The 56822-nt window shown below is 60.3% G+C and carries 54 protein-coding genes and 1 tRNA gene (1 of these 55 running past the window's edge); 23 read left to right on the top strand and 32 right to left on the bottom strand.

All coding sequences use genetic code 11. The features are described from left to right. The 3 genes from AWX27_RS06915 to AWX27_RS06905 all read right to left on the bottom strand — a co-directional run. A protein-coding gene (locus tag AWX27_RS06915; protein WP_038878018.1) for a DUF2623 family protein crosses the window boundary here: on the bottom strand, window positions 1-255 show its 5' portion. The gene continues 39 nt to the left of window position 1, outside the view; the window shows 255 of its 294 coding nt (coding positions 1-255); the start codon lies at window positions 253-255; the stop codon falls past the left edge of the window. A gap of 130 nt (window positions 256-385) precedes the next feature. Then, entirely contained in the window at window positions 386-973 is a 588-nt protein-coding gene (locus tag AWX27_RS06910) for a nitroreductase family protein (protein ID WP_060420402.1), read from the bottom strand. A gap of 69 nt (window positions 974-1042) precedes the next feature. After that, the gene (locus AWX27_RS06905; protein ID WP_060420400.1) at window positions 1043-1939 is read right to left on the bottom strand and encodes a LysR substrate-binding domain-containing protein; all 897 of its coding nucleotides are present in this window, start codon (window positions 1937-1939) and stop codon (window positions 1043-1045) included. 115 nt (window positions 1940-2054) lie between these two features. On the opposite strand from AWX27_RS06905, the gene AWX27_RS06900 reads away from it, so the two are divergent. Both AWX27_RS06900 and AWX27_RS06895 read left to right on the top strand, forming a co-directional pair. Further along, window positions 2055-2690 carry a flavodoxin family protein gene (locus tag AWX27_RS06900; RefSeq protein ID WP_060420398.1) on the top strand — a complete coding sequence of 212 codons (636 nt, stop codon included), beginning with the start codon at window positions 2055-2057 and terminating at the stop codon, window positions 2688-2690. 143 nt (window positions 2691-2833) lie between these two features. Next, window positions 2834-3949, top strand: coding sequence for a glycosyltransferase family 9 protein (locus tag AWX27_RS06895; RefSeq protein WP_060420396.1), 1116 nt, complete (start codon window positions 2834-2836; stop codon window positions 3947-3949). Here the strand turns inward: AWX27_RS06895 and AWX27_RS06890 are convergent. Then, a complete protein-coding gene (locus AWX27_RS06890; protein ID WP_060420394.1) occupies window positions 3873-5096 on the bottom strand; it encodes an O-antigen ligase family protein in 1224 nt (407 codons plus the stop codon). The two genes, AWX27_RS06895 and AWX27_RS06890, sit on opposite strands and share 77 nt — an antisense overlap. Beyond that, on the bottom strand, window positions 5074-5982 hold the full coding sequence (locus AWX27_RS06885) for a hypothetical protein (RefSeq protein ID WP_060420392.1): 909 nt from the start codon (window positions 5980-5982) through the stop codon (window positions 5074-5076). Before AWX27_RS06885 ends, AWX27_RS06890 begins: the two co-directional genes overlap by 23 nt. A gap of 303 nt (window positions 5983-6285) precedes the next feature. Between AWX27_RS06885 and AWX27_RS06880 the strand changes: the two genes are divergently transcribed. Continuing rightward, window positions 6286-6528, top strand: coding sequence for a hypothetical protein (locus AWX27_RS06880; protein ID WP_025303447.1), 243 nt, complete (start codon window positions 6286-6288; stop codon window positions 6526-6528). A gap of 7 nt (window positions 6529-6535) precedes the next feature. Here the strand turns inward: AWX27_RS06880 and nadS are convergent, their stop codons facing one another. From nadS to AWX27_RS06865, 3 genes are all read right to left on the bottom strand, one after another. Further along, the gene (nadS, locus tag AWX27_RS06875) at window positions 6536-6832 is read right to left on the bottom strand and encodes a NadS family protein (protein WP_060420390.1); all 297 of its coding nucleotides are present in this window, start codon (window positions 6830-6832) and stop codon (window positions 6536-6538) included. A 37-nt stretch (window positions 6833-6869) separates the two neighbouring features. After that, window positions 6870-7193, bottom strand: coding sequence for a type II toxin-antitoxin system RelE/ParE family toxin (locus AWX27_RS06870; RefSeq protein ID WP_060420873.1), 324 nt, complete (start codon window positions 7191-7193; stop codon window positions 6870-6872). Window positions 7194-7257: 64 nt separating this feature from the next. Next, window positions 7258-7887 (bottom strand): alanyl-tRNA editing protein, encoded by a 630-nt coding sequence (locus AWX27_RS06865; protein ID WP_060420388.1) that lies wholly within the window; start codon window positions 7885-7887, stop codon window positions 7258-7260. Between the two features lie 85 nt (window positions 7888-7972). On the opposite strand from AWX27_RS06865, the gene AWX27_RS06860 reads away from it, so the two are divergent. Further along, window positions 7973-8908, top strand: coding sequence for a LysR family transcriptional regulator (locus tag AWX27_RS06860; RefSeq protein ID WP_033647920.1), 936 nt, complete (start codon window positions 7973-7975; stop codon window positions 8906-8908). On the opposite strand, the gene alkB is transcribed toward AWX27_RS06860, so the two are convergent. Continuing rightward, the gene (alkB, locus tag AWX27_RS06855) at window positions 8891-9538 is read right to left on the bottom strand and encodes a DNA oxidative demethylase AlkB (RefSeq protein WP_019452474.1); all 648 of its coding nucleotides are present in this window, start codon (window positions 9536-9538) and stop codon (window positions 8891-8893) included. The genes AWX27_RS06860 and alkB overlap by 18 nt on opposite strands. Before the next feature lie 139 nt (window positions 9539-9677). Between alkB and rarD the strand changes: the two genes are divergently transcribed. Further along, window positions 9678-10556, top strand: a complete 879-nt coding sequence (gene rarD / locus AWX27_RS06850; protein WP_049273981.1) for an EamA family transporter RarD — start codon at window positions 9678-9680, stop codon at window positions 10554-10556. Window position 10557: 1 nt separating this feature from the next. Here rarD and dhbA read toward each other — a convergent pair whose 3' ends face one another. From dhbA to citC, 11 genes are all read right to left on the bottom strand, one after another. Then, on the bottom strand, window positions 10558-11316 hold the full coding sequence (gene dhbA / locus AWX27_RS06845; protein WP_039565253.1) for a 2,3-dihydro-2,3-dihydroxybenzoate dehydrogenase: 759 nt from the start codon (window positions 11314-11316) through the stop codon (window positions 10558-10560). Between the two features lie 100 nt (window positions 11317-11416). Further along, window positions 11417-12607: an isochorismate synthase gene (locus AWX27_RS06840; protein ID WP_043147656.1), complete on the bottom strand. Its 1191-nt coding sequence runs from the start codon at window positions 12605-12607 to the stop codon at window positions 11417-11419. A gap of 189 nt (window positions 12608-12796) precedes the next feature. Further along, a complete protein-coding gene (locus tag AWX27_RS06835; RefSeq protein ID WP_080432909.1) occupies window positions 12797-13489 on the bottom strand; it encodes a 4'-phosphopantetheinyl transferase family protein in 693 nt (230 codons plus the stop codon). Between the two features lie 161 nt (window positions 13490-13650). Beyond that, window positions 13651-14880 carry a bifunctional glucose-1-phosphatase/inositol phosphatase gene (agp, locus tag AWX27_RS06830; RefSeq protein ID WP_060420384.1) on the bottom strand — a complete coding sequence of 410 codons (1230 nt, stop codon included), beginning with the start codon at window positions 14878-14880 and terminating at the stop codon, window positions 13651-13653. A gap of 146 nt (window positions 14881-15026) precedes the next feature. Beyond that, a complete protein-coding gene (locus AWX27_RS06825; protein ID WP_004940821.1) occupies window positions 15027-16490 on the bottom strand; it encodes an anion permease in 1464 nt (487 codons plus the stop codon). A 25-nt stretch (window positions 16491-16515) separates the two neighbouring features. Next, window positions 16516-17400 carry a triphosphoribosyl-dephospho-CoA synthase CitG gene (citG, locus tag AWX27_RS06820; RefSeq protein ID WP_060420382.1) on the bottom strand — a complete coding sequence of 295 codons (885 nt, stop codon included), beginning with the start codon at window positions 17398-17400 and terminating at the stop codon, window positions 16516-16518. Beyond that, window positions 17381-17929 (bottom strand): citrate lyase holo-[acyl-carrier protein] synthase, encoded by a 549-nt coding sequence (gene citX / locus AWX27_RS06815; protein WP_060420380.1) that lies wholly within the window; start codon window positions 17927-17929, stop codon window positions 17381-17383. Before citX ends, citG begins: the two co-directional genes overlap by 20 nt. 3 nt (window positions 17930-17932) lie before the next feature. Beyond that, window positions 17933-19438, bottom strand: a complete 1506-nt coding sequence (gene citF / locus AWX27_RS06810; protein WP_004940815.1) for a citrate lyase subunit alpha — start codon at window positions 19436-19438, stop codon at window positions 17933-17935. Continuing rightward, window positions 19438-20358, bottom strand: coding sequence for a citrate (pro-3S)-lyase subunit beta (citE, locus tag AWX27_RS06805; protein ID WP_060420378.1), 921 nt, complete (start codon window positions 20356-20358; stop codon window positions 19438-19440). The genes citF and citE overlap by 1 nt, the downstream gene beginning before the upstream one ends. Beyond that, the gene (gene citD, locus AWX27_RS06800) at window positions 20342-20650 is read right to left on the bottom strand and encodes a citrate lyase acyl carrier protein (RefSeq protein ID WP_019452464.1); all 309 of its coding nucleotides are present in this window, start codon (window positions 20648-20650) and stop codon (window positions 20342-20344) included. Before citD ends, citE begins: the two co-directional genes overlap by 17 nt. Further along, window positions 20650-21720, bottom strand: coding sequence for a [citrate (pro-3S)-lyase] ligase (gene citC, locus AWX27_RS06795; RefSeq protein ID WP_004940809.1), 1071 nt, complete (start codon window positions 21718-21720; stop codon window positions 20650-20652). The genes citD and citC overlap by 1 nt, the downstream gene beginning before the upstream one ends. 313 nt (window positions 21721-22033) lie before the next feature. Here citC and dpiA point away from each other — a divergent pair, with 313 nt between their 5' ends. The 3 genes from dpiA (at window position 22034) to AWX27_RS06780 (ending at window position 26102) form a co-directional block, all read left to right on the top strand. Continuing rightward, on the top strand, window positions 22034-22720 hold the full coding sequence (gene dpiA, locus AWX27_RS06790) for a two-component response regulator DpiA (RefSeq protein ID WP_060420376.1): 687 nt from the start codon (window positions 22034-22036) through the stop codon (window positions 22718-22720). Between the two features lie 102 nt (window positions 22721-22822). After that, entirely contained in the window at window positions 22823-25912 is a 3090-nt protein-coding gene (locus tag AWX27_RS06785) for a beta-galactosidase (RefSeq protein WP_060420374.1), read from the top strand. A 114-nt stretch (window positions 25913-26026) separates the two neighbouring features. Next, window positions 26027-26102 (top strand) — tRNA-Asn (locus tag AWX27_RS06780). 97 nt (window positions 26103-26199) lie between these two features. On the opposite strand, the gene AWX27_RS06775 is transcribed toward AWX27_RS06780, so the two are convergent. Continuing rightward, a complete protein-coding gene (locus AWX27_RS06775; RefSeq protein ID WP_033647931.1) occupies window positions 26200-27033 on the bottom strand; it encodes an oxidoreductase in 834 nt (277 codons plus the stop codon). Between the two features lie 105 nt (window positions 27034-27138). On the opposite strand from AWX27_RS06775, the gene AWX27_RS06770 reads away from it, so the two are divergent. Together AWX27_RS06770 and AWX27_RS06765 are read left to right on the top strand one after the other, a co-directional pair. Then, window positions 27139-28059 (top strand): AraC family transcriptional regulator, encoded by a 921-nt coding sequence (locus tag AWX27_RS06770; RefSeq protein WP_060420372.1) that lies wholly within the window; start codon window positions 27139-27141, stop codon window positions 28057-28059. A gap of 179 nt (window positions 28060-28238) precedes the next feature. Beyond that, window positions 28239-28727 carry a GNAT family N-acetyltransferase gene (locus AWX27_RS06765; protein WP_060419081.1) on the top strand — a complete coding sequence of 163 codons (489 nt, stop codon included), beginning with the start codon at window positions 28239-28241 and terminating at the stop codon, window positions 28725-28727. Between the two features lie 181 nt (window positions 28728-28908). Here AWX27_RS06765 and AWX27_RS24425 read toward each other — a convergent pair whose 3' ends face one another. Continuing rightward, window positions 28909-29283, bottom strand: a complete 375-nt coding sequence (locus AWX27_RS24425; protein WP_071883825.1) for a cell envelope integrity TolA C-terminal domain-containing protein — start codon at window positions 29281-29283, stop codon at window positions 28909-28911. 685 nt (window positions 29284-29968) lie between these two features. On the opposite strand from AWX27_RS24425, the gene AWX27_RS06760 reads away from it, so the two are divergent. Then, window positions 29969-31675, top strand: coding sequence for a hypothetical protein (locus AWX27_RS06760; protein ID WP_060420370.1), 1707 nt, complete (start codon window positions 29969-29971; stop codon window positions 31673-31675). Window positions 31676-31725: 50 nt separating this feature from the next. On the opposite strand, the gene AWX27_RS06755 is transcribed toward AWX27_RS06760, so the two are convergent. Further along, entirely contained in the window at window positions 31726-32298 is a 573-nt protein-coding gene (locus AWX27_RS06755; protein WP_060420368.1) for a hypothetical protein, read from the bottom strand. Window positions 32299-32426: 128 nt separating this feature from the next. Between AWX27_RS06755 and AWX27_RS06750 the strand changes: the two genes are divergently transcribed. Then, the gene (locus AWX27_RS06750) at window positions 32427-33317 is read left to right on the top strand and encodes a LysR substrate-binding domain-containing protein (RefSeq protein ID WP_060420366.1); all 891 of its coding nucleotides are present in this window, start codon (window positions 32427-32429) and stop codon (window positions 33315-33317) included. On the opposite strand, the gene AWX27_RS06745 is transcribed toward AWX27_RS06750, so the two are convergent. The 7 genes from AWX27_RS06745 to AWX27_RS06715 all read right to left on the bottom strand — a co-directional run bounded on the left by AWX27_RS06745 (window position 33314) and on the right by AWX27_RS06715 (window position 39731). Further along, entirely contained in the window at window positions 33314-34042 is a 729-nt protein-coding gene (locus tag AWX27_RS06745) for a PA1136 family autoinducer-binding transcriptional regulator (RefSeq protein ID WP_060420364.1), read from the bottom strand. The two genes, AWX27_RS06750 and AWX27_RS06745, sit on opposite strands and share 4 nt — an antisense overlap. Next, window positions 34039-34914 (bottom strand): glyoxalase III HchA, encoded by an 876-nt coding sequence (gene hchA, locus AWX27_RS06740; RefSeq protein WP_060420362.1) that lies wholly within the window; start codon window positions 34912-34914, stop codon window positions 34039-34041. The genes AWX27_RS06745 and hchA overlap by 4 nt, the downstream gene beginning before the upstream one ends. Window positions 34915-35015: 101 nt before the next feature. Continuing rightward, on the bottom strand, window positions 35016-35783 hold the full coding sequence (locus tag AWX27_RS06735; protein ID WP_060420360.1) for an ABC transporter ATP-binding protein: 768 nt from the start codon (window positions 35781-35783) through the stop codon (window positions 35016-35018). Next, window positions 35770-36780 carry a FecCD family ABC transporter permease gene (locus AWX27_RS06730; RefSeq protein ID WP_060420358.1) on the bottom strand — a complete coding sequence of 337 codons (1011 nt, stop codon included), beginning with the start codon at window positions 36778-36780 and terminating at the stop codon, window positions 35770-35772. Before AWX27_RS06730 ends, AWX27_RS06735 begins: the two co-directional genes overlap by 14 nt. Before the next feature lie 42 nt (window positions 36781-36822). Then, window positions 36823-37899, bottom strand: a complete 1077-nt coding sequence (locus tag AWX27_RS06725) for an ABC transporter substrate-binding protein (protein ID WP_230200945.1) — start codon at window positions 37897-37899, stop codon at window positions 36823-36825. Between the two features lie 46 nt (window positions 37900-37945). Then, window positions 37946-38344 carry a hypothetical protein gene (locus tag AWX27_RS06720; protein ID WP_230200946.1) on the bottom strand — a complete coding sequence of 133 codons (399 nt, stop codon included), beginning with the start codon at window positions 38342-38344 and terminating at the stop codon, window positions 37946-37948. Between the two features lie 16 nt (window positions 38345-38360). Further along, the gene (locus AWX27_RS06715; RefSeq protein WP_060420354.1) at window positions 38361-39731 is read right to left on the bottom strand and encodes an MFS transporter; all 1371 of its coding nucleotides are present in this window, start codon (window positions 39729-39731) and stop codon (window positions 38361-38363) included. Between the two features lie 334 nt (window positions 39732-40065). On the opposite strand from AWX27_RS06715, the gene amiA reads away from it, so the two are divergent. Next, the gene (gene amiA / locus AWX27_RS06710; RefSeq protein ID WP_060420869.1) at window positions 40066-40908 is read left to right on the top strand and encodes an N-acetylmuramoyl-L-alanine amidase AmiA; all 843 of its coding nucleotides are present in this window, start codon (window positions 40066-40068) and stop codon (window positions 40906-40908) included. Window positions 40909-40962: 54 nt separating this feature from the next. Beyond that, window positions 40963-42015, top strand: a complete 1053-nt coding sequence (locus AWX27_RS06705) for a porin (RefSeq protein ID WP_060420352.1) — start codon at window positions 40963-40965, stop codon at window positions 42013-42015. A 67-nt stretch (window positions 42016-42082) separates the two neighbouring features. Here AWX27_RS06705 and AWX27_RS06700 read toward each other — a convergent pair whose 3' ends face one another. Further along, window positions 42083-42913, bottom strand: a complete 831-nt coding sequence (locus AWX27_RS06700; RefSeq protein ID WP_060420350.1) for an alpha/beta fold hydrolase — start codon at window positions 42911-42913, stop codon at window positions 42083-42085. A gap of 220 nt (window positions 42914-43133) precedes the next feature. Between AWX27_RS06700 and AWX27_RS06695 the strand changes: the two genes are divergently transcribed. The 9 genes from AWX27_RS06695 to AWX27_RS24415 all read left to right on the top strand — a co-directional run bounded on the left by AWX27_RS06695 (window position 43134) and on the right by AWX27_RS24415 (window position 56230). After that, complete coding sequence (locus tag AWX27_RS06695) at window positions 43134-44537, top strand: coniferyl aldehyde dehydrogenase (RefSeq protein WP_060420348.1); 1404 nt, start codon at window positions 43134-43136, stop codon at window positions 44535-44537. Between the two features lie 259 nt (window positions 44538-44796). After that, a complete protein-coding gene (gene katG, locus AWX27_RS06690; protein WP_060420346.1) occupies window positions 44797-46992 on the top strand; it encodes a catalase/peroxidase HPI in 2196 nt (731 codons plus the stop codon). Between the two features lie 114 nt (window positions 46993-47106). Further along, window positions 47107-47466: a DUF805 domain-containing protein gene (locus AWX27_RS06685; RefSeq protein WP_060420345.1), complete on the top strand. Its 360-nt coding sequence runs from the start codon at window positions 47107-47109 to the stop codon at window positions 47464-47466. Window positions 47467-47948: 482 nt separating this feature from the next. After that, complete coding sequence (locus AWX27_RS06680) at window positions 47949-48848, top strand: VOC family protein (RefSeq protein ID WP_060420343.1); 900 nt, start codon at window positions 47949-47951, stop codon at window positions 48846-48848. Window positions 48849-48889: 41 nt separating this feature from the next. Beyond that, on the top strand, window positions 48890-50179 hold the full coding sequence (locus AWX27_RS06675; RefSeq protein WP_060420341.1) for an alginate export family protein: 1290 nt from the start codon (window positions 48890-48892) through the stop codon (window positions 50177-50179). Window positions 50180-50681: 502 nt separating this feature from the next. Further along, window positions 50682-52064, top strand: a complete 1383-nt coding sequence (locus AWX27_RS06670; protein ID WP_060420339.1) for a serralysin family metalloprotease — start codon at window positions 50682-50684, stop codon at window positions 52062-52064. Between the two features lie 425 nt (window positions 52065-52489). Beyond that, window positions 52490-53629: a tail fiber domain-containing protein gene (locus AWX27_RS06665; protein WP_060420337.1), complete on the top strand. Its 1140-nt coding sequence runs from the start codon at window positions 52490-52492 to the stop codon at window positions 53627-53629. A 243-nt stretch (window positions 53630-53872) separates the two neighbouring features. Further along, window positions 53873-55939 carry an S-type pyocin domain-containing protein gene (locus tag AWX27_RS25280; RefSeq protein WP_230200948.1) on the top strand — a complete coding sequence of 689 codons (2067 nt, stop codon included), beginning with the start codon at window positions 53873-53875 and terminating at the stop codon, window positions 55937-55939. Window positions 55940-55954: 15 nt separating this feature from the next. Beyond that, window positions 55955-56230, top strand: coding sequence for a hypothetical protein (locus AWX27_RS24415; RefSeq protein ID WP_072265420.1), 276 nt, complete (start codon window positions 55955-55957; stop codon window positions 56228-56230). 167 nt (window positions 56231-56397) lie between these two features. Here AWX27_RS24415 and AWX27_RS06655 read toward each other — a convergent pair. Next, window positions 56398-56822: NAD(P)H-dependent flavin oxidoreductase (locus tag AWX27_RS06655; RefSeq protein WP_197414192.1), on the bottom strand; the 425-nt coding region annotated here is incomplete at its 5' end.

Genomic DNA, 56822 nt, shown 5'->3' with positions numbered 1-56822 from the left:
CTTCTCCGCCAGCCGGCTGTCGCCGCCGGAAAAGAACTCGCTCATCGGCTCACTGCCGAGGCCATAGGCGCGGCTCAGCTGCCCGGCTTCGAACGCCGCCCGGTTTTCGTCGCCGCAGCGCTGCGCCAAATGGTGCGCATAGCCGAGCACAAAGCCGCGCTTGTAGTCGGAGCAAAAGCGCGACAGCTCCGTCTCCGGCTTCAGGTTTTCCGCCTTTAGCCCCGCCAACAGCCCTTTGCCAAAATGGTCACCCACGGTTTCCTCCTCATTACGCCATCGCTATATAATAAAATATACAGCGAATGGGCGAACGAGAACATACTCCCTAAGTTTTACTCGCCGCATAAAAAAGGCCCGCCAAGCGGGCCTGAGGGAAAGCGGGCAATCACAGCGTGAAATTCAGCCCTTCGCTGACGGTCTTGCCCAGCGGCAGGCGGCCCGACGGCGCCTCTTTTTCCTGCAGGAAATCCGGCAGGCGGGCCTTGTCGCCCGGTTTGCCGATCGCCACCATGGCGTGCACCGCATAGTCGTCCGGCAGCTGCAGCGCCGCCTTAATCTTGTCGTGGTGAATGCCGCTCATGCAGTGGGTCAACCAGCCTTTCAGGTGCGCCTGATGCGCCAGGCTGGCCCAGGCGGCGCCGGTGTCGAACGCGTGGGTCGGGTTGTCCACCAGCCGCTCGCCGTTCAGGCTGGTGGTTTTGGAGACGATCACCACCAGCGCCGAGGCGTGCTGCGCCCAGCCGCGGTTGAAGTCGATCAGGAATTCCAGGTAGTTCTCCCAGCTGTCGGAACCGTGCTTGCTGTAGCCAAAGCGCCACGGCTGAATGTTGTAGGCCGATGGCGACCAGCGCGCCGCTTCAAAAAAGCTTAGCAGCGTTTGATCGTCGATGGCGTCGTTGGCCATCGCGCGCGGCGACCAGCGTTCGATAAATTGCGCATCAATCGGGTAATCGGAGGTTCTTGGCTGGCTCATGATAGGTTCTCGCAGTGAAGTAAAAACAAAAGTTCGCTGATATTCCCACAGCTTAGGACGATAAAACTTTTATTTCGTGCCATTGCCCTGCGGCAGCTCCTGCTGCAGCCAGGCGAGAAACGCCCTGACCGGCGGATGCCGCTCGCGCCCCGGCGCGCACAGCACGCTGTAGGCGGCGCCCGGTACGCGCACCTCCGGCCGGTACGCCACCAATAGACCGTTGTCCACCATATCGGACACCATCACCGAACTGGCGAGCACCAGCCCCTGCCCGGCCACCGCTGCCTGCAGGGCGTAATGCTCCTCGTGATAGCTGCGCATCGCCGCATGGCGCTGCCACCAGTCTACGCCGGCGGCCCGGCACCAGTCGCGCCAGCCGCTGTCGTACAGCGCCGAATCCCCCCACTTGACGGTGATCAGCACCGGGTTTTCCGGCTCGGCGGCGGCCAGATCCGGCGCGGCGTAGACGCCAAAGCTTTCCTCCAGCCGCGCCGTCTGATGCAGCGCGGGATACTGCGCACGGCTGTAACGCACCGCCACGTCCACGCTGGCGTCCTGCTGCAGATCGATCACCTCGGCACAGGCCTCCAGGCGCACCAGATAGTGTGGGTACGCCTGATAGAAACGCCCCAGGCGCGGCACCAGCCACAGCGCCGCGAAAGAGTGCGTGACCGAGACGCACAGCGACCCGGTGCTGGGCTGCGGCCGCAGGCCCTCGAGCGTGGCGGCGATGTCCAGCAGCGCGCCGTGCACCCCGGCAAACAGCGTTTCGCCTTTCGGCGTCAGCCGCACGCCGCGCGGCACCCGCTCGAACAGCGCAAACCCCAACTGCTGTTCCAGCGCTTTGATCTGGTGCGAAATCGCCGTCGGCGTCACCGCCAGCTCGGCCGCCGCCAGCTTGAAGCTGCGCAGGCGAGCGGCGGATTCAAAGGTGCGTAATGCGTTGACGGGCAGCGTGGCAAACATGGCGAAGCCTCTTGAGATGAGTTGAAATCATCCTGGCAGAAAAGCGGTCATTTGTCGCCCGCCGGCTCTTGTTTCTAGAGTAGGGCTCAATCCACTTCATACCGAGGAACATGACATGAATACAACTCATCAATCTAAACGTCTGGTGGTGTTGGTCGGCAGCCCGCGCCGCGACGGCAACAGCGCCACGTTGGCGCAGGCGATCCTGGCGGGCGCCGCCGAAGCCGGCACGTCCGCCAGCCTGCATTTTCTCGATGATTACCTGAGCGGTTTTCTGAGCGATGAACGCCACACGCCGCCGCCGGCCGATCGCTACGCAGAGCTGTTCCTGGAGCACTTCCTGCCGGCCGATGGCGCGGTATTCTGCACGCCGATTTACTGGTACGGCATGTCGGCGCAAACCAAAGCCTTTTTCGATCGCTCGTTCAGCTTCTATTCCAACGCCTACCCTCAGGCGGAACAGGTACACCAGCGCATGAGCGGCAAGCGTATCGGGCTGGCGGTAGCGTCGGAAGAGACCTACCCCGGCGCGGCGCTGGGCATCGTGCATCAGATCCAGGAGTTCAGCCGCTACACCCATTCCGCGTTCGTCGGCATGGTGCACGGCGCCGGCAACCAGCGCGGCGAGATCGCCCGCGATCCGCGCAATCCGCTGCAGGCCGCCCGCGAACTGGGGCGCGAGTTCTTCACTCGCCCCTACTCGGATTATCAGATGGACAGCCCGCGCAGTACGCAGGTCTGGGAGGAGTAAGCGCGGCACCCGAAGGCAATTGCAAACATAACGTTAGCATCTGTCGCAATCTGTTGCGGGCCATTGGCCCGCCGTTGCCGCGCTTGTATGATACGACGCGGCGCCAGACGGTGGCCGCCGATCTCAAGCGGAAGCGAACTGCAATGTCTAAACAGTGGAAAATAGCGGCGGCCAACGCCGGTTTACGTCTCTATACCCGCATCGCGGGCAATTTCCGGCCCGCAGCGAGCTTCGATCCGCAGCAATCCTTTGAACGCATCGTGATTTTCTCCACCAGCGCCCTCGGCGATCTGATGTTCAATACGCCCGCCATCCGCGCACTGTGCGAACGCTATCCCGGCGCGCAAATCACGCTGGTCTCCAGCCATAAAAACCGGCAGCTGGTCGAAGGCAGCCCCTGCTTTCATGACGTGATTTACTGGGACCACAAGGCCAAAGACATGTTGGCCGTTATCCGGCGCCTGCGAAAAAACCGGCCACAGCTGGCGGTCATCCTGCACTCGAAGGCGCCTTACGACGTGCTGGTCGCCATCGCCGCCGGTTGCCAATACCTGTTCAAAGACGTTTACGGCAACAAACCGAGCGGCATGGAGCGCTGGCTGACCGGCGTCAGCCACAGCAGCGACGGCCATTTGATTCAGCGCAAGCTGGATATGGTGGGGCAATTGGGGTGCCGTACCGACAATCCTGACATGTTCATCCCGGTCGCTTTTCCCACGCTGGCGAAACCGGCGGGCAAGATCCTGATCGGCTTTCAGATGGGCGCCTCCGAAACGCTGCGCCGCTGGCCGGTCGATCGCTTTGTTGAGCTGGCGCAACGGCTGCTGGCGCACTCCCCCGACTGTCAGATCGCGTTGATTGGCAGCAAGGCGGAGCGCAGCCTCGAACGGGAATTTATGGCAGGTTTGAGCGAGGAACAGCAACAGCGGGTGGTAAGCCATATCGGCGCGACCACGTTACCGCAACTGCTGGCGACGATCGCCAATCTGCAGGTGCTGGTGACCGGCGATACCGGGCCGCTTCACCTCGCCGTGGCGTTGAAAACCGCCACCGTCAGCCTGTTCGTCACCGCTAACCCGCGGCATACCGGCCCCTATCAGGACAGCGAACGGCATCAGGTGATGCACGTGCCGGTTGACAGCGCCGCGCTGAGTGCCGCTGAGCGCCGCCAGCCGCTTAGTATTATCGCGGCGGAACAGGTGTGGGAGAAGACGCTGGCGGCGCTGTCGTCTGCACAGTCCCGATCGGCCGCCGTTTAGGCTGCGACAGCAGCAGCGCCAGCGGTAGCCAAAACAGGTACCAAAACTCCGCCGGATTGGCGATCACAAACATGCCCTGCGAACTGTAGAACACCAGCATAAACAGAAACAGGCCCGCCTCCCAGCGCCGCCCTGCGCGCCAGTGTGCGATGGCGAGCCGCGCGCCATATCCCAGCAGCGCCAGCAGCAACAGGAAACCCACGCAGCCGCCCTTCAGCAACGCGCCGAGATACAGGCTGTGCGTGGTGTGGTTCAGCTCGCCGGTGTAATTGAGAAAGTTAAGCTGCTTATCAAAGCCGTAGCCGAAGAACGGCGCCTGTTCGATCAGCGCCAGGCTGTGGCGCCAAATGCTGATGCGAACAAAGCTCTGTTGATACAGCTCGCCAAAACGCGTCAGCAACATTTCGCCGATCGCGCTGTAAACGACGGCAAGAACCACAGCCAGCGCGCCGGGCAACAGAAACCACAGCCACCGTCCCGGCCGGTGTCGATAAGGCATCGCCACTACCACCGCGAGCGCCAGTGCGATCAGCGGGCCGCGGCTTTGCGTCAGCACCATGAATGCCAGCAGCGGCGGGATAAAGCACAGCGCCGCTTTTTGCCCGGTATCGCGGAAAATCATCAGGCTCAACAAAATGGCGATGGCGGCGTAACCGGCCAGATCGATCACGTTGCTCGGCCCCGGATTGCGGGCGGTGGTTTCTCGCAGATGATAAATCGACGGGGCGTCGACCAGCGTCAGATACAGACACAGCGCCGTCATGCCGGCCAGCATCGCCCACTGCAGTTGGTGACGCCGCTCACCGTCGAGCAGCGTCACCAGCCAGGCGAGGTAGAGCAGGATATAGGCGCTGTGGGTCAGGGCCGACGGCATGTCGCCCGGCGTCTCGCCCCACAGCGCGCTGAGGGAATAATAAAGCAAAAATATCAGCGCCAGCCCGCCGCCCCAGCGCGCCTGACGATTGGCCCACAGCTGCCGCCGCAGCGGCGGCCAGGTGAATACGGCGGCCAGCCACAGCAGCGCCGCCAAATGAAACAGGTTGTTGACGCGGGTCTGCCCGCAAAATATCGCGCTGAAAAACGCGAAGGCTAAAAACAGCGCGCTGCCGAAGCGATAACACCGCTCAGGCTTGCTGAAAGTAAACATTGCCGTCCACCTTCTCGAAGATATCGCTGCCGATAGCGCTGTGCAGGGAGAGGTTTTTTATCGCGATCTGCTGCTTTTTCATGATCGCGCCGGCGTGTCGAAAAGCGGGGATCACCAGCGACTCCACCTTGTCCGCCAGGAACGTGGGCAACCGATCCTGCTCCGTTTCGTAAAAGCGCGGCTGGTGGAAGTTGTTCATGTCCAGCCCGGCGATAAACAGCTGCTTGAAGCCGAGATAGGCGATAATTTGCAGCGCCCAATAGGCCACGGTGCCGGCATCGAAAATGCCGCAGCGGATATCCTGGCTAAAGCCGAGCATGCGGCTCTCGGCGGCAAAAACCACGCCGTTTTCCCGGCAGTAGTGCTCCCACAGCGCGCCGCTGTCGATCCGGGGGCGGTAAATCTTGCAGGCCGCGTCTTCGACGATCGCCAATCGGCAACCGATCGCCGCCGGGCCAAAGCGATCGAGAATGCGCGCCACGCCGTGCACGGTGGTGAACAGCGTCAGCTCAGGCCGTTGAATGACGTCGCGCACGATCTCTGGGCGGCTGTCGATAAACCCCATGTCCACGATGACGTAGAAGCGAAAATCCACCTGCCGATGCAGAAAATAGGCGCCGTTGACCCCGATGGCGGGCATGGCGGGAATATTTTCGAAGCGCAGCGCCTTCACCGACGGGCCGGTAGCCGTCAGCAGCACCTCCCCCCGGCAGCTGCTGCGCAGTTCGCTCAACGGGACGATCGGCACCGGCCGGTGCTTGTACCATAAGGCGGCGATTTCACCGCCTTCGCCGCGCGCGATCTTCACATAGGGCCAGAGGTTTTCGTTATGCCGATAAGGGCGCGCGTGGGAATAGCGGTAGACCTGCTTAAAAAAAGAGCCCATGGTGGCGATGTCCTATCCAGAGTGCGTGACGATACCTACAGAGGCATCTTTCTGTATGCTCAGAATTTAAAACGTGTCAGCACTGGCCAGGCCGCACAGCGAGTATCTAAATATTCGTTTAATGAGGCAATTTTTGTAATTTGAATTATTAGTCAGCGTATCGACAAGAGCTATGTCGAAGTGTTAATTGAATGAGAAACTGTTGCAGCGCGTAAAAATAACGTGAGTGGCCGCGGCACCGCCGCTTGGCATTGATGGGGTTTTGTTATAACGTATCACAACTTCAGCCAAAGGAAGACGACGATGAAAATCCAGCTGTCGCTGCTGTTTCTCAGCCTGCTGGCCGGCAAGGCCGCGGCGTTTCAGTCAAAAGTGCCCGAACCGCGCCCGGAACAGGCGCGCGCGGCGGAACAAAACATCGAAAATCTGTTTTACGGCTTTCACGCCATGGACGCCCAGCCGGTGAACATCGGCAGCTGCGCGGCGGTGCCGGTAGCGGGATGCCAATGCGCGTTCTGCACCCAGCTGCGGCAGGCCGGGCGCTGAGTATGATTTAAATCACCAGCAACTCATCGAGCAATGCCGGGTTACGCTCAATCAGCAGCAGAAGTTTCAGTGCCGACCCCGAGGGTATGCGGCGTTCCTGCTCCCAGCTTTGCACCAGTCCCACGCTGGCCCCCACAGCCTTGGCAAACTCCGCCTGCTTCATCCCACGGGATTTGCGCAGCAGCTTGACGTCTGGAATAGCATGACGGTGAACATGCTCGGATTTTGGCGTCATCTTACCCTTTTCGATCGCCACCATTTCGTTCATACTGCTGACCAAATCGTCGAAAAGTTCTTTTTTCATAATGCTTTAATTCCTTCGTCACGCCATTTCGCCATCGTTAATCAAGTTGTTGAACGATGGATCTCAATATCGCCTTTTCCTGTCCGGATAAATCATCCTTTTCATTTTTACGGTATATCAACAATAAATAGACTCGGCCGCTGGGCGCCGTCAGATAGTAAATCACTCTTACGCCGCCGCGTTTTCCCTTTCCGTCCAGCCCCCAGCGTATCTTTTTGCATCCGCCCGTGTGGCTGATCGTATCCCCTTCATGATGGTTCAACAGCAAATAGCTTTGGAAAGCCTGAAAGTCATCATCCTTCATCAATTCAGCCCGCTTTCGGCTGAAAACGGTCGTTTCGATAAACTCCAGATAGTCCATTATCATCGCCTCCTGCGATCGTTCCCTCCAGCCTACTCGTACAGGGTACGATAATCAAGGGTATTCACCCCAGCTCATACTGCACGATCAGCTGCCCTTTCTTCATTTTGACACCGGTGACGATCACCGCCCCCACCTCCGCCAGCGTGGCGACATGGGTGCCGCCGCAGCCGTAGGCGGGCAGTTCGCCGAAGCCGACCTGGCGCATCCCCTCCACCGCCTGTTGGCGGCGGGGTAAATCGGAGGCGATCAAACGCGCCAGCTCCGCCTGCAAAAAGTCCGCTTCTACCGTCTGCGCATCCGGCCCTGGCATAAACGTGATGCGCCCTTCCCCCGGCCAATGATGTGCCTTGACCGGCCGCCAGCCTCGGGTTTCTCCCAGCCAGCCGATCAGATGCCCGCCGGAGTGCCAGCGGGCGTGCAGGCGGCGCTGCGCTTCATCGATTTGCATCGTAACCGGCCCGAGCGGCAGCGGCGCGGCGGTAAAGTGCAGCACGGTATCCCCTTGCTGCTGCACCCGCAGCACGGCGACGCCGCCTAACGTCCCCACGTCGGACGGCTGGCCGCCGCCCTGCGGGTGGAACAGCGTGGCGTCGAGCACCACGGCGTAAGCGCCCGCCTCGGCCGGCGCGCAGCTCAACACCTGCGCCTGGCCCTGTACATCGTCGCTGTAGTAATAACGTCGTTCGGTCATCATTTTTCTCCTCGGTTCGAAGAGCCATTATATTCATGTCATAATCGAGGGATAATCCGCCGCCATCACAATGGACCTTTGCGTCATGAGCACAAATCTTTCTTACGCCCTGTTGCCCGAAATGGCCGTTTTCGTTCAGGTGGTAGAGAGCGGCAGCTTTTCCGCCGCCGCCCGTAAACTGGGCACCTCGCCTTCCGCCGTCAGCCGCAGCGTGGCGAAGCTCGAGCAGGCGCTGGCGCTGCAGCTGCTGCACCGCACCACCCGTAAACTGCGGCTGAGCGAAAGCGGCGAAGAGGCGTTTGCGCACTGCCGCACCCTGCTGGCGGCGGCCGACGCGGTCATGGCGATCGGCGGGCGCGGCGCCGTGGAGCCCGAAGGGCTGGTCAGTGTCAGCGTGCCCAAGGCGGTGGGCCGCTTCGTGCTGCATCCGCACATGCCGGAGTTCCTGCGCCGCTACCCGAAGGTGGACGTGAGGCTGCGGCTGGAAGATCGCTACATGGATTTGATCGACGATCGGGTCGATCTGGCGCTGCGCATCACCGATCGCCCGTCGCCCGGGTTGATCGGCCGCCAGTTGATGAGAATAGACCATCTGCTGTGCGCCACGCCGCACTACCTGGCGCAGCACGGCACGCCGCAGCACCCGCACGATCTGGCGGCGCACAGCTGCATCTATCTGGGCGAAACGCCGAGCGACGCGCAATGGAAGTTCCGCCGCAGCGGCAAAACGGTGACGGTCAACGTGCGCGGCCGCTACGCCGCCAACCACACCGGCGTGCGGCTGGACGCGGTGAAACAGCATATCGGCATCGGCAGCCTGCCGTATTTTACCGCCCGCCAGGCGCTCGACGACGGCGAGATCGTGCAGGTGTTGCCGGAATGGGATTTCCTCAGCAGCTATCACGGCGGCCTGTGGTTACTCTACGCGCCTAACCAGTATCTGCCGCCCAAACTGCGGGTGTTTATCGACTATCTCGTCGCCTGCCTGGCGCAGGAGCCACAGCTAAAGCGCCTTGCGTAGCGTGATGTTGATGCGGTGCGGCCCCACCAGCGAGTGGTAGCCTTCCTTGACCGGCAGGATGCCGTGAAAACAGAGCCGCGCCGGGCCGCCCCATACCACCACGTCGCCGTGCGCCAAGGGGATGCGCCGCGCCCGGTCGCTGCGTTGCAGCCCGCCGAACTGAAACACCGCCGGCAGCCCGAGCGACACCGAGACGATCGGCGCACCGAAGTCGTGCTCGTCTTTATCCTGATGCAGCGACAGCTTGCTGCCCGGATCGTAACGGTTCATCAGGCAAGAATCCGGCACGAAGGGGCCGAAGCCCGCCTGCTGCGCGGCTTCGTCCGCCAGCGCCATCAGGATGGGGGGAATGGCCGGCCAGCGTTTACCGCTGCGCGCGTCGCGTTCCGAATAGCGGTAACCGCGGCTGTCGCTGGTCCAGCCGTTGCCGCACCAGCTCATCGCCACCGACATCACGTGCCCGCCGGGGGTGGTCAAATGCCGCCACGGCACCTGGGCGACGACGCCCTGCACCGCCGCCAGCAGTTCCGGCCCGTGATCGCGCACGAAGCCGTGCATCACCACCGCGCCGGGGGCGATCTCTTCCCGCCACGGCGGCGGCAGCGCGTCTTCAAAAAGATCGATTGTCATCGCCAAAACCTGTATGAATACACAGTAATCATTGTAACCCGCCGCCGCCGATTGTCCAGCGCCCGGCAACGCCATTGTCGTTGGCGGCAAATTTCTCTACAGTAGCCGCCATAAAATCAATCACTCACCAGGAATGCGTGTGATTAAGGGCATCACTCTTTCGGTCGTCGCCTCCATCTTGTTCGGCGCGATGTATTACTTCACCTCTACCCTCACCCCGCTGAACGGCGAGCAGGTCTACGGCTGGCGCACGCTGCTGACGCTGCCGTTCCTGACGCTGTTTATGGCGTTGTCCGGCGATTGGCGCAAGGTGGGCGACACGCTGGCCTGGATCGGCCAACGGCCGCAGCGCCTGCTGGGCCTGCTGCTCACCTCGGCGCTGTTGGGGGTGCAGCTGTGGCTGTTCCTGTGGGCGCCGCTGCACGGCAAGGCCCTCGACGTGTCGCTCGGCTATTTTTTGCTGCCGCTGACCATGGTGCTGGCGGGCCGTTTGATCTACCGCGATCGGCTGTCGCTGCTGCAAAAGCTGGCGGTGGCGTGCGCCATGGTGGGGGTGGGCAATGAGCTGTATCAGGCGGGCGGCGTCTCGTGGCCGACGCTGGTGGTGGCACTGGGCTATCCGCTCTACTTTATTTTGCGGCGGCGTTTCGGCACCGACAATCTCGGCGGGCTGTGGTGCGAGCTGGCACTGATGCTGCCGGCGGCGGCCTGGTTCGCCTTCGGCGACGGCGGCGCAGCGGCGCTGCAGATCAATGCCGAGCTGTATTGGCGCATTCCGCTGCTCGGCGTCATCAGCGCCGTGGCGCTGGTGTGCTACATCCTCGCCAGCCGCCTGCTGCCGTTCAGCCTGTTCGGCCTGCTGAGCTATGTGGAACCGGTGCTGCTGGTGATCGTCGCGCTGCTGCTCGGCGAAAGCATCGGCCAAAGCGAATGGCCGACCTATCTGGCGATCTGGCTGGCGGTGCTGCTGCTGGCGGCGGAAGGCGCGCAGCACCTGCTGCGCCGCCAGCGGGTCTGACTCAGGCGGCCAGCGTGGCGCCGCCGTCGATCACGATGTCCTGCATGGTGATGTGGCTGGCCAAATCGGAGGCCAGGAACAACACCGCGTTGGCGATCTCATCCGGGCGGGCGATTTTGCCCAGCGGGATCCCCAGCTTGAACATCTCGGGGAAGCCGGCGATGGTGCGTTGCTGCGCGTCGTCGGTCTGCCACATGCCGCGCTGCATCGGCGTGTCGGTCGAGCCCGGCGACACCAGATTGCAGCGCACGCCGAACGGCGCCATCTCCAACCCCACACAGTGGTTCAGGCTGGTCAGCGCCGCCTTGGAGGCGCAGTAGGCCGCCATCTGCGCACGCGGCACGTGCGCGGCGTTGGAGCCGATGCTGACGATCGCCCCGCTGCGCTGCGCCTTGAAGTGCGGCAGCACGGCGCGGAACAGGTAAAACGCCCCCGAGGCGTTGACGTTGATGCACTGATGCCAGTCATCCACGCTCAGATCTTCGGTATTGCCCATGCGCAGAATGCCGGCGGCGTTGACCAACACGTCCAGTCGCGGGTTCTCCGCCAGCTGTTGGCGGCACACCGCCTCCACCTGCTCCGGCCGGCTGATGTCCAGCGTCACGCAAGGGTAAGGCAGATCCGGGTTGGCGAACTCGCGGTCAAATCCCACCACCTCGGCGCCCTGCGTCAAAAAATGCCGGGCGATCTGCTCGCCGATGCCGCGCGCCGCGCCGGTCACCCACACGCGTTTGCCGGTGAAATCCATTTGAATGCTCATGCGCACACCGCCATCCGGGCACGCTGCCGGGTCATGTTGTTGTTCATCGTTGTCTCCTGCGAAAGCGTATGACGCGGCGCGCACTGCGCCGCAAAGAGGCCTACAGCGCGCCGCTGTTCAGGCCGAAAGCGTTGAGCATGGTGCCCAGTTTGGCGGCGGTTTCCATCCACTCGGACTGCGGTGTCGAAGCGGCGACGATGCCCGCGCCGGCGAACAGCCGCACCCGGTTGCCGCGCAGCAGGCCGCTGCGGATGACGATCGCCCACTCGCCGTCGCCGTTGGCGTCACACCAGCCGACGATGCCGCTGAACAGGCCGCGATCGTGCGGTTCCAGATCGGCGATCAGTTGGCGGGCGCTCTCGGTCGGGAAGCCGCACAGCGCCGGCGTCGGATGCAGCAGGCAGGCCAGCTGCATCACGTTGAGATTCGGGTTCAGCAGCTCGCCGCGAATGCGGGTGGACAGGTGCCACATGGTGCCGGTGCTGAGCAGCGACGGGCCGCTGGGCACGCTCAGGCTGGCGCACAATGGCGCCAGGTGGCGGCGAATGTCGTCGATCACCAGCTTGTGTTCGTATTTGTCTTTGGTCGAGCGCATCAGGCGCTCGCTGCCGAGGCGATCCTGCTGCGGATCGTCCTGACGGCGCGCGGAGCCCGCCAGCGGATTGGTGTGGATCTCGCCGCCCTGCTTGCGGATCAGCAGTTCCGGGCTGGCGCCGATCAGCACGCCGCCATCGGCCAGCGGCAAGGAAAAGTGGTAACCGGTCGGGTTCTGCACCATCAGGTTATTGAGGATCTGGTGGCCCGCCACCGGCTGCTCCAGCTCGATGTCGAGGATGCGCGACAGCACCGCCTTGTCCAGCTTGCCCTGTTTAAAGCGGCTGACCGCTTCCGCCACCGCGTGCTTGAAGCGCGGCTCGTCCGGAATGCTGGTGCAGGCGGCCAGGCGATGCGGCTGTTGCAGCATCGGGCGCGCGGCGCGGGTAAAGCTGTCGTTGGCGACAAACTGGCAGTTTTCAGGCACGTACAGGCTGGAAGGCCGGCGCGTATCGAACGGAATGGCGCCCACCACCACCGGCGTCTCCTGGCCGGCGGCTTTGGCGCGCGCGAGCGCCTGGCGGATATGCTGCGCCAGCGCGCTGCCTTCCTGCTCACCGCCGAACGCCGGCGTCTCGATACGCTCGAACACGCCATCGGCGGAGAGGGAACGGAATTCGGACCGGTACAAAAAGGTCGATTGTTCGGCGTACACAAACCCGGGGAAGGTTTGGTTTTCTGTCGTCAGTGTCGCCACTAGACCACTCCTTTGTTGCGCCTTACCAATGATAATGTTTATGCGAATAATTATCATTAGCCATAAAAGGAGGATAAATTACACCGGATCCCCACCGTGGGTCAATCTCCGATGAATGAATCTTTCCGCCCGCTGCGGCAAATCCGCGTTACGGCAAAGTAAGAAATAACACACTGTTATTATTGTGTTTTAGCAGAAAATGAAAGTCGTGACATCGTCACCTTCACGCCAAAAACGCCCGTTAAACCGGCGGCCGGCGGGGCAATTTGGCGTCAGCGTCTTAAGCAGCGCTAATACAAACGTCTGCCGCTGCATATCCACGGCGACCATGCGCGCATCGAGAAAATCGAAGTAACAGCGCACCTGCGGATAAAGCGCCTTGAACAGGCTTTCTTTGGCGGAAAACGTCAGCGTCAGCAGTTCATTGAACGGCAACGCCTCGCGCAGTAACGCCTCGCGCTCCGCCGGGGAAACGATCGCCCCCCACAGCTCCTCCGCCCGCACGTCGGAGAGCAGCGTCTCCACATCCAGCCCCACGCCGCCCAGCCCGCTCTCGCGGTGCACGGCGCACAGCGCGGTATCCGAATTATGGCTCAGCGCCCCGGCGATGCCCGGTGGCCACTGCGGCGCGCGATCTTCGCCGCGCGCCAGGGTGAAGTCGGCAAAACCGAGCGGCGCCAACAGTTGCCGCGCCAGAACACGCCCGGCCAGATACTCCGCGCGGCGCTTCGGCACCGCACGTGCCAGATGATCCGGCAGCGCAAAGCCCGCCTCGGGAAAACGCTCGTCACGATACTCCGCCAGCGCAAAATGGCAGCGCGCCACCTGGCCCGGATAGCCGTCCGGCGTGAAAAATTCGATACTGCGGATAAAAGTGGGCAACGGCGGTATCCATGATAAACAGGCAGGCTGATGATGTTAGCCCCCGAAACGGCCTGCAACAATGACCCTGGGCAAAATAAATGGCGTTAAGGCCTGCGTGGCGGCGCGTTAGCCGGGATGGGGAGAGGCCTCTCCCCCGCGCGCGGGAGAGAGGCTGGGCATTACAAGATGCCTTTCATGGTCTTTTCGAAATCGCTCCAGGCGCAGAAGCCGTCTTTGTCGATCGGGCAGCCTTTCAGCGCCAGCGTTACCCGCTGCGGCGGGGTTTGCAGCGTCAGCGGCGTCGCCTTGCGCAGCTGTTCGGTGGACTGATAGACGTACTCGATCTTCAGCAATTCACGGTCGTTCTGCGCGTCGCGCCAGCGCTGGAACACCAGTTTGCCGCCGATCGGCGTTTTCTCGTATTGCTGCGGCAGCTGATACGGCTGGAACTGCATGGCCGACAGCAGCGAGGCAATATTGGAATCGTGGCCGACCAGCACCGTCAGCTTCGGCGCGTCCGGTTTGCGCTCGCCGAGCAGCGCGTTGTTGATGTAGGTCAGCAGCGGCTTGGCGACGTTCTGCGCCACCACCGGTGAGGTGAACAGCGAGTCCTGATAGCCGTCTTTCAGCTGCGCCAGCTGCTGCCACTGGTGCGGGGTGGCGATTTTGCCCCAGGCCACCTCTTTCATCGGGAAACCTTCGTAATACTGCAGCATAAAGGCGTCCACCAGCGAGTTGCCCACCCGCAGCGGGCCGGAGACGCCCGGTTCTTTGCCCGGCACCGCGCTCATCACGCTGGCTTCTTTGGTCAGGTCACAGTGTTTGTCGGTCTTGCAGGCGGCGGAATCCTTGTAGTCGATGATCTTCGCCAGCTGTTGGTAAGAGGCGTCCAGCTTCAGCGAGCCCAGCGCGGCGTTCATCGCCGCCAGCGCCTGCTGGTTGAAGGCCTCGCTGGTGTCGGTGATAATCGGGTTGAAGGTCGGATCCATCTCGCCCATCTTGTCCTGATGGTGCACGCTGACGTCGCAGCCGGGGAACGCGCCGTTGCTGAAGAACTGCGCGGTGGCGACCGTGCGCTGCAGGCTGTTGGCGTAGACGTACACGCTGCCGGCGGTCGGGCAGCCCTCTTGCGGCAACAGGCCGGTCTGCTTCAGCCAGCCGTTGAAGTAGTGCCCCATATACACTTCCAGCACCCCGCCCTTGGTGGTCAGCTGGCCGCCCGGCGTTTCCCAGGCCGGCCAGGCCTTCGGCGTAGACTGCGCCAGCACGCTGCCGTTGTTGGTCAGCGGCGCGCGCAGGTTATGGCGGCTCATGACCAGCACCTGTTCCAACTGATAACCGCCGGCGTCCGCCAGCGCGCTCCCGGTGAATAACAAAGGCAGGCACAGCAATAGCGTTTTTTTTCTCATCCGCAGAGGCTCCCGGAAAATGATTATTTTTAAGGTGTTAGCGTTTGCCCGAGTATGATGGCGGGGTTAGTGTGACAAGTGTGTGACAGGGTTCACGGGAAAGGATCGTAACCGCGGCCACCGGACGGTGGCCGCGTGGCTTCAACTCAGTACCACAGGCTCATGATCGGCCAGCCGATCAGCAGCAGCGCGGCGATATACACCACGCCGAGAATACCGCCCAGGCGCCAGTAGTCTTTCGACTTCACGTAGCCGCAGCCGTAGATGATCACCCCCGGGCCGGTGGCGTACGGCGTCAGCACGCCCATGATACCGATCGACAGCACCAGCAGCATCGACAGCTGCTCCATCGGCACGCCCGGCAACCCTTTGCCGACCGCCAGGATCACCGGCAGCATGGTGGCGGTGTGCGCCGACAGGCTGGCGAACAGGTAGTGGGCGAAGTAGAACACCAGCACCAGCGCCACCACCGTCATGTTCGGCGAGAAGCCGTCCAGGTGGGTGCTCATGGTCTGGGCGAACCAGTCGATAAAGCCGGAACGCGTCAGGCCGTTGGCCATCACCACCAGCGTCGCCAGGTTAACCAGCGTGTTCCAGGCGCTGGAATATTTGGTGATCTCTTTCCATGACACCACGTGCAGCGCCAGCATCAGCGACACCGCCAGCAGACACACCGCGGTGGCGTCCAGCATTTTGCCGCCGAACACCCACAGGCACAGGCTAAGCAGCACCAGGCCGATCAGGGTGTATTCCTTGCGCGTCAGCTTGCCCATTTCCCCCAGCGCGGTATCCGCCCAGGCGGCCACTTCGCTGCTGTGGGTCACGCCCGGTTTGTACAGGTAGTAGGAGATCAGCGGCGCTATGATCAACAGCAGCAGGCCGACCGGCAGGAACGCCAGGAACCACTGCATCCAGCTGATGTGCACCCCGGCGATCTTGCCGACGAACTCGATGCCCAGCACGTTCGGCGCGGCGCCTGTGACGAACATCGAGGAGCTGATGCTGGTACCGACCACCATCATCCACATCAGGTAACCGCCGATGCGGCGTGAAGAGGGATCGTTGGGAAAGGAATCGAACAGCGGCGGCAGGTTTTTCACCACCGGGAATACCGTGCCGCCGGTGCGCGCGGTGTTGGACGGCGTGAACGGCGCCAGCAGGATATCGATGATCACCACCGCATAGCCCAGCGTCAGCGTGCGCTTGCCCATGAACTTCACCAGGAACAGCGCGATGCGCCGCCCCAGCCCGGTGGCCTCGTAGCCCAGCGCGAAGATAAAGGCGCCGAACACCAGCCAGACGGTGGTGCTGGAGAAGCCCGCCAGCCCCCATTTCAGCGCCTCTTTACCGGCCTTGAAGCCCGGCTCCGCCAGCTCCTGCGCGCCGAACAGCACCCAGTTGGCGCTCAGCACGCTGACGGTCACTGCGATAAAGCTGATGGCGGTGGCCGGGATCGGCTCCAGAATCATGCCGACGATCATCGCCACGAAGATGGCGAAGTAGTGCCAGGCCTGCGGCGGCATGCCGTCGGGCACCGGTATCAATAACAGGATCGCGAGCACCGCCAGCGGCGCTATCGCTTTCCAGATCTTTTCCTGGGTTTGGGACATAGGGACTCTCCTGAAGGCTTGGTTATTATTCTTGGGCACCCAGCTGCGCCAGCAGCCAGGTCACTATCAACAGGTCGGCGCTGCCGCCGGGGCTGAGGTTGCGAGCGATGCAGTCGGCATCGAAGCGCCGCAGGCGCGCCAGACCCGCCTCCCCCGCCGAACCGCCCTGCGCCAGCAGCAATGCCGCCCGGCGCCGCAGCCAGCACAGCCCGTGCAGGCCGCCGCGCGAGGCGACGTTGGTGTCGTCGTTGTGGGCCATCAGCCACAGCAGGCTGTCCAGCAGCGCCCGCTGTTCGTCGCCATCGGCGGCCAGCCGTTGCCGATACAGCGGCAGCGCGCCGTCAATGACCAGCCGGAAACCGGCCTCCGCCTCGCCGCGTGCGCCGCTCAACCCGTGCGCGGCGAACAGCCGCTGGCCGGCGGTCTGCCCGGCGTTGTTGCGCCGCAGTTCGCGATCCACCAGCCCCCGGCACATCGCCGCCACCTCGGCGCACAGTGCTTCGGCGCCGATGGCGCGGCCCTGCTGCTGCAGGCGGCCGAAGGCGGTGCACAGCAACCCGAGCGAGAACACGCTGCCCTTGTGGGTGTTAATGCCGCCGGTGGCGCGAAACATCTGGTTTTCGCAGGCCAGGCCGAGCGGCCGCAGCCGCGCCAGCTGCTGCTCTGCCGGCAAAGCGGCGTCCTCGCGCCCGCGTTGGATAAAGCGCGGCAGCCACACGCCGATGGCGCGGGCGCTGCGATAGAAGTGCCCGAGATCCATGTCGCGGTGGGCGCCGGTGTTATGGCGATCCACCAGCCCCGGCTTGGGCGTGAGGTTGACTTCCACCAGCAGCGCGCGGAAAGCGGCGCGGGCGAAGTCGCAGGCCGGTTCGGCTCGGTGGGCGGGCAGGTTAATCGGCAGAGATCGCATCGTTGAACATCCTTTCCATTTCATGCAGCAGCTGCTCGCTGCTGTGCCGCCGCTGGCGGGCGCAGATCTTGGCCGGTTGGCCGCACAGCAGGCAGCGCCGTTGCGGCAGGCCGATGTCGCGGCGCGACAAAATGCGCCCCTGCGTATCCAGCACGTCGATATCCCACAGCCGGCCGATCGGGCGGCTCACCTCCAGCTGCATGGCGCAGTCCTTCACCCGCTGGGCATCGGCGCGCAGCGCGACAAACCCTTCGCAACCGGTGGCGAGCGCCAGCGCCTCGGCCTGCGGGCTGGGCCAACCCTGTTCGGCGCACAGTCGCAGCAGCGCCGCCCACCCCAGGTTGAAGATGCCGCGCGTCAGCGCGCTGTCCTTCACCGGGCCGGGCACCACCAGCGTCAGCACCAGCAGCGTGCACTCGTGCTGCGCCAGCCACGCCTGCTGGCGCGCCTGGCGGCATTCGCGGCTGGTGAGCAGCTCCGGCAGGCTGACCGCGCGTTCAGCAGCCAGTTGGGGATCGACGGCGGCCATCGCTTACTCCGCCACCTGATGCACCACGTCGATCACCGAGCCGTCGCGGTAGCGCACCACCGCCACCACCTTGTCGGTAAAGGCGATCGGCTGCGGTTCGCCGGTCAGCTGCAGCGCACGGGCGCGCAGCCAGTCGATGCTCACCACCTCGAGGCCGGCCTCCCGCAGACGCTGCGCCAGCTCCGGCCGCGCCGGGTTGACGGCGATGCCGTGGTCGGTCACCAGAATGTCGATGCTGGAGCCCGGCGTGACGCAGGTAGTCACCTGCTCCACCAGCGTCGGGATGCGCCCGCGCACCAACGGCGCAACGATGATCGCCAGCCGCGCGGCGGCGGCGGTGTCGCAGTGGCCACCGGACGCGCCGCGCAGCACGCCGTCGGAGCCGGTCAGCACGTTAACGTTGAAGCCGGTGTCGATTTCCAGCGCGCTCAGCACCACCACGTCGAGCCGATCAACAGAGGCGCCCTTGGAGCTGAAGTTGGCGTACTGGTTGGCGCTGATTTCGATATGGCGCGGGTTGCGCGCCAGCGAGGTCGCCGCCGCCCGATCGAAGCTCTGCACGTCCAGCAGCTTGCCGATCAGCCCTTTCTCGTGCAGATCCACCATGGTCGAGGTGATGCCGCCGAGGGCGAACGCGGCGCGAATGCCGCGGGCGCGCATCTTGTCCTCCAGGAACCGGGTCACCGCCAGCGAGGCGCCGCCGGTGCCGGTTTGCAGCGAGAAGCCTTCGGTGAAGTAGCCGGAACCGGCGATCACCTCGGCGGCGCGGCGGGCGATCAGCAGCTCGCGCGGGTTCGAGGTCATGCGCGTGGCGTCAGCGCCGATCTTGTCGGCGTCGCCCACCCGCTCCAGCTGCACGATCAGATCCACCCGATCCTGCGCCAGGCTGGCGGGATGATGCGGATACGGCACCAGCTGCTCGGTCAGCAGCACCACGGTGCCCGCCGCCTCGGCGTCCACCCGCGCATAGCCGAGCGAGCCGCAGCAGGCTTCACCGCTATAACCGTTGGCGTTGCCGAACTCATCGCAGGCCGGCACGCCGAGGAAGGCCACGTCTATCTTCAGCTCGCCGGATTCGATCAGGTTGACCCGGCCGCCGTGCGAGTGAATTTGCACCGGCTCCGCCAGCAGGCCGCGCGAAACCGCGTCCGCCAGCGGGCCGCGCAGCCCGGAGGTGTAAATGCGGCTCACCACGCCGTGGCGGATATGCTCAACCAGCGGCGCATGGCAGTCGGTCAGCGAGCTGGACGCCAGCGTCAGGTTGCGGAACCCCATCGCCGCCAGCGTCTCCATCACCTGATTGAGGGTCAAATCGCCACCGCGAAACGCATGGTGGAAGGAAATGGTCATGCCGTCCTGCAGTCCGCTGCGGCGCACCGCTTCCTGCAAGGAGTCGCACAGCTTGAGATCGCGCGGTTTGCGCGCCTGCAGATTGGCTTTGGACACGTCCTGATAACCCGGCAGATCCGCCGGGTTGGCGAAGGTCATCAATCGTTGTTGGCGGTTCATCATGCTTCCTCCCCGTGCTGCGCCGGTTCTTCCCGTAAGCCGGACAGCGCGGCGCGCTCCAGCACCAGCCGGGCGCGCTCAATCACCGGGCTGTCGACCATTTTTCCGTTGAGCGACACCACGCCGCGCCCTTCCCGCTCCGCCGCTTCGGCGGCGTCCACCACCCGCTGCGCGTGCGCCACCTCTTTGGCGGTCGGCGCGTACAGGTTGTGCAGCAGCTCAATCTGGCGCGGGTTGATCAGCGATTTGCCGTCGAAGCCGAGCTGTTTGATCAGCGCCGCTTCCTGCAGGAAGCCGGCCTCGTTATTGGCGTCGGAATAGACGGTGTCGAACGCCTGAATGCCGGCGGCGCGCGCCGCCTGCAGCAGCGAACAGCGGGCGAACAGCAGCTCGATGCCCTCCGGCGAGCGCTCGGTGCGCAGGTTGCGCACGTAGTCTTCCGCCCCCAGCGCGATGCCGATAAGCCGCGGCGAAGCGTGCGCGATCGCCACCGCATTGGTGATGCCCTGCGCCGATTCGATCGCCGCCAGCAGCCCGGTGCTGCCGACCGGCCGGCCGCAGGCCGCTTCGATGGCGGCAATCTCGCGCTCCATGTCGACAACGTCCTGCGCGCTGTCGGTCTTCGGCAGGCGCACGATGTCCACGCCGCCGCGCACCACCGCCTGCAGGTCCGCCAGGCCGTAGGCGGAGTCGAGCGCATTGACGCGCACGATGGTTTCCACCTCCTGGTACAGCGGGTGCTGCAGCGCGTGGTACACCAGCCGGCGCGCCGCGTCTTTTTCACGCAGGATCACCGAGTCTTCCAGATCGAACATCAGCGCATCGGCCTGGTAGATAAAGGCGTTGCTAACCATCGCCGCGTTGGCGCCGGGGACGAACAACATGCTGCGGCGCAGCCGGGTTTTATTCAGCGTTTTCATCTTTCGCCTCCCACGGCAGCTGGCCGCCCTCACAGGCGCGCATCAGCGCGGTTTCCAGCCGGGCGCGCAGCACGCAGTCCAGCGCCCCCTTGTCGTCGACGATCACCTGCACCGGCTCCACCTCATAGCGCTGCAGCACCTCCAGCAGGGTGTGGCGGATCGCCGCGCCGAACTGTTTTTCCACGCTGCTGGCGATCAACAGATCGTGCTGCGGCCCCTCGGCGGGCGCGATGCGCACCATGACATCGCTGGATTCCAGCGTGCCGGCCATTGCTTCTCGGATAATTTTCATCATTCACCTGATTGTGCGGACTCAAAAGGATGCGGGGCCGCCTTGGCCCGGCGCTGCGTTTGCAGATCCTGCAGGTAGTACAGGGTGTCCGGCGGCACCAGCGGCGCGGCGGCGTGGAAGTCCCCCGCCGCCAGCAGCTTGCGCACCCAGGAGGCGGAGATCGCCGTGCCCTGATATTGCAAACGCTCGATTTCCACCAGCGCGATCGGCGGACTGGGCAGCGCCGGCGTTTCCAGCCAGTAGCGCATGTCGCGGTTATATTTCGCGGTCACCGCGCAGAACGGCTCGTTGCCGACGAAGCGGTGGGTAATGCCCAGCGCGGGCGCCAGATACTGGCGGAAGATCTTCAGATCGATTTCGGTGTAACAGTCGTCGGCCACGCCCTGATCCTTGATGAAGTAACAGGGAAAGGTGGCGCGCGAGATCACGTACTGCGAGCCTTCGTGTACCGTGAGGTTGGGGATATCGGCGGTGCCGGCCAGCACCAGCCGGCGGCGGTCTTCATAGCTGAAGCGCGAGGTGTTTTCCTTCACTAAAAACAGGTGCAGCCAGTCGCAGCGTTTGGCCGCCTGACGCACCAGATACTGATGCCCGCGGGTGAAGGGGTTGGCGTTCATCACGATGCTGCCGATGGTGTCGCCCGGCCGGCGCTGGCTCGCCAGCTGGGCGGCGTAGCGCTTCAGGCGGCACGGGCTGTTTTCCATCAGCACCACGATGCCCGGCACGGTGGCGATCGGGTAGAAACCGCACTGGCGGAACAGCGGCTCGTTCTGCACCTTGGTGTAGATAAACAGCTGAGTGTGGTGGCGCTCGTAGGCCAGGTTCACCAGCTCGGTCGCCAGCGCCAGCGCCAACCCTTCGCCGCGCATCAGCGGGCTGATGGCGACGCATTTGATAATATTGTCGGCGATGCCGCCGCAGGCGACCAATTTGTCGTGCTGGGTAACGGTAATAAATATTTCAACCGTGGTGTCGATATTCAGATCGTTACTGCGCAAGAAGGCGCTTATTTCCGAAATCGCTTTATGATCCGATCGCTTTACCCGATTAAATACGGCATCGCCTAACATAACACGCTCTCTGGGTTAACTGACAAACAACAAATTAAATACAAAAAGGCATTTTAATTAACATCAACAAGGGTAATTAAAACCTTAAAAACCATGGAGATAAACGCCGTTTCGCGTTCGATAAATCAATGGTAAACAGAAAAAAAACGCCGATTATTGACCTATTTCACAAACCGATTCCGGTTAATAAGTTATTTAATGTTCTTTATTTGCTTAATTAATCTTATGGTGTTTATTATTGAGATAATCTTTATTTAGCGCCGCAATTTACTTACATTCATTTAGCATCTTGATTGCAATAGTAGGTTTCATTATGGAATGGCTGAACATCCTGATCGTTGAAGACGAAACGCCGCTGGCGGAAATGCACGCGGAGTTTATCCGCCAGAACGGCGGCTGCCGCCAGATTTGGCTGGCCGGCACCCTGGCGCAGGCGCGCGCCATGACCGAGCGCTTCAAGCCGGACCTGATCCTGCTGGACAACTTTCTGCCCGACGGCCAGGGCATCACCCTGCTGCGCGAACTGACGCTGAGCGGGTATCGCGGCGGCATCGTGTTCATCACCGCCGCCAGCGACATAGCCACCGTGGCCGAGGCGTTGCGTTACGGCGTGTTCGACTACCTGATCAAACCGCTGGCCTATGACCGGCTGAGCCAGACCCTGCAGCGCTTCAGCCAGCGCCGCGAAGCGCTGAAGGACAAAGCGCGCCTCAACCAGCGCCGCATCGACGAGATGTTCAACACCTACGCCCGCGGCGAACAGCAGGCGGCGCTGCCCGCCGGCATCGACGAGCTGACGCTGGGCAAGGTCCGCGCGCTGTTTGCCGAACCCGCCGCGCGCCACACCGCTGAAAGCGTTGCGCAAAAAATGGGGCTCAGCCGCACCACCGCGCGCCGTTATCTGGAGTTTTGCACCGCCGCGCAGCAGCTGCGCGCCGAGATCATTTACGGCAAGGTCGGCCGCCCACAGCGGATCTACCGCGCCGGCGAACCGCATTAACGGTTATTTGATCGCCCTTGCAAGGTTGCGTGTAACCGCTTTACTTTTTATGCGCCGGTCAGCATCTTGGTGAACATCACCTAGCCGACTGGACGATCGCCGATGCCCGCTGCGCCCCTTGCTTCCCTGACCGAGATCCTCGCCCGCCGTGACTGGCAAACCCCGGCCTGCACCCACTCCCGCCGGCTGGACGCCCACCCGCCGTTCGCCAGCTGGCGCACGGTGGAAGACGCGCGCGACGATGCCCCCAGCGCCAGCCGCAGGTCGCTGAACGGCGAGTGGCGCTTCAGCTATTTCCCGCGCCCAGAGGCGGCGCCGGAAGGCTGGCTGCAGCAGGATCTGCCGGACGCCGCCCCGCTGGCAGTGCCGGGCAACTGGCAGCTCGCCGGCTACGATGCGCCGATCTATACCAACGTGCGCTACCCGTTCCCGGTCGATCCGCCGCGCGTGCCGGAAGACAACCCAACCGGCTGCTACTCGCGCACCTTCAGCGTCGATCCGGCCTGGCTGGCCGCCGGCCAGACGCGCGTCATCTTCGACGGCGTCAACTCGGCATTCTATTTGTGGTGCAACGGCCACTGGGTGGGCTATTCGCAGGACAGCCGCCTGCCGGCGGAGTTCGATCTCAGCCCGTGGCTGCAGCCGGGAGAAAACCGGCTGGCGGTGATGGTGCTGCGCTGGTGCGACGGCAGCTATCTCGAAGATCAGGACATGTGGCGTATGAGCGGCATCTTCCGCGACGTCAGCCTACTGCACAAACCCGCCGCGCACCTGAGCGATGTGCACATCACCACGCCGCTGCATGACCGCTTTACCCGCGGCGAACTGGTGGTGACGGCGCGCGCCAGCCGGCCCGGCCCGCTGCAGGTGCAGGTTCAGCTGTGGCGCGATGGCGCGCGGGTGGCCGAACGCACCCAGCCGCTCGGCAGCGAAATCGTGGACGAGCGCGGCGCCTATGACGATCGCGTCACGCTGCGCCTGCCGGTAGAACGCCCGGCGCTGTGGAGCGCCGAAACGCCCGCGCTGTATCGCGCCACCGTCACCCTGCTCTCACCCGAGGGGGAGGTCATCGAGGTGGAGGCCTATGACGTCGGCTTCCGCCAGGTGGACATCAGCGGCGGGTTGCTGAAGCTCAACGGGCAGCCGCTGCTGATCCGCGGCGTTAACCGCCACGAGCATCATCCGCGCCACGGCCAGGTGATGGACGAGGCGACGATGCGCCACGACATCCTGCTGATGAAGCAGCACAACTTCAACGCGGTGCGCTGCTCGCACTATCCCAACCACCCGCTGTGGTACCGGCTGTGCGACCGTTACGGGCTGTACGTGGTGGACGAAGCCAATATCGAGACCCACGGCATGCAGCCGATGAACCGCCTGGCTGACGATCCGCTGTGGCTGCCGGCGATGAGCGAGCGCGTCATCCGCATGGTGCAGCGCGATCGCAACCACCCCTGCATCATTATCTGGTCGCTGGGCAACGAGTCCGGCCACGGCGTGAACCACGACGCGCTGTACCGCTGGGTGAAAAGCCAGGATCCGACCCGCCCGGTGCAATATGAAGGCGGCGGCGCCGACACCGCCGCTACCGACATCATCTGCCCGATGTATGCCAGAGTGGATCAGGATCAGCCGTTCCCGGCGGTGCCCAAATGGGCGATCGGCAAGTGGATCGGCCTGCCGGAGGAACAGCGGCCGCTGATCCTGTGCGAATACGCCCATGCGATGGGCAACAGCTTCGGCGGCTTTGAGCGTTACTGGCGCGCGTTCCACCACTATCCGCGCCTGCAGGGCGGCTTTGTCTGGGACTGGGTCGATCAGGCGCTGATCAGGCGCGACGCCCAGGGCGAAGAGTACTGGGCCTACGGCGGCGACTTCGGCGATACCCCCAACGATCGCCAGTTCTGCCTGAACGGGCTGGTGTTCGCGGATCGCACCCCGCACCCGGCGCTGTTCGAAGCGCAGCGGGCGCAGCAGCTGTTCCGCTTCACCTTCGACGCCGCCGCGCTGACGCTGACCGTCACCAGCGATTACCTGTTCCGCCACACCGACAACGAGCAGCTCAACTGGCGGCTGGAGCTGGACGGCGTGGAGCGCGCCAGCGGCAGCTTCGATCTGGCGCTGCCGCCGCAGGGCAGCGCTCGCTTCACCCTGCTCGATCGCCTGCCGATGCTGCATCAGCCCGGCGAGCTGTGGCTGAACGTGGAGGTGGTGCAGCCGCAGGCCACCGACTGGTCCGAAGCGCACCACCGCTGCGCCTGGGATCAGTGGCGGGTGCCGCGCGCGCTGCATCCCGCGCCGCCGCCGCCGCAGGGCGTGCCGCCCACGCTGACTGAAGACGATCAGGGGCTGACCCTCACCCACAGCGACCAGCGCTGGCGCTTCGAGCGCAGCAGCGGCCACCTGACGCAGTGGTGGCAGAATGAGCAGCCGCAGCTGCTGACGCCGCTGCGCGACGGCTTTGCGCGCGCGCCGATCGATAACGACATCGGCGTCAGCGAGGCGGACCATATCGATCCCAACGCCTGGGTCGAACGCTGGAAGCTGGCGGGCCTGTACCGGCTGGAGGAACGCTGCACGCGGCTGCAGGCCGATGCGCTGCAAAACGGCGTGCGGGTGGTGAGCGAACACCAGTTCGGCGTGGACGGACAGATTTTGCTGCTTAGCCGCAAACAGTGGCTGTTCGATGCGCTGGGCGCGGTGAACGTGAGCGTGGAGGTCGAGGTGGCCGATACTCTGCCGCCGCCGGCGCGCATCGGCCTGCACTGCCAACTGGCGACGGTGCAACCGCAGGCGGAATGGCTGGGCCTGGGCCCGCACGAGAACTACCCGGATCGCCGCCTGGCCGCGCAGCACGGGCGCTGGCGCCTGCCGCTGGCAGATCTGCACACGCCGTATATTTTCCCCAGCGAGAACGGCCTGCGCTGCGACACCCGCAGCCTGCGCTACGGCGGCTGGCGCATCGACGGCCGCTTCCACTTCTCGCTCAGCCGCTACGGCCTGCAACAGCTGATGGCCTGCAGCCACCAGCACCTGCTGCAGCCGGAAGCGGGCACCTGGCTGCATCTGGACGGCTTCCACATGGGGGTGGGCGGCGACGATTCCTGGAGCCCGAGCGTGCACCGGGATTACCTGCTCACCGCCGGCGTTTACCGCTATCAGCTGCGCCTGCAGCGGGCGCCCGAGAGCTAAATCTGCCAAAAAACTCAACGGGTTGCGCATTCTGTAAGCAAACAGTCACAGAATGTGTAATCCGCCTTTGACATGCCGACGGCGCCTCGCTATTATTCGCCCCGTTCAAACGATTCCTCTGTAGTTCAGTCGGTAGAACGGCGGACTGTTAATCCGTATGTCACTGGTTCGAGTCCAGTCAGAGGAGCCATATTTAGAGAAGCCCGCTCAGGGAAACCTGAGCGGGCTTTTTGCTGTTGGGCGGATCATCATCGATGATCCCCTGCACTCTCCCTACCCGAAACCGTTCAGCCATCCGTTGAACGGGTGAGTTTCTCCCATTGTTCAATTTCCTTGCCTAACGCCTCGAGCTTTTGCCGCACCAAACTTAATGCGTCACTGCCTAACAACAGATGCGTGGGTGGATTCCGGCTCTCGATCAATGCCAGCATGGCGTGAGCCGCCTTCACGGGATCGCCCAGTTGCTTGCCGCTTTTTTCCTGACGCGCCTGACGAACAGGTTCAAATAACGCGTCATAGTCCGGGAGACAGCGAGGGCTGCGTACCATTGAACGCCCGGCCCAGTCCGTCCGAAACGAGCCCGGCGCCACGGCGGTCACGTGTAGGTTGAACGGGGCAAGCTCTTTACTTAAAGTTTCTGATATCCCTTCCAGTGCAAATTTGCTGCCGCAGTAATAGCTGATACCGGGCAAGGTAATGAAACTGCCCATTGAGGTGACATTGATAATGTGGCCGCGACGGCGCTGGCGCATGCCCGGTAGCACGGCTTTGATCATCGCCACCGCGCCAAACACATTGACGTCAAACTGGCGGCGCAGCTCTGCAAGCGGGGATTCTTCCAGAATGCCTTCATGGCCGTAACCGGCATTGTTCACCAGCACATCTATCGGGCCGACGGCGGACTCTATCTCTCCAACCACCTCATCAATACGTTCATCGTCCGTGACATCAAGCAGATAGCCAAAAGCGTGCTGCGTATCGAGCGCGGCGAAAGCCTGCAGTGCTTCGCTGTTGCGCACCGTTCCTACAACCCGATGCCCTACGGCGAGGGCTTCCCGCGCCAGCGCCTGGCCAAAGCCACTGCTGACGCCGGTGATTAAAATCGTTTTTGCAGATGCCATAAAAAGAACTCCCATGAACCATGAAGATTGCATGGTATTCTCTGCTCTGCCGCATTTTTAGGCCGTATTTTCTCTTTTTCTTGCCTGATTTTATGAGGTGGTGGGATGTCCGACATGATTACCCTGATGAATAGACTTGCGGTGCAAGAGGGATACAACCTCACAGCCCTGCCTGATGTGCGAATTTTGCGCTCCGATCGCCCGCTTGCCAGAACGCCGGTGCTTTACGATCCGGGGATCGTGATCGTCTGCCAGGGCAGCAAACGCGGCTATTTCGGTCAACAGACCTATTTATATGATGAGCAGCACTACCTGGCGGTTTCGGTGCCGGTGCCGTTTGTGATGGAAACCGACGCGTCGGCAGCACATCCGCTGCTGGCGATTTATATGCATCTGGATTTTCAGCTTGCCGCGGAACTGATGCTGCAGATTGAACAGCATGGCGCCCCGCATCCTCCCGTCGCGCCGCAAAGCATGATGTCGAGCCCGATGGACGACAGGGTAAAAATTGCCGTTCTTCGCTTACTTGACGTCCTGACCAACCCGCTTGAGGCGGCGATCCTCGGCCCGGCGCGGGTGCGTGAGCTTTATTTTCGCGTGCTGACAGGCGCACAGGGCAACGCAATGCGTGCCGCGCTGGCCTTGCAGGGCCAGTTTGGCAAAATCGGTAAAGCGTTGCAGCACATCCATGCCGCTTACGCGGAGCCGTTAACGCTGACGCAGCTGGCGATGAGGGCCGGCATGAGCGTGCCGACCTTTCATAGCCATTTCAAGGCGATAACGCAGATGCCGCCGATGCAGTATGTGAAATCGGTACGCCTGCACCAGGCACGGATGCTGATGGTGCGCCAACAAATCACCGCCGCCGCCGCGAGTTACGCCGTTGGCTATGAAAGCCCATCGCAATTTAACCGCGAATTCAAGCGTCTGTTTGGCCTGCCACCGGCAGAGGAGATAAAGCGTATGCAGCATCACTTCGCCATTCCGCCCGCGCAGCCTGCCTCGGTATTTGTTTCATCGCACTGAGGCTTATTTAGTCAGGCGAACGATAGTCCGCTATGAGCGAAATGCAGACTTCGGCGTCAGCAAAATTACGTTCCGTGGACAAAGCTATATGATATAATTTTATCATGCTGAATCGGCGGATAATTCGGTAGAGTAGTACTAAGTATGCGTTACGTTGCTATTAAGAATGAGACAGTAAATTGAAAACAAAACAGTCAAAAATCCCCAAATCAATTTATAGGCCCATGCATGACGACGAGTTTCACTTCTGGGGGGGCCTCTCTTTAAATGACTATGTTGAAGACCTGATGGCAAATCATCGGTACAGTCGTAAAAAAGCCCAGATAGAGGCGTCGAAATCATTTAAAGCAGCCTTGCCAGCGGGTATCAATACTCAAAATAACCATTTTAGAACTTATGAACATGACAGTCAGGCTGCGGGATATCTGTGGTTCAGCCTGGAAGATAACTCAGCCTTTTTGTCAGATATAATGCTTCTCCCAGAATTTCAGGGTAAGGGAATGGGTCGGGATTTTATCCGTGCATTCCTGAATGAGCTGACTCAACAGGGCGCATATGAGGTGGAACTCAGAGTATCACCGGACAATCAAAGGGCTTTAAAATTATATAAAGAGTTTGGTTTTCGGATAACTGGTTTTGATATGAGTCTTTTGCTAGGATCCGACTGATCAGCAATCCGTTAATCATAATTTTCGGAGACAATCTCGGGTAATATCAACTATCGATAGGCAATCTACCACTATATATCTTCACATCATCAATGTCCGTTTCTGGCACGCAACGGACAGGCTACGTGGTCATTGGGCCTGCTTTGAGCGAGTAGCGGGTACTGAAAGGGCTATTATCGGGCTAACCGCGCATATCGAAGCCCGATTTTTGAAAATCTCTATAGACTTCTGGATTGTTGAAGGCTGGAAATTTGGCTTTATGGGCTGCTGACTTTATCGCTTCGCAATAGGCTGTATTGCCATTGCTGGTTGATACGTTTAAAGCCGTGCCATCCTGAGCAAATTCAATATGCAACCTGCATTTTTTCCCCTTCCAGTTTTGCGGCTCATCAAGTTCAGCATTTATTGCCGCCCTGATTGCCCTCGCTTGCACGCCCCATTCATCCTGATCATCCCAACGTCCTGAACTGCAACTACCCGTTGCCGTGGTCTTATGACAGCCGGAAGGATGTAACGGTGCGCAACCCGCAGTAAGACTAGCCAAAATGGCCAGCATAACGATTTTCTTTACTGTTTCAGGCGAGCCCACTTTTTGCCCCTCAACCCATTTAAACTCAGCAATATAGGCCTATTCTTCCGTCATTCCTGGCACCTTTCAACCACTAATTATCTACATCAACTAGATGTTTCGAATGATCTTTCTGAATATGTAGAAGCGGGGAAGAGACTGCAATTTATTACCTAATAATTAGTACAAGCAGTTTATACGTCCGCTCCTGGCACAAAACCGACCGCCAGAGTCCCCACTCCGGCATTTCCTCACCCCATTCCACACCCCAGCAGCGTTGGAGCGCCCCCCTGCGTTGCCTTCGGTGTGAATCCGCAAAGCGGCAGCCACAACCACCACCATAACGCCAACGCTTGGCCAAGCACCACCAGCGAAACCCACTCTTTTACCTAAGAAGATTCCTAACCCAGATGACGGATATCCCTCCCTGGCGCCAATACGCGGGTTAACCCGCAGATTTACAGCAATAATCCTTTAAAAACAATCGATAAGCGAATTTTTCGCACTCGGTAAGTTGCGTCTATCCTTTCGCTATGGGCACCTGCCGCCCATCGTTCGCTGCGGCTTGCGGCATGCGCGTTTCTGGCTGTACGGGTTTCGGTTTATTCCATCGCGCGCCTCCATTCATCATGTTGAATTTCACAGCAATCTCTCAGCAACAAGGAGTGTTTATATGGCTTACGTCATTACCGACCGAGAAAAACTGCAAGCGATTTGGGAGGCCGCCAAAGCCGGCGACTGGCCGGCCGTGTATGCCGCCTCCGTCGATGCGCTCACCGATCCCAACCATGCCAATCAACCTATTCAGGGCGTGGACATCGCGGTGTATACCTGGATCAAAGGCGCCTATGGCGTGAACTCGAACCAGGGGGCGTTTGCCCATTACATTCGCGACCAAACCAAGCTGCAGTATGAGCTGCGCACCGGGCATGTGCCCGATGACTGGGAAACGCGCATCCAGAATGCCTCCGACAACATCGCCAAGAACTTCGCCAAGACGCTGTTTGGCGTCGATCTGAGCAGCGATCCCAACGCGCCGCTGCCGGATGCCCCGCCCACCAGCGCCAAAGTGCCGGACATTCACGAGGTCGGCCTGATCGACGCGGGAGCGGCGGCGTCCGAGGTGTTCACCGATGCCTCCTCGACCGGCGCCCCCAACTATTCACCCTGGGCCGGCACCACGCTGTTCTCTTATTTAGGCGACACCTCGTTCTTTACCGAATGGGTGGCCACCAACGACACCTCGCCTTTTAAGGTCGAAAGCGGCACCTATGATTTGATTGCGGCGGCGCAGGTCTCCATGCAGATGAAAAACCTCAGCTACGTGGTTGAAACGCTGCTGGCGGGCGAAGTGCCCACCTATTTGACCACCCTCGGCATTGGCCACGAGACCATCCGCCTCGCCGCCGAAGCGGCGCGTGATTTCTACACCGAATCCTACGGCAGCAGCGTGACCGGCGGCGGCAGCATCATTCCCGGCAAGCTGGATATCGGCTCGGCGATTTTCAACGACATTGCCGACGTGCTGTCCACGCCGAATCTGTACCGCGTCGGTACGCTGTATGACGACGATTTCACGCTGGCGTTCGGCAATATCGCCGTTAACACCGGCAGCGGCGACGACACCGTCAGCGTGCCGCGCGGCTGGCAAAACAATGCCGGCAACTACGGCTGGACGGTTATCGACGGCGGCAGCGGCCATGATACGGTCGATTATTCCAGCCTGTCGCACGGGGTAAACCTGAAGTTTGACCCCCAGGGCAGCTATGGCGGGCGCGGGGTGATCGAGAAAAACGGCATCGGGCTGTATGGCTTTAAGGACGGGCTGTACAACATCGAGGCGGTAAAGCTGACGGACTTTAAGGATAACGTCACCTTTAACGATCGGGTGCTGACGCCGGCCAACGGTCTGGAGGTCAACCTGGGCAAAGGCTCCAGCGAGATTCGCTTCGAGCACGGCTATACCACTGCGCCGGGTGGGAGCGCGCCGCAGGATTATCTCGGCGTGAACCTGAGCATGCTGTCCAACGATGTGCCCTTCCCCAACAGCCTGCTGAATATTCCCGTAAAGCAGACCCACAATATCTACATCGACGACAGCTTCGAGCTGGGCTTTTTACAGGCCTCTTCCCTGTCTATCGATAACCACCTGCTGGCCTTCGGCACCGAAGGCTCAAACAGCAGCTTCTCGCTGAACTACAACGCGCAAACCCATACGCAGGATCTGTCGATATTCATGCAGGGTGAAAGCGCGCTCAATCAGCACGTCGTCAATATCTACAATTGGGCGCAAGGCGACTTCGGCATCACGCTGGAGCAGCCGGCCATTCAGCTCGTCGGCTTGCAAACCGTTACGCCGCAAGAGCTCGCGGCCGCCTAAGCGAAGCCCGCCGGGTTTACCGGCGGGCTGTTTACCTTCAGCGCGACGGCTCAGGCCCCATCCCGCTCCGCAACCCGCGCCATCAACGCCCCCAACAGCGCCAGATCGACCAGCAACGCCAGCGCGAAACAGCTTCCTCTCGCGCCCGGCGCGGCGTAGGTTTGAATCAGCAACGCGGCAACCACCACGGCGACGATGCTCACCACCGTCGCCAGCCTGCACGCCACGGCGAGCGCCGCTTTCTCCCCCACCGCCGTGCGGTAGGCTACGCCCTGCCCCAGGCCGCCGAGGGCGATGCCCGCCAGCAGGGCCGGCCAATCATGGCCGCCGAACAGCATCAGCAGCGTCAATAGCCACCCCGCCGCCGCCAGCAAAAAACCGTAGCGGAGCATAGCCAGCGCAGGCCGCTTCCGCAGCGGCTGCCAGCGGGCCAGCGCGGCGCCGCCGAGAAACGCCAGCGCCAATGCCGTTAGCAGCATCAGCGTTGCGCCGATGCCCAGCAGGCTTTCGGTCTTCAGCAGCAAGGCGCCCGCCGCGACCGGCACGCTGAGCGCCAGGGCGCTCGCCGCCGTTCCCGTGTGTTCCATGGCGCCCAGGGCGCCGTTGTTGATATAGAGGCTCATCGTTAACTCCCGACATGTGGAAATGATGAAATTAATTCATTCCCCTGTTCACATGTCAGTAGCCTATCTCTTGTATAATCGGTCAGACAAACTCATAGTTTTCAGCCTTAGATGAGAATAACTCAGCCATGAGAAAACCCCGTTTGCCGCCGCTGGGCGCGCTGCGTGCCTTCCACGCCGTAGCCGGCTGCCGCAGCTTCAAGCTGGCCGCCGAGGAGCTGGGCGTCAGCGCGACGGCGGTCAGCCACCAGATCAAGCTGCTGGAGTCGGTGCTGGCATGCCGGGTGTGCGAGCGCAGCGCGCAGGGCGTCAGCCTGACCGAGACCGGCGAGATCCTGTATGCCGGCACCCAGCGCGCCTTCGCCGCGTTGGAGCAGTCCGTCGCCCAAATCACCCGCGCCCAACAGCCGCCGGCGCTGACCGTCACCACCACCTCCAATTTTCTCACCCACTGGCTGGTGCCGCGCCTGGCGGATTTCAAGGCGGAGTTTCCCGCCATCGATCTGCGCCTGCACACCAGCGTCGAGCGCGTCGATCTCAACCAGCGCACCGTGGACGTCGCCATCCGCTACCGCGAAACGCCGGAAAGCGATCTGCACTGCACCCTGCTGCATGAGGATCGCTTTATCGTGGTGGCCAGCCCGGCGCTGGCGCTGGAGCACAGCGAGGATTTGCAGCGGGTAACGCTGTTTCACGTGGAACATCGGCAGGTGCCCGCCGACGCGCCGACCTGGGAAAACTGGCGGCGGCGCTACGGGCCGGAAGGGTTGAACGTGGAAGCCGGACTGACCTTCAGCGACGAGACGCATGCGCTGCAGGCGGCGGTGGCGGGCCAGGGGGTGGTGATCGCCAGCCGGCTGCTGGCGCGCGATTTGTTGCAGCGCGGCGTTCTGGCCGCGCCGTTCGAGATGTCGTTACCCGGCGCCAACTATTACCTGGTGACCACCGAAGAAACCGCGCAGCGCCCCGATATCATTGCGCTGCGCGAATGGTTGCTGCGGCAAATGGCGGCGGGCTAACGGCGCTCGGGGGCGATTTCCCCCAGGCGGATCGCCACGCCGATCGCCTGCGCGGTGGTGGCGGCGCCAAGGCGTTGGCGAATGCGGCGCAGGTGGTTTTCCACCGTGCGTTCAGACAGGCCGAGCATCGCAGCGATATCCGCCTGCCGCCGGCCGATGGCGGTCCAGCTCAGCACCTCGCGCTCGCGTGCCGACAGCCGGCCCTCTCCCTCGCCGGCCGCCGGTGCGAACAGCCGCCGCGCCGCCTGAAAGGCCGCCGTGCCCACCAGCGACAGCGCCAGCCGCACCGGCGGCGAAGCGTCGATGCGCTCGCCCCCCAGGCTGACGGCGCCCTCCAAACCGGCCGGGCCGAACACCGGGATCTGCACGCCGTGCAGGCCCACGCCGCGCGGCGTGCGCACAATCCGGTAGCGTTCGCCCTGCTGCGCCCGGGTCTTGGTCCAGAAAAACGGCTCGCTGACCCGCAACATGTGCCGGGTCACCGGGCAGTGCCGCACGTAGGTCAGGGCATCGACGGCCTCGCCGTCGCCGAACCAGTCGCCCTCAACCCAATAGATATGCTCGATCCCCGCCTCCGCCGCGGCGGAAGCGGAAAACAGCACAAAGCGATCGAAGCCGAACGGCGCGGCAAAGGCGCGAACTCGCCCCTGAATGGCGGACAGGGTTCGCTCGTGGTCCATCGCCAGCGCCGTCTGGAAAGCGCGCTGCGCGATCTCGTCGCTCATCGCGCGGCGACGTCGGCCAACAGCGTCTCCGCTGCCAGCTTGCCGAGGTTGTTGGAGGCCAGCGGGCTGTCGCCGGTCAGCAGGCGCCGATCTTTATGCACCTTGCCGGTGATGTCGCCGTTGACGATCTTGACGCCCCGCTCGCGCAGGCGTTCGCCCACCAGCCAGGGCATCGGGCCGGGGATGTAGCCGATGTCGATGTTGGCGCCGGTATCGAGCGAGTCCGGGAACACGCACATCTCATAGCCGCGATAGAGGAAATCGTCTTTGCGCTCGCCGATGCCCGCCGCCAGCAGGCCCGCCGGCCCGTGGCACAGCGAAATCACGTAGCGATCGTTGTCGTGCGCCCAGTGCAGGGTCTTTTTCACCTCTTCGCTGAACGGAATATCATTCAGCACGCCGTGGCCGCCGGGGATGAAAACGCCGAGGTAGTTGCCGCCATCCAGATCCTTCACCACCTCCGTCAGCTTTTTCGGCTGCTTGAGTTGGCTGCGGTACTTCTCGTAGGTAGCCTTGACCGCTTCATCTTCCTGCGGGAACGCCCACATCTCCAGCTTCACCGGATCGCCGGACGGCGTGGCGATGTCGATCTCGAAACCGGCCAGATCCAGGTGGTACATCGGCAGCAGCATCTCGACCGGGTGGTTGCCGGTAGAGAAGAACTTGCCGTTTTGCATCAGCAGGTAGCGCTCCTGCGAGGCGATCATCAGCACCTTCCACTTGCCGCCGCGATAGGCGTTCGGGTAGCTGGCGCCCGCGAAGTCGGTTTTGGACGAGGTGTACTGGCTGAGGGAGTAAGGCGATGGGAAGAACGCGTTGTCTTCCGCCACATCCGGGGTGGGATTACGATCGTTGGACACTGAATCAGTCATGATTATCTCCATATTCACCGTTACGTTGCCCTTTCAGCTTAAATAACCGCCGGCGGGGCCGCAATGAGGGATATCCCTCAAGCAATCTTTGCAGCCGAAACTCAGGCGAGATTGCGCAGAGCGATAATAAAGGTTTCTTCGCCGGCGCCCTGGTATTCATAGCGGCACTTTCTTACCGGCACCCGAAAATAGCGTTCCAGGATATCTTCCCGCAGCACAGCGCTTTTAACGCCAAACAACGACTGCCGTTTTGTCATCAGTAAACACTTGTCGGAGATGCGTTCGGCGTAATTGAGGAAATGCGTATTCAGCACGATCGTCATCTGCCGCTCTTTGGCGAGACGCCAGAGCATCTCGATCATTTTTGCCTGATTGTAAAAATCCAGGTTCGACTCCGGCTCATCAAGGATCATGACGTCAGGATCTGCCATCAGCGCCTTGGCGAAATAACACATCTGCAGTTCACCGCCGCTGATCTGATCGATGCTTTTCTGCGCCAACGGGCCGATTTCCAGGGATTGCAGCACCGCCTGCGCCCTGGCGAAATCGTGCTTTCCCGGCCGGGCAAACAGTCCGGCCTGACGAACGCAGCCGAAAGTGACAAAATCGAGTACGCCATAGGAAAAATGTGGCGCCTTCGCCTGCGGCACATAGGCCAGGCGCGCCTCTCGATTATCGACGCGGCCGATCTCGCACCAGCCGGCGCTGGGCCGACACAGGCCCGCAATATTTCTCAGCAGCGTGGTTTTGCCGGCGCCGTTCGGGCCCAGCACGCTGAGGATCTCGCCGCGCTTAAGCTCGAAGCTGACGTTGTCAAAAATGGGCTCCCGCCCTTTGAAACCAAAGGATAGTCGGCTAGCGGTGATCATATCGATTACCCATAATAAAAAGCGTGGCGAAAAGCGGCGCACCGATCAGCGCGGTCAGGATGCCGAGCGGGATTTCTGCGTAGGTGGCGCCTCTGGCGATATTGTCTATCACCAGCAAAAACAACGCACCGCTCAGCGCCGAGACCGGGATCAGGCGGCCGTGGTTATACCCCAGCACGCTTCTCACCAGATGCGGGATCACCAAGCCGACCCATCCCACCACACCGGCCAAGCTTACCGAAGCGGAAACCAGCAGGGAGGCGGCGATCAGCAGCAGGATCTTCAACCGGGGCGGATTCAGGCCGGCAATGCGCGCCTCGTCGTCCCCCAGCGAGAGAATGTTCATTTTCCACCTGAGCCGATAGATTGTCAGGTAACACGCCGCAAACAGCGGGATTAGCCAATAGACCTGCGCTTTCGCCACCGAAGCGAAGCTGCCCATCAGCCAGAAGACGATCGCCGGCAAGGTATCCTGCGGATCGGCGACATATTTTATGACCGAGACAAACGCGATAAACAACGACGCGATAATCATGCCGGACAGGATCGTCGTCAGTGCATCCTGCCGACGTTTCAGGCGGCAGATGCCGAACACCAGCAGCAGGCTCACCACGCCGAAAAGAAACGACAGCATGGCACTCAGGGCAAAAGGCAAACTCAATAAAATGCCCAGCGCGGCGCCAAAGGCGGAGGCGGAAGAGGTGCCCAGCACGTCCGGGCTGGCTAACGCGTTTTTCAGCACCGCCTGAAAGGTCGCGCCGGCGACCGCCAACCCACCGCCCACCAGCATCACCGCCACCACCCGCGGCGCACGCAGGTTAAAAATCACCGAATAGCGGGTCGGGTTTTCCCCCGGCATGTTCCCCTGCCATAAAATCTGCATCACATCGTGGGCCGACAAGGCGTAGCGGCCGGCAAACAGTGATGCGACGGCGGCCACACACAAGGCCAAAAACAGCCCCGCCAGGATCGCCACATATTTTCCTCTGCCCGGCATCCCCAAGCTCCCCCCATTAATGAATGCTATTCAACCGTGGCACTAGCGCTGTGCCAGCACCTCATCCAGCAACCGGTCCGGGATCGCATAGGAGAACATCGTCTGATAATAGCGGCGCGTCACCTCCCGCAGCGTCTTGTCGCTAATGTCTTCAGGGGCATAGCGGTTGATCATAAACAGCGGCAGCAGCGATGTTTCCGCCGACAGGCCCCCCCAGTTATGAATGCCCACCGGCGTCGAGAAAACCTTGCCGTTTTTTACCGCCCTGAGCGTTTCCCAGGCCTGGCCGGGGATCCCCCCGTGCAGCAGCGCTTTGGCGCTGCCGAACACCACGAAAATCACATCCGGGTCCCAGGCCATGATCTGCTCCATCGAAACGGTGATGTACCTGCCGGCATCCCCTTTCACCGGCAAATCCCCGGCGACGTTGTCCATGCCGGCCATTTTCAGGTAGGTGTCGCCGTAGGTATGCGGGCCACTCACCTTCAGCTGCCTGCCGTCACTTTCTTCGAGATACAACGCCCTGACGTGCTGCGCATGGATGGCTGCGGCATAGGGGCGGATCTGCTTCAGGGTCTTTTCCCAGGCGTCTTTGAATTTGTGCGTGCGCGGCAGGCCGAGCGTGTCGGCGAAAGTGTTCTCCCAATACACCTGGGTAGCCATCGGCTGGTATTTTGTCTTCCCGCCGGCATCCAGATCGACGGTCATCACGCCCGCCCTTTCCAGCCGATCGTCCTGGCTTTTGCCGTAGTAATAAATAATGTCGGGCCGTAGATTCATTAACGATTCCATGTTGACCCGGTAGTCCTTATTGATAAAGGCGGAGGTGATCCTGCCGATGTCAGGCTTCATGTCCTCCAATACATGCCTATCGGCATGCATGAACGCCCAGGGCCCCACGCCGACGACGTGCCGGTAGGCCGCCTCGTTCGCCAGGATCACGCCGAAGGGGCAGTTGCCGGTGATGACGATCCGCGGATAGCTGCCGGGCAGCGTTTGCGCCGCCACGCTTTGTGGCGGTTCGGCCGCCGCCGGCTGGCCGGCGGTGGCGCAAGGCGCCGTCGGCAAGGCGAATATTGCCAGCAGAGCGGTGGCGATCAATTTCACTGTGACGCACATGGTGCCTCCTGTGCGCACGCTCGGCGGCGTGCGTCGATGGGCTGCTTTAGGCCGACGCGGCGATGCCGGCGGCCATGATGGTGATCCCGGCCACAAACACGATTGCCGTGGTGGCGACCGCGCCGCCGCCGACCAACGCGGCGGTTTTTCCTGTGGAAAGGTCTTTTCGTTGCAGGAAAGAGAGCTGCGACAGAGAAATGATTTTTCCGCTGTCGGCAACCAAGTCTTTTGGTTCAACCTTCGCCACCGTCAACTCGCCGCCGCTGCCGTCCTTCAGACCATATTTCAACTGGTCGCCGACATAGACCGGCGGTTGCAGCAGGTAATATTGGCTATTGAGCCCCGTCTCTTTTTGTTGCAACGCCACGTCGTGGTAGGTCGTGCAGCCGGCAAGGGAAAATGCCGCCATCCCGATAACCAACGGCACTAATGGGATAAATCGCATGGGAAACCTCGTGCTTCTATTTGCTGGTTTTTAACGTAACGGCGGACTTGAAGCGCATATAGCTTACGACCAGAGAAAGGAACGAGAATGCCGCCCCCGCCATTAAACTGATATTCGTTGCTTGCGCGCCCCGCATATTGAAGAAAATCGCCACTAACGCCGAACCGACGATTTGCCCAATCAGCCGAGAACTGCCCAACAGGCCGCTGGCGATGCTGCTGTTTTCATGGGAGACCGACGTCATGATCAGCAGGTTGTTCGGTGATTGAAACAGGCCAAAACCGATGCCGCACAGCGCCACGCGCCATACGATCGCCCCATTCGACGGATCGCTGGGCAGATTGGCCATCAGCAGCATGCCTGCCAGCAGACAGGCAAGGCCCGAGAGGGCAACAAGATTGGGATCGTACTTCTTGGCCAAATCGCCGGAAATCAGCGAAGACGCCATGGTGGCCAGCGGCCAGGCGGTCAGCAACAGACCGATGTCCACCACGTTTCTTTGCAGGACATTGTGGAAATAGAAAGGCAGCGATACAAAAGCCAAAAGCTGGGTGCTGTAGGACAGCATCGACATCAGCAAAGACAATGACAGCGTCGGGTTATGCAGCATCGCGATCGGGATCAGCGCGGCGTTGGCCTTTCTTTTCTGATTGATATACAGCAACCCGGCCAGCCCAGCGAATACCGCAAAGCTCAGCGCCGCCGCCGGCAGATGGTGGGTGGTCATGCTCATGGTGCTGAGCGAGAAAGCGATGAACAGCACAAACACCAACAGGGCCCCCCCGCTGTCGAATCCGACGCTGCGCCGCTCGCGGGGGGCCAGGAAGATCAGGCTCAGCAACAGCGACAGGCAGGCGATGGGAACATTGATGGTAAACAGCCAGTTCCAGCTCGTTTGCGAAAGTATCGCCGAGGCGATGGACGGCCCGGCGGCGGCGGAAACCGACACCACCATCACGTTTATGCCCAGGCCGCGCCCCAGCAGCCTTTCCGGGTATATCTCCTTGATCAGCGCCGCATTGACGCTGAGCACCGCCGCCGCGCCGAAGCCCTGTATCACCCGGAATGCCGTCAGCATCGGCAGCGTCGCGGAAAGCGCGCAGCCCAAGGATGAAAAAGCGAACAGCACCACCCCGGCTATAAAGATCTTTTTATTGCCCACTGCGCGGCCCAGCGCCGCGAAGGGCATCAAAGAGGCAACGACGGCAAACTGGTAGGCATTAATAATCATGATGGAGGCCGATTCGGAAACGCCGAAATCTTTGGCGATCACCGGCAGTGCCACATTGGCGATGGTACTGTCGAGCATGGCGATAACCGTGCTTAACGAGACGGCGAGAACGGCGAATATATTTAATGTCTCTTTTTCCTGGTGTTTAAAAGTCATGTTAACGCTCCAAAAACGTGAGTGGCTTCATGCCGGCGGCAAAGACCCCGTTTTTTATCCGTTTTAATAATTACGTTATAACATATCAATCAAAGAGGAGAATAAATCTCATTTGAAATATTAGATTAAATAGTGTGTCAAAATAAGAATTAACAAATACAAAACAAATAAATAGCAATACGAACATTCAATAAACAAAATAAATGCAGTATAAAAAACCAGTGAAATTAAGGAATGACATTAAAAGTAACAGCCGCTAACAGACAACCCCGCCGGCGCGCGAAATTGTTATGTTATAACAACAACACCCTTCCCTTTTATGCTGGTTACCCTTATGGCTAAGACGGACCTTTTGAACACCCGGTTATCTCGCCGCAGAATGATGTTGGCAGGGTTGGCGGCCCTGGCGCTGAACGGCGCCGTTTCCCCGCTGGCTCACGCCCACGGCCTGCCACGCCCCAAAAAGCAGAACGGCCCTCACGGGGCGCGAAAAAGATTCCTGGTCATGTTGGATCCCGGTCATGGCGGCATCGACTCCGGTGCCATTGGCCACACCGGTTCGCTGGAAAAACATGTCGTTCTGGAGATCGCCAGAAATGTGCGTGCACAGCTCGATCGACACGGCATCGATGCCCGCCTGACGCGCGACAGCGACGTTTTTATTCCGCTTTACGATCGGGTGGAGATCGCGCACCGGCATGGCGCGGATCTTTTCATGTCCATTCACGCCGACGGCTTTACCTGCCCCAGCGCCTGCGGCGCTTCGGTCTTTGCGCTTTCCAATAAAGGCGCCAGCAGCGCGATGGCAAAATACTTATCGAACAGTGAAAACGCGGCGGACGATCTCGCCGGCCCTAACGTCATCAAGAAAGACCGCTATTTGCAGAAGATACTGTTTGATTTGGAGCAGACGGAAACGATCAAAGAAAGCCTGGCGCTGGGCTCGCACCTGATTCAACATATTGCGCCCATCCATCATTTGCATGCCAAAAATACCGAACAGGCGGCCTTCGTGGTCTTAAAGTCCCCGTATATTCCTTCCGTTTTGGTGGAAACCTCTTTCATCACCAACCCTGAGGAAGAAAGGCTGCTCGGCACCCCCGCCTTCCGAAATAAAATTGCCACGGCGATCGCTCAGGGGATCGTCAGCTACTTTAAACGCGAAACGCACGCTTAAGCTTCGCCGGGGCGGCAAGCTCACGGGCTTGCCGCGCACAGGGACGGTGCCATCATGATAAAACGCAATCCTCGTTATTTTTCGGCGGTCATGCTTTTCCCCCTGCTGGCCTTGTTACCGCGCGGCGCCTTCGCCGTGTCGTTGACGGGATCGCAGCAAAACCGCCTGAATTTCTACGGCACGATTATCGCCAGACGCTACAGCGGCCACAACGAACGCGACGACGGCGACCGCAGCTACCTCTATTTCGGCCTGATAGGCAAAAAAAAGATCGCGCCGCGCTGGCAGGCCTACGCCCACTGGGAATATACCGTCAGCTTCGCCGACGCGACGCGCAACAGCACCCGGCTCGCCTATATCGGCGTGCAAAACGCCGCCCTGGGCAGCCTTGATATCGGCCGCAACTGGGGCGTGCTTTATGATGTGACCGCCCTGACCGATCGCTCTCCGCTGTTTAGAGAGATGGCCTACAACTACATCGACAACTTTATGCGCGGCCGGGCGCATAACCTGCTCACCTACCGCCAAACTTTCAGCCTGTTTCAGCGGCGCGCCGCCCTCGCGCTGCAATACCAGTTCAAAGACGGCGACGAACGGCAAGCGCCGGGCAAACAAAACGGCAACGGATTCGGTGCCTCGTTCCGTTATGCGCTGACGCCGACGCTCAGCCTCATCGCCGCCGCCTCGGCGTCTCAAACCACGCAGCGGCAGCAACACGCCGCCGGTTATCGCCGGCGCATCGACACGCTGGCCGAAGGGGTTCTCTATGCGTCGAAAAAAATCTATCTTGCGGCCGTGTTCACCCAAAGCGACAACGCCATCAGCCCGCAACAAACCGCTAACCGCGGCTCGGCGTCAAGTTATGAAGCGCTCGCCAAATATCGGCTGACGGACCATATTCAACCCAACATCGGCTATACCCGCTTGATACAGGCCCGGGCAGGCCGGAACACGGACTTATTGAACTATGAGGAGTTGGGGGTCACCTGGTTGCTCAACGGCAATATGCAGGTGTTCATTAACTATGAATTCAATAACCTTTCGCAGCACACGCCCGGCGTCGATGCGTCGGACAAGCTCGATATGGGCATCAGCTATCATTGGTGATCCGCTCTCCCGCAGCCAATAAAAAGCCCCGTCCGGTGAGGGGCGAGGCTCGCGACGCGTTGAGTCTTTAGCTGTTAACGAACGCCAGCAGATCGGCGTTGACCTGATCGGCATGGGTGGTCGGGATGCCGTGCGGCGCGCCCTTATAGGTATGGAGCGTGCCGTTTTGCACCAGCTTGGCCGACAGCACGCCGGAGTCCTGATAAGGCACCACCTGATCGTCGTCGCCGTGGATCACCAGCACCGGAATGGCAATCTTCTTGAGATCCTCGGTGAAATCGGTCTGCGAGAAGGCGACAATGCCGTCGTAGTGCGCCTTGGCGCCACCCATCATACCCTGGCGCCACCAGTTCCAGATAATCGCCTCAGAGGGTTTGGCGCCCGGGCGGTTATAGCCGTAGAACGGGCCGGCGGGCACGTCGTAATAGAACTGTGCCCGGTTGGCGGCCAGCTGCGCCTGGAAATCATCGAACACCGCTTTGGGGGTGCCCTGCGGATTGGCGTCGGTTTTTACCATCAGCGGCGGCACCGCGCTGATCAGCACCGCTTTGGACACCTTGTCCTCGGCGTGGCGCACGATATAGCGCACCACTTCGCCGCCGCCCGTCGAGTGGCCCACGTGCATCGCGCCCTGCACGCCCAGGTGTTTTACCACCGCGGCGACGTCATCGGCGTAGTGGTCCATGTCGTGCCCTTCCGACACCTGGCTGGAGCGGCCGTGGCCGCGGCGATCGTGCGCCACCACGCGGAACCCTTTGTTCACGAAGAACAGCATCTGGGCATCCCAGTCGTCGCTGGACAGCGGCCAGCCGTGGTGGAAGTAGATAACCTTGCCGTTTTTGGGGCCCCAATCCTTGTAGAAAATCTCGACGCCATCGCTGGTTGTTACGTAACCCATGTCGTTTCTCCCATTTACACTATGGTTAAAAAAGAAGGTTTATACTGCGCACGGCGCCGGGATCTCTGGCTCCCTCATCCCGGTTGGCCGACGATCTTGCGTTGATCGTTTAACGAGTATAGGTTTAAAGCTCACTTTAAGGTCAAACAGGATTCGGCAAACCGCATTCCCGCTTTCACTCGGCATCAGGAGAATTCAAGTGCAGGGAGATAACATCCTCATGACGATGGAGCAACGGCTTGCCGCCCAGCGCCATGCCTTCCTGCGCGACGGCGCACCGACGATCGCTCAGCGCAAAACCGCCCTGCGCCGCCTGCGGAGCGCCATTTTGGCCCAGCGCGGTGCGCTGACGGCGGCCGTCAGCGCGGACTTCGGCCACCGCTCGCCTTACGAAACCGACATTCTGGAGATCCTGGTCACCGTGCAGGCGATCGATTATCTGCTGCGCCACCTGAAGCGCTTTATGCAGCCGGAACGCCGCCACGTCGCCCTGCCGTACCAGGCCGGGCGCGCCTACGTGCAATACCAACCTAAAGGCGTGATTGGCGTCATGGCGCCGTGGAACTATCCCTTCTCGTTGACCTTCATCCCGCTGGCCACCGCCCTGGCCGCCGGCAACCGCGTGATGCTGAAACCTTCGGAGCTCACGCCGCGCACCAGCCAACTCATCGAAACGATGCTGGCGGCGCTGTTTCCCGCCGATGAGGTCGCGGTGGTGACCGGCGGGCCGGACGTCGGGGCCGGGTTCAGCACACTGGCGTTCGATCACCTGGTGTTCACCGGCAGCACGGCGATCGGCCGCCAGATCATGCAGGCGGCCGGTAAAAATCTGGTGCCCTTGACGCTCGAGCTGGGCGGCAAAAGCCCCGCCGTCGTGGCGCCCGGCGCGCTCACCGCCAGAACCGTTAACAGCCTGGCGTTCGGCAAGCTGTCGAACGCGGGCCAAACCTGCATCGCACCCGATTACCTGTTGATCCATCAGGACGATGTGGAAAACTTCATCGCGCTCTACGACGCGGCGGTCAAAGCGTTTTACCCTGACGGGCCGACGAGCCATGACTACGGCGCCATCATCAACGACAGGCACTACCAGCGTTTGCAAGATCTGCTCACCGACGCCCAGGCGCGGGGCGCGCGGATCGTTCCGGTGGGCCACCGCCCGGACTCGGCGGCGGAACGGCCGAAAACCCTCGCCCCCACGCTGATCGTCGGCGCCCCCGACGACAGCCGGATCATGCAAGAGGAGATCTTCGGGCCGCTGCTGCCGATACGCACCTACGCCGCCTTTGATGAAGCGATCGACGTGATCAACGCCGGGCCGCGCCCGCTGGCGCTGTACTACTTTGGCCCAGGTGGCACGCTGCAGGACAGGCTGCTGGCGCGCACCACCTCCGGCAACGTTAGCGTCAACGCCACCCTGCTGCATTTTGCCCAGGACGATCTGCCGTTCGGCGGCATCGGCCCCAGCGGCATGGGGGCCTATCACGGCATTGAAGGATTCCGGGCGCTGAGCCACGCCAAGGGCGTCTTCATCCAAAGCCGCTGGCACTTCACCGATCTGCTGCGCGCACCGTTCGGCAAGCTGGCAGACGCGGTGCTCAAGGTGATGCTGCGGCGTCGATAAGGCGGCGTGCCGGCTATCAATAACACAGCCATGAATCGCCGCAAGCTATCGCAATATTCACTCATTCCTATTTTATCTCTCCGCCGCCGCTGACTAAGCTTAGCCATGAGTCGCCCTGTGCCCGTTAGCGGCCAGGGCGATGTGATTCCATTGAGTTCAGTTACTTAGCGCAACACCCGACGCAAGCCTGACCCGCATGCCTTGTTAACCGCTCCACGCCCGGCGGCTGGAGCACCCTTACGGAAGCAGAGAGCGCATTATGACAACTGAAAGCAAATGCCCGTTTTCGGGCGGCAAGCAGCCCGCACCGCAAGACGGCCCCACCAATCAGGATTGGTGGCCTAATCAGCTCAGCCTGAAACCGCTGCATCAGCACTCCCCCCTGTCCGATCCGATGGACAAAGACTTCAACTACGCCGATGCCTTCAACAGCCTCGATCTGGCGGCGGTCAAACAGGATCTGCACGCCCTGATGACCGACTCGCAGGCATGGTGGCCGGCGGACTTCGGCCACTACGGCGGCCTGTTCATCCGCATGGCCTGGCACAGCGCCGGCACCTACCGCATCGGCGACGGCCGCGGCGGCGCGGGCGAAGGCCAGCAGCGCTTCGCCCCGCTCAACAGCTGGCCGGACAACGTCAGCCTCGACAAGGCGCGCCGCCTGCTGTGGCCCATCAAACAGAAATACGGCCGCAATATCTCCTGGGCCGACCTGATTATCCTGACCGGCAACGTAGCGCTGGAATCGATGGGCTTCAAAACCTTCGGCTACGCCGGCGGCCGCGCCGACACCTGGGAGCCGGACGACGTCTACTGGGGTTCGGAGAAGATCTGGCTGGAGCTGAGCGGCGGGCCAAACAGCCGCTACTCGGGCGACCGCGACCTGGAAGACCCGCTGGCGGCGGTGCAGATGGGCCTGATCTACGTCAACCCGGAAGGCCCGGACGGTAATCCCGATCCGGTGGCCGCCGCGCGCGACATTCGTGAAACCTTCGCCCGCATGGCGATGAACGACGAAGAAACCGTGGCGTTGATCGCCGGCGGTCACACCTTCGGCAAGACCCACGGCGCCGGCCCGGCGTCTAACGTCGGCGCCGATCCTGAAGCGGCCGGGCTGGAGTCGCAGGGCCTCGGCTGGCACAGCACCTTCGGCACCGGCGTCGGCAAAGACGCCATCACCAGCGGCCTGGAAGTCACCTGGACCACCACCCCAACCCAGTGGAACCACGACTTCTTCCGCCACCTGTTCGAATACGAATGGGAGCTGAGCCAAAGCCCGGCCGGCGCGCATCAGTGGGTGGCGAAAGACATCGGTGAAACCATTCCCGACGCCTTCGATCCGAACAAAAAACGCCGCCCGACCATGCTGACCACCGACCTGTCGCTGCGCTTCGATCCGGCCTACGAGAAGATTTCGCGCCGCTTCTATGAGCACCCGGAGGAGCTGGCCGACGCCTTCGCCCGCGCCTGGTTCAAGCTGACCCACCGCGACATGGGGCCGCGTGCGCGCTACCTCGGCCCGGAAGTGCCGCAGGAAGAGCTGATTTGGCAGGATCCGATCCCGGCGGTCGATCATCCGCTGATCGACGAGCATGACATCGCCGCGCTGAAAAACGCCGTGCTGGCTTCCGGCCTGCCGGTGTCGGCGCTGGTCTCCACCGCCTGGGCTTCCGCTTCGAGCTTCCGCGGTTCCGACAAACGCGGCGGCGCCAACGGCGCGCGCATTCGCCTGGCACCGCAAAAAGACTGGGCGGTCAACCAGCCTGCGCAGCTCGCCGCGACGCTGGCCAAGCTGGAGAGCATCCAACGCACCTTCAACGATGCCCAGACCGGCGGCAAGCGCGTCTCGCTGGCAGATCTGATCGTACTGGCCGGCGCCGCGGGCGTGGAACAGGCGGCGAAGAACGCCGGTTTGGCCCTGACGGTGCCGTTCGCGCCGGGCCGCATGGACGCTTCGCAGGAGCAGACCGACGTGGACTCTTTCGAAGCGATGGAGCCGCTCGCCGACGGATTCCGCAACTTCCTGAAGGGCAAATACCGCGTGCCGGCCGAAACGCTGCTGGTCGACAAGGCGCAGCTGCTGACCCTGACCGCGCCGGAAATGACGGTGCTGGTCGGCGGGCTGCGGGTGCTCGGTGCCAACGTCGGCGGCACGCAGCACGGCGTGTTCACCCAGCGGCCGCAGGCGCTGACCAACGACTTCTTCGTCAACCTGCTCGACATGGGCACCACCTGGCACCCGGTCGGTGAAGACGGCCTGTTCGAAGGGCGCGATCGCCGCAGCGGTGCGGTCAAGTGGACCGGCAGCCGCGTCGATCTGGTGTTCGGTTCACACGCGCAGCTGCGCGCGCTGGCCGAAGTCTACGGCAGCGCCGACGCGCAGGAGAAGTTCGCCCACGACTTCGTCGCCGCCTGGAACAAAGTGATGAACCTCGATCGTTTCGATCTGGCGTAACTAAGCGACAGCACAAAGCCCGCCACGGTAAACCTGGCGGGCTTTTTAATCATTGATGCATATCTTTATCGCAATCTCGTGCTAACGTTGGCTAACCGCAGCCAAGGAGATGGCATGATAAAGACATCGGACAGCGCTCACCCGCTCTTCAGCAGTTACAAAAAGACCTTCACTTACTCAGGCCGCGAAAGCCGTGGGCCTTACTCAATGCTGCTTTTGTGCCAACACGTTTGGTTTCTGCTTTATCTCGCCGTTATCGCCAGCAAGATGAATGAGATTTCCATTTTCGCGCTTGCGGCGTTTCTGCTGCCTATGCTAGCGGCCAATGTGCGCCGTTTGCATGATGCGGGTTACTCCGGTGGTTGGTGCCTGACATGGTTCTGCTTCACACCCTATGTAATGCTGATCTTCGCGCTGTTCCTTCCCGCTAAGAACATCAATAACCCTTACGACGATCGCCCAAACCTGGCGTAAGCCCCCTCAACGGCCTGCTTCGGCGAGCCATGGCTGGCGCCGCGATATTCTCTTTACCCGCTTATTCGTATTTACTCAACAAGTCATATAAAAATTTGATGGGCGGCAATTCTTTTAATGCTGTATTTATATTTAGACGGCAATGAAGACCGTAAACTCAGCTGGCTAATGCGATATATCCCATCCAGGAGAACACCATTATGGATTATCCTCGATTCACCTCAATATGCGCCAAGGCGGGCCTTATTCTCATCGCCGCCCCTTAGCGGCTGCGGGCCCGGCCGCCAAAGGCGCCCACCGTTTTTATGCCAATAAAAAAGAGGTTCTGCACCTGGGTGATATTTTCCCAGGCGCCAGACGCTCGCCCTTATTTAATGCTTCACCCCGCGCACTGCGCTTTTCTTTTTTATTTTTCAACCGACGGGAAAGGTCATAGGGAATCACACTTTACTCAGGAAAATAACCGCTACCTGGAGGTCATCATGCAACATATTATCGGTATTTCTTCTCGTCGGCTGAGGATATCGGCCCTTGCGCTGCTGCTCCCGGCACTGTCCTGGGCGGCCGATACGGCGTCTCTCGCCGTAGGGCCGCAATATGACACCACCCATGTCTACGTCGAACGCGGCAAGATGGATGCTTTTGTCGACAGCATTCTGAAAACATTCGGCGGTACCAGCACCGAACGCGTGCTGGTCAACGTCACGCCCACGCCGAGCGAAACTTACTCCCAGCTGATACTGACGCCGGCCGGCAGCTTCTCGGTGTTCGATTTCAAAACGCCGATCCCGCACCCGTTCGGCACCGAGCGCAACGGTTTTCTGGTCAGGGATATGGACGCCGCCATCCGCCAAGCCAGGGCCGCCGGCGCCGATGTGCAGGTTGCGCCTTTCGACGATCCGATCGGCCGCGACGCGGTGATCCAGTGGCCCGGCGGCGTCAACATGCAGCTCTATTGGCACACCAAGGCGCCTAACTACAAGCCGCTGCTGAGCGTGCCGGAAAACCGCCTGTATCTCTCCGCCTACCGCGTCGACGATTTCCTGAAAAGCTACCAGGCGTTCTCGCACGGCAAGGTCGTGAGCGACGAACAGGTCAGCGATACGGCGATCGGCCGCAGCGACAACGGTAAGATCCGTCAGATCGCGCTGGACTCCCGCTTCGGCAAAACGCGCATTTTCGTCACCGACGGGCATCTGCCTTATCCGTTCGGCCATGAGCGCACCGGCTATGGCGTCGACGATCTGCCGGCCACGCTGGCCAAAGCGACGGCCAGCGGCGCGCAGGTGCTGTGGCGTTCGACGGCGGCGGAGCGCCGCGCCTCGGCGCTGGTGCGTTTCCCCGGCGGCTACATCGCCGAAATTCACCAGGCGGCTAAATAAACCCAAGGCGCGCTGCGGCGCGCTTTTTTCTTCGGATATCCATGATGAAACGCACGCTTCCCGCACTGTTGCTGTTCTCCACGCTCCCCGCCCTGGCGGCGGAGCCCGCCGCGTCCCCCTGGAAAAACATCCCGTTGGGCGATGCGGCCACCCTGTCTTTCGACGGTTCACTGCGCGAGCGCTATGAATGGACAGATCAACGGGATCTGAGCGGCGGACGCGACGATACCTTCATGCAGCGCCTGCTGATTGGCGCACGCCTCGACTATGGCGACAACTTTGGCGCCTATGTTCAGTTGGGATCGTCACTGGCCACGCCGCGCGATCGCGGGCGCAAGCCGACCGACGAAGATCATGCCTATCTCGGTCAGGGCTATGTGGACTTAAAACTGCCCACCGCCTACGGCCTCGGCACCCTGCGGGTCGGCCGCCAGGAGATTGCGCTGGGTTCGCTACACCTGATGGGCACCCGCGACGGCCCCAACGTGCGCCGTTCTTTCGACGCCGTCCGCGCCAGCTGGGCCAAGGATAAAAACCGCCTCGACGCCTTTATCGGCCATCCCGTCACCCTTAAAACCGGCAGTTTCGACGACGATACCGACAACAGCCAAAAGGTGTGGGGGCTGTACGGCACCACGCCGCTGGCCGCGCTGGCTTCCTCGCTCGATCTCTACACCTTCGGCTTTGAGGATAGCGATGCCCACTACGCGCAGCTCAGCGGGCAAGAGCGGCGCTATACCGTCGGCGCGCGCATTTTCGGCGCGGCGCAGGGATTCGACTGGGACAACGAGGCCGCCTGGCAGTTCGGCAGCGCAGAACAGCGTGACATCCGCGCCTGGTCGGCGTCGGCGCACGCCGGGTATACGGTGAGCGACTGGCGCTGGCAACCGCGCTTCGGCGGCAAGATTGGCATCGCCAGCGGCGATAAAAACGGTCACGATGGGCAGCTCAATACTTTTAACGCCATGTACCCCAAGCTGCCCTACCTGACCGAGAACGGACTGGTGGCGCCGGCTAACCTGATCGCCATCCACCCTTCGGTCACGATTACGCCGTGGCAAACCCTGTCCATCGATTTCAGCTGGGACGCGCTATGGCGGCAACGCCGCGAGGATGCCTTCTATCTCGGGCCGATGCGCCCGGTGAAAGGCAGCGAGCAGGGCTCGCGCTTTATCGGCAATCAGTATCAGGTCGAAACCACCTGGACGCCACGCAGCGATCTCCAGTTCAAAGTGGCCTATGTCTACTTCGACGTCGGCCACAGCCTGCAGCAACATGCCGGGCTGAAAGACATGAACTTCGTGCTGGCGCAGGGCACCTACAGTTTTTAAGTATCAGTCAAGTTAATTGGTGTACGCGGGTGCCCTTAATAATCCCGAACTCAATTAATGACGATCGTCGGCGTGTGGCCGCCTCTATGCGTTACGGCAATGGCGGTTACTCACCGCCATTCACAGATAAAAATCAAAGAAAAGCAAAAAGATAAATCAGTCACATAAACTTCGCGAGCCAATTACAGAGTAATATTAAATAAAGGTTTAATTCCACCTGGTTATTTAAGCACGCCTTTTACGCATATCTTATGTAAAAGATTCATATAAGAATAACTCATTAATAAAATAATTATGCCTATACTGCTTTCAGCCAATCACTGCGCACCATTAATTCCTCACCGTGATTAATGATAAGGACATATCCCGCTTGAGTGCGATATTCAAGCCAGACCAAGGAGGCAAGCCAATGATATCACCTTAATTATCCCTGATTTTCAAACCTGTGTACGAGCATATAGAGCGTTAGGTGCAATATTGTCAACGTCCAAAGGAGTTTGATATGTCATTAGCGACCGATAAGATTTCCGATTATTTAACCCGTTATGAAAGAGGCGATCACGCGGGGAGCAGTAAACCGTCATATACCACGCAAGAGGTTTCAGATCTGCTGCTGAGGAGCCATTATTCCGCCAATGGCAAAGGCGTGACCGACCATGCGGCTACCTTGACCTACTCTTTCCCCGTCTATACCGGCAGCGACAAGACGGGCGCCGCGCAGCTTACCGCCGCGCAGCAAGCCCAAACCAAGCTTTCATTGCAGTCCTGGTCGGACGTGGCCAATATCACCTTCACCGAGGTCAAAGGCACCGATGCCAAAAGCGCTGATATAAAGTTTGGTTTTTATAAGGCGGCCAGCGGAGGCAATTACACCTCCTATGAAAGTACGCAAAACGACCTTAAAAGCACCATCTGGATCAGCGGTAACAAAGGCTACGACGCTTCGAATCCGCAGACCAATAACTATGCCAGGGATACGCTCACCCATGAAATAGGGCATGCGCTCGGGCTCTCCCACCCCGGAAACTATGATGCCTCCAACGCGACTTACCCCACCTACACCAACTCGGCGAAATATTATGAGGACGACCATCAATATTCTTTGATGAGCTATTTTAGTGAACAAAACACCGGTACCGACTATAAAGGCGTATGGCCCTCGGGGCCGCAGCTGGATGATATTACCGCCATTCAGAAGCTGTACGGCGCGAATACCACCACGCGCACCGGCGATACCACCTATGGTTTCAACTCGAATACGGACAGAGACTTTTTGAGCGTTAAGACGTCCACGGACAAAATCGTGGCGGCTATCTGGGATGCCGGCGGCAATGACACGCTGGATTTTTCAGGCTACAGCCAGGATCAGCGCATCAACATTAACGAAGGCGCATTCTCAGATGTGGGCGGATTGAAGGCGAATATCGCCATCGCCTACGGCGCGCAGATTGAAAATATCATCGGCGGCAGCGGCGCCGACATTTTAGTGGGCAACGCGCTGAACAATACGCTAAAAGGCGGTGCAGGCAACGACATCATTTACGGTGCCGGCGGCGCCGATCAGCTCTGGGGCAATGCAGGCGCCGACACCTTCGTCTTCCGCGCAGCCGGCGACAGCCAAGCCGCCGCACCGGACTGGATCCGTGATTTCCAGACGGCGGTGGATAAAATCGATCTCTCGTGGATCAACCAGACGGCTAAGGCAGAAGGGAGCGAGTTGCACTTCGTGAATAGTTTAAGCGGCTCGTTGTATGAAGCGGCGCTGAATTATGACGCGCAGCAGAATGTCACCGATCTGGCCATCAATCTCTCCGGCAATCAATTGCCTGATTTCCTGGTTAAAATCGTTGGGCAGGTCGACGCCTCCGCCGATATTCTCGTCTAGCCAAGACAAACCCGCAGTCCGGCGCGAACGCCGGACTGTTTATTTCTTTTCAGGCCTGCCGCTGGCGTTTTTTGCGCGGTTCCCACATCCATCGCCAAAGCAGTAAATGGGTGTGGGGAGCAACGGAACAACAAACACACTTAAGCAGTCAATTTAAATGACCATTGATCTATAAATTAATAAGTTATCACGTCATCGCCAGAAATCATCCGTTCTACTTTCTTGTCTCATCCACCACACAACAAACGATTGTCATTATCATTTGATATTTATTCTTGATGCTCACAAACTACTGTTCATACATACAGATTTCGTACTTTTTTTAACCATCTTCGCCTTAAATGCGCAGCGTCGTTAACTGTCTTTAAGGCGTTACCATGCGCCATTTCCATGGCAGGAACTTATTAATAAACTGAGGAATTATCATGGCTGAACAAAAGAAAAATGCCCAGGTACAGAGTGGCGTCAACGACGACATCACCGAACTTAAATCACTCACCACCCTTCGCAAACGGGTCATCAGCGACGATGAAATCGTCTCAAAATCTGCCAACGGCTTTCGACTGGCCAACGGCAACACCGGCGTGATGTTGCGTAACGATGGCAAAGATTTTTATGCCCTGACCACACCAAACGGGCAGGCCCAGGACGGGCAGTGGAACACGCTGCGCCCCTTCTCGTTCAATCTGGTTTCCGGTCGGGTGGCTCTGCGCAACGGCGTAGATATCTCCGGCGGGGCGATGGTGTCGCATAATGCCGGCATCTCCACCGCGACCACCGGTCCAGCCCCACTTATTAATGGGCAGGTCTATGATGCGGCTGCCGTACATACCGACTTCACCAGCGGTAACGTCACTACGGCCATGTTGATGGGGTCACGCGTGGTCGCCGGCAAAGAGGATTATGGCCTGCTCTCTTACCGCGACTGGCAGGGAAACTGGAATGAACTCCGGGTCAAACCCAATGCCGAGCTGTCTGTTGGGCAACTGACCAAACGCAACGCTCACGGATGGTTCACTGCAAGCCCGCCTGAGAATGTCGATAAATCGCAGGAATCCCTCACCAACGGGCTTTATTTACCTAATCCAGGTAACAAACACGTAAAAATTTATCATCACGACCATGTGAAGTACAACGAGCTGGTCATTAACGTGAGTGACGGTAATAAAAATAGCTGGTTCGTTTTCAAAGAAGACGGCTATGCCGTCACCGGCGGCGGGTGGAACATCAGCTCTGACGTCCGTATGAAAACGGAAATAACCCCAATCGACGGCGCCCTGGACAAGCTGGCCAACATCGGCGGCTACACCTACCTCAAACAGGGCGTGCCGGAAGCCGGCGTGATTGCACAGGAAGTGGAAGAAATTCTCCCCCAATCCGTTGCCCAGACCGAGCTGAAACTCAATGACGGCAGCGTACTGAAAGATGCCCGCAGCATCAATATCAACGGCGTAGTGGCGTTGCTGGTTGAGGCGCTTAAGGAAGAACGCTCACTGCGCGAAGCAGAACGAGAGGCTTTTGAAAGACGACTGGCAGCCTTGGAAAAAGGCATTGAGCGCGCCTGATTAACAATATTGGGGGGGTTAGCACTGAATGCCTCTCAGCGCCTTTACAGGTGAGTACCACGCGTACAACACGATGACGGAAAGGAACTCAATTATGAATGGATTTAATTACGGTGATGGTAAAGGAAGGGAGCGTCAAGGCGGTGTAAATGCAAAAGCTGCTTCCCGGTTCGATAATGTCTGCGTTATTCGCAGCTCGGCATCGCGTTGATTACATCGTTCTATTTGAAGAGGGATCGGATTATGACACGATATGAAGATACAACGCAGTATGAACGCGATGTAATGACTTCAATGGGATACAACTGGAATGGACATGGGTGGCAACGAGGGTTTGACTTATCAGATAGCAATATGGTTGTAGAAGCATGGGTTGGCGAGGGTTTACCTGATAGACAGAAGGAATTGAGTAATATTACCCATATCTGGGATCAAAAAATTTCCGATATTAATAAACCGATAAGTGCTTTTGATCCTGACGATGATGATATCACGCCATTCAGTAATGAAGCAAAAGAGAGTTATCGTGAGGATTCGGATAAAGCCATTCAGTTTTACGCTAATAAAGTCAATGAAGCTGACAACAAAATTAAAGAAATTCAAAAGGATATTGATGCATTAAGCAAGAAAGCTGAAAGCAGTCAACTTAGTGAATTCGAGAAAGCAAACCTAAAAGCAATTATTAGTAAGTTAAAGGTAAGCAAAGAACGTCTTACCATTCTTCGAAACGAAGCTAATAAGAGAAAAGTACATCAGGAATATTTAAAGCTGAATAATGAAAGCTGGTTCTTCTCTAGAGAAAAACCTACGCCCTGGGTTAGGGAGCAGCAATCATTGACCAGAAAAGAGATGGGTAACAAACTGGAAGAGGAGAAGAGAATACAATTAGAAATTGACGCAGCTAAACAAAATATTGAACATTTAGAAAGTGAACTGCGCGAGAAGGAAGAGGAGGTCCGCAAAGCTGAGGAAGCTCGCAAGGCAGAGGAAGCCCGTCGAGCGGAAGCAGCCCGCAAAGCCGAAGAGGCCCGTAAGGCAGAGGAAGCCCGCAAGGCTGAAGCAGCACGGAAAGCGCTGTTCGCCAAAGCCGGCGTACTGGACGCCCCGGTCTATACACCCGGCATGATAAAAGCGGCCAATGCCGCGATGGCCACGGCCGGGGTCATGGTGCTCAACCGCGCGGGCGGTATGGTACAATTATCGACATGGATCAACAGCGTGATGACCAGCGCCAGTGAGCTGGCCGGCTGGGTATCCGGTGGAGTGTGGCGCGGCGCCGTCGAAGTTTCCCGGGTTGTCACGCTCAGTGCGGTAGCTCCGGCAGTCGGCGCCTTCGTTTTCGGATTCTGGCCGGGGAAAGCCGGTGAAAGTCAGAGCGATATTGATAAATTGCTGGGTCGTGATTTGACACAGATGTTTACCGTTCCGGCCAGCCTGGTTGCCGCAGGGAAAACACAGATTCAGCCGGAAATGACCACGGTCAATTTGCCGGTGCGCGGGTTTATTCGCCGGGGGAATAACGGTCAGCAAGAGGTAATACTGGTCAAAACAGGAACGAGCGGCGTCTCCGCTACCGTGCCGGTGTATCGGCCGGTGCGCGATGAAAAAACCGGCCTGGACCGGATCACCTTGCCGGCGGTGGCCGGTGCGCCGGGGCGAACCATTTTGATAAACCCGGGCGCTGCCCCGTCGGGGCCGTGGCATACCGGCAATCCTGCGCCTGCAGCGCCGGTAACGCCGGTGCATACCGGTACGGAGATAAAGCAGGCCGACAGTATCGTCACGACGACGTTCCCTGCAGATGACATGCCACTGCAGGATTTTATCTACTGGCAGCCTGATGCAACGGGGACCGGCGTTGAGCCTGTCTATGTCATGCTCAGTGGTATCTATGGTGAAACCAACGCTAAAGGACAATACAGTGGTCGCGACTACAACACGGACAAGGCCGGTGGCCCAATTCAGAATCTGGACTGGAAAACTGCCACCATTGACCGCGCCGGCGTGGACAAGGTGAAGCTGCATACCGGGCGGTTTGGAGAATCTCCCGATAACAAGGTGATGATTGACCGCCTGGAAAAAATCCTGAAGGGAGAAGTACAGCCCACCGATACCGACAAGCGTTTTTACACCCACGAACTCAGGGAATTGGAGCGTTATAGAGCAGTTGGTGTTCCTGATGGAATATCACCTGATGACGATGGTGCTACGTGGAATAACACTCATACGGCGACGTTGGAAGATTACAAATTAAGTAGCGATCGCTCTCTATTATATACACCAGAAGCATTAAAAGCTGGTGATGAATAAATCCAGAGGCTATATATGATTGATTTTAAACCTATGTTTGAAAATGAACAAATCCGAGACATAGTTTTATTCTTGTCGGGACGAAAAGAAAACGGGATATCTCATCCTCAATTAGATGGGTATTGCACTATGTATGGTAATAAACGTATATCAAACATTGAACTGATTTCATTAGTGAAAAGTATGCGAGAAAAAGGGGATGTATCATCTAATGGAAAAGGTGGCTATAAAAAAGGTCCAAACTGGAAAGAACCCGCATTCGTAACCGAGAAAAAATACGGTATTGAATAATTACCAGTGCCTTCCATAAGTGCGTTTTAAGCAGCGTCCAACAAACGAGCGTTTGTTGGACGTTTTCGTTGATGGCTAATTCCACGCCAGATTGGTTTTCAGTCGAGCCCAAGGTCAGAAAACGACGGTTTTGGCTCCGTTGCTCCCCCCAAATCGCGCATACGAGGTCACACCGCCTCCAGCTCCCTCGCCAGGGTGGCGACCAGCTCCGCCGCCGGCATCGGCCGCGCCAGGCCCACTCCCTGCCCGGCCCACAGCGACATAAACTCCCCGCGCCCGGCCTTGGCCGCCGCCTGGCGGATATCGCCGGTGAGCGCGTTCTGCACCGGATAAGGCAGGATCTGCGCCTCTTCCGCGCGCATCTGGCGCATGAAATCATTGACGATACCGCGCGCCGGGCGGCCGCTGAAGGCGCGCGTCAGGCGCGTGCTGTCATCGCCGGCGTTGCGCAGCGCCACCCGCCAGGCATCGGCGATGCCCGACTCCGGGCTGCACAGGAACGCGGTGCCCAGCTGCGCCGCCTGCGCGCCCAGCAAGCGCGCCGCCGCGATGCCGCGCCCGTTCATGATGCCGCCCGCGGCGATCACCGGGA

Origin of the sequence: Serratia sp. 2880STDY5682894 (assembly GCF_001537385.1) — a bacterium.
Taxonomy (GTDB): Bacteria; Pseudomonadota; Gammaproteobacteria; order Enterobacterales; family Enterobacteriaceae; genus Serratia; species Serratia nevei.
This window is presented reverse-complemented; position numbering and strand designations above follow the sequence as displayed.

Coding starts and splice junctions, on each gene's coding strand:
- AWX27_RS06910 (WP_060420402.1), bottom strand. CDS start 973: ATGAGCCAGCCAAGAACCTCCGATTACCCGATTGATGCGCAATTTATC.
- AWX27_RS06905 (WP_060420400.1), bottom strand. CDS start 1,939: ATGTTTGCCACGCTGCCCGTCAACGCATTACGCACCTTTGAATCCGCC.
- AWX27_RS06900 (WP_060420398.1), top strand. CDS start 2,055: ATGAATACAACTCATCAATCTAAACGTCTGGTGGTGTTGGTCGGCAGC.
- AWX27_RS06895 (WP_060420396.1), top strand. CDS start 2,834: ATGTCTAAACAGTGGAAAATAGCGGCGGCCAACGCCGGTTTACGTCTC.
- AWX27_RS06890 (WP_060420394.1), bottom strand. CDS start 5,096: ATGTTTACTTTCAGCAAGCCTGAGCGGTGTTATCGCTTCGGCAGCGCG.
- AWX27_RS06885 (WP_060420392.1), bottom strand. CDS start 5,982: ATGGGCTCTTTTTTTAAGCAGGTCTACCGCTATTCCCACGCGCGCCCT.
- AWX27_RS06880 (WP_025303447.1), top strand. CDS start 6,286: ATGAAAATCCAGCTGTCGCTGCTGTTTCTCAGCCTGCTGGCCGGCAAG.
- nadS (WP_060420390.1), bottom strand. CDS start 6,832: ATGAAAAAAGAACTTTTCGACGATTTGGTCAGCAGTATGAACGAAATG.
- AWX27_RS06870 (WP_060420873.1), bottom strand. CDS start 7,193: ATGGACTATCTGGAGTTTATCGAAACGACCGTTTTCAGCCGAAAGCGG.
- AWX27_RS06865 (WP_060420388.1), bottom strand. CDS start 7,887: ATGACCGAACGACGTTATTACTACAGCGACGATGTACAGGGCCAGGCG.
- AWX27_RS06860 (WP_033647920.1), top strand. CDS start 7,973: ATGAGCACAAATCTTTCTTACGCCCTGTTGCCCGAAATGGCCGTTTTC.
- alkB (WP_019452474.1), bottom strand. CDS start 9,538: ATGACAATCGATCTTTTTGAAGACGCGCTGCCGCCGCCGTGGCGGGAA.
- dhbA (WP_039565253.1), bottom strand. CDS start 11,316: ATGAGCATTCAAATGGATTTCACCGGCAAACGCGTGTGGGTGACCGGC.
- agp (WP_060420384.1), bottom strand. CDS start 14,880: ATGAGAAAAAAAACGCTATTGCTGTGCCTGCCTTTGTTATTCACCGGG.
- AWX27_RS06825 (WP_004940821.1), bottom strand. CDS start 16,490: ATGTCCCAAACCCAGGAAAAGATCTGGAAAGCGATAGCGCCGCTGGCG.
- citG (WP_060420382.1), bottom strand. CDS start 17,400: ATGCGATCTCTGCCGATTAACCTGCCCGCCCACCGAGCCGAACCGGCC.
- citX (WP_060420380.1), bottom strand. CDS start 17,929: ATGGCCGCCGTCGATCCCCAACTGGCTGCTGAACGCGCGGTCAGCCTG.
- citF (WP_004940815.1), bottom strand. CDS start 19,438: ATGAACCGCCAACAACGATTGATGACCTTCGCCAACCCGGCGGATCTG.
- citE (WP_060420378.1), bottom strand. CDS start 20,358: ATGAAAACGCTGAATAAAACCCGGCTGCGCCGCAGCATGTTGTTCGTC.
- citD (WP_019452464.1), bottom strand. CDS start 20,650: ATGAAAATTATCCGAGAAGCAATGGCCGGCACGCTGGAATCCAGCGAT.
- citC (WP_004940809.1), bottom strand. CDS start 21,720: ATGTTAGGCGATGCCGTATTTAATCGGGTAAAGCGATCGGATCATAAA.
- dpiA (WP_060420376.1), top strand. CDS start 22,034: ATGGAATGGCTGAACATCCTGATCGTTGAAGACGAAACGCCGCTGGCG.
- AWX27_RS06785 (WP_060420374.1), top strand. CDS start 22,823: ATGCCCGCTGCGCCCCTTGCTTCCCTGACCGAGATCCTCGCCCGCCGT.
- AWX27_RS06775 (WP_033647931.1), bottom strand. CDS start 27,033: ATGGCATCTGCAAAAACGATTTTAATCACCGGCGTCAGCAGTGGCTTT.
- AWX27_RS06770 (WP_060420372.1), top strand. CDS start 27,139: ATGTCCGACATGATTACCCTGATGAATAGACTTGCGGTGCAAGAGGGA.
- AWX27_RS24425 (WP_071883825.1), bottom strand. CDS start 29,283: ATGCTGGCCATTTTGGCTAGTCTTACTGCGGGTTGCGCACCGTTACAT.
- AWX27_RS06760 (WP_060420370.1), top strand. CDS start 29,969: ATGGCTTACGTCATTACCGACCGAGAAAAACTGCAAGCGATTTGGGAG.
- AWX27_RS06755 (WP_060420368.1), bottom strand. CDS start 32,298: ATGAGCCTCTATATCAACAACGGCGCCCTGGGCGCCATGGAACACACG.
- AWX27_RS06750 (WP_060420366.1), top strand. CDS start 32,427: ATGAGAAAACCCCGTTTGCCGCCGCTGGGCGCGCTGCGTGCCTTCCAC.
- AWX27_RS06745 (WP_060420364.1), bottom strand. CDS start 34,042: ATGAGCGACGAGATCGCGCAGCGCGCTTTCCAGACGGCGCTGGCGATG.
- hchA (WP_060420362.1), bottom strand. CDS start 34,914: ATGACTGATTCAGTGTCCAACGATCGTAATCCCACCCCGGATGTGGCG.
- AWX27_RS06735 (WP_060420360.1), bottom strand. CDS start 35,783: ATGATCACCGCTAGCCGACTATCCTTTGGTTTCAAAGGGCGGGAGCCC.
- AWX27_RS06730 (WP_060420358.1), bottom strand. CDS start 36,780: ATGCCGGGCAGAGGAAAATATGTGGCGATCCTGGCGGGGCTGTTTTTG.
- AWX27_RS06725 (WP_230200945.1), bottom strand. CDS start 37,899: ATGTGCGTCACAGTGAAATTGATCGCCACCGCTCTGCTGGCAATATTC.
- AWX27_RS06720 (WP_230200946.1), bottom strand. CDS start 38,344: ATGCGATTTATCCCATTAGTGCCGTTGGTTATCGGGATGGCGGCATTT.
- AWX27_RS06715 (WP_060420354.1), bottom strand. CDS start 39,731: ATGACTTTTAAACACCAGGAAAAAGAGACATTAAATATATTCGCCGTT.
- amiA (WP_060420869.1), top strand. CDS start 40,066: ATGGCTAAGACGGACCTTTTGAACACCCGGTTATCTCGCCGCAGAATG.
- AWX27_RS06705 (WP_060420352.1), top strand. CDS start 40,963: ATGATAAAACGCAATCCTCGTTATTTTTCGGCGGTCATGCTTTTCCCC.
- AWX27_RS06700 (WP_060420350.1), bottom strand. CDS start 42,913: ATGGGTTACGTAACAACCAGCGATGGCGTCGAGATTTTCTACAAGGAT.
- AWX27_RS06695 (WP_060420348.1), top strand. CDS start 43,134: ATGACGATGGAGCAACGGCTTGCCGCCCAGCGCCATGCCTTCCTGCGC.
- katG (WP_060420346.1), top strand. CDS start 44,797: ATGACAACTGAAAGCAAATGCCCGTTTTCGGGCGGCAAGCAGCCCGCA.
- AWX27_RS06685 (WP_060420345.1), top strand. CDS start 47,107: ATGATAAAGACATCGGACAGCGCTCACCCGCTCTTCAGCAGTTACAAA.
- AWX27_RS06680 (WP_060420343.1), top strand. CDS start 47,949: ATGCAACATATTATCGGTATTTCTTCTCGTCGGCTGAGGATATCGGCC.
- AWX27_RS06675 (WP_060420341.1), top strand. CDS start 48,890: ATGATGAAACGCACGCTTCCCGCACTGTTGCTGTTCTCCACGCTCCCC.
- AWX27_RS06670 (WP_060420339.1), top strand. CDS start 50,682: ATGTCATTAGCGACCGATAAGATTTCCGATTATTTAACCCGTTATGAA.
- AWX27_RS06665 (WP_060420337.1), top strand. CDS start 52,490: ATGGCTGAACAAAAGAAAAATGCCCAGGTACAGAGTGGCGTCAACGAC.
- AWX27_RS25280 (WP_230200948.1), top strand. CDS start 53,873: ATGACACGATATGAAGATACAACGCAGTATGAACGCGATGTAATGACT.
- AWX27_RS24415 (WP_072265420.1), top strand. CDS start 55,955: ATGATTGATTTTAAACCTATGTTTGAAAATGAACAAATCCGAGACATA.